This window comes from Bradyrhizobium sp. 137 (genome assembly GCF_023074095.1).
In the GTDB taxonomy this organism is placed as follows: Bacteria; Pseudomonadota; Alphaproteobacteria; order Rhizobiales; family Xanthobacteraceae; genus Bradyrhizobium.
Window position 1 is genome coordinate 54070 of sequence record NZ_JADPKU010000103.1, and the last position, 56450, is coordinate 110519.

At 63.1% G+C, this 56450-nt stretch carries 56 protein-coding genes and 1 pseudogene (1 of these 57 running past the window's edge); 25 read left to right on the plus strand and 32 right to left on the minus strand.

Going from position 1 to position 56450, the window contains the following annotated elements; all coding sequences use genetic code 11:
* Together IVA78_RS27980 and IVA78_RS27985 are read right to left on the minus strand one after the other, a co-directional pair.
* Positions 1–214, minus strand: the 5' end (the start) of a protein-coding gene (locus IVA78_RS27980) for a YVTN family beta-propeller repeat protein (protein WP_247451197.1). 746 nt of this gene lie to the left of the window's left edge; the window shows 214 of its 960 coding nt (coding positions 1–214); it begins with the start codon at positions 212–214; the stop codon falls past the left edge of the window.
* 232 nt (positions 215–446) lie between these two features.
* A complete protein-coding gene (locus IVA78_RS27985) occupies positions 447–1628 on the minus strand; it encodes an ABC transporter substrate-binding protein (protein ID WP_247468769.1) in 1182 nt (393 codons plus the stop codon).
* A 59-nt stretch (positions 1629–1687) separates the two neighbouring features.
* Here IVA78_RS27985 and IVA78_RS27990 point away from each other — a divergent pair, with 59 nt between their 5' ends.
* Complete coding sequence (locus IVA78_RS27990; RefSeq protein ID WP_247468770.1) at positions 1688–2260, plus strand: DUF3280 domain-containing protein; 573 nt, start codon at positions 1688–1690, stop codon at positions 2258–2260.
* A gap of 173 nt (positions 2261–2433) precedes the next feature.
* On the opposite strand, the gene fghA is transcribed toward IVA78_RS27990, so the two are convergent.
* Both fghA and IVA78_RS28000 read right to left on the minus strand, forming a co-directional pair.
* Entirely contained in the window at positions 2434–3279 is an 846-nt protein-coding gene (gene fghA / locus IVA78_RS27995) for an S-formylglutathione hydrolase (protein WP_247468771.1), read from the minus strand.
* A gap of 69 nt (positions 3280–3348) precedes the next feature.
* Entirely contained in the window at positions 3349–3969 is a 621-nt protein-coding gene (locus IVA78_RS28000) for a response regulator transcription factor (protein WP_247451188.1), read from the minus strand.
* 210 nt (positions 3970–4179) lie between these two features.
* Here IVA78_RS28000 and IVA78_RS28005 point away from each other — a divergent pair, with 210 nt between their 5' ends.
* The 3 genes from IVA78_RS28005 to IVA78_RS28015 all read left to right on the plus strand — a co-directional run bounded on the left by IVA78_RS28005 (position 4180) and on the right by IVA78_RS28015 (position 8587).
* Positions 4180–5538 carry a histidine kinase gene (locus IVA78_RS28005; RefSeq protein WP_247280510.1) on the plus strand — a complete coding sequence of 453 codons (1359 nt, stop codon included), beginning with the start codon at positions 4180–4182 and terminating at the stop codon, positions 5536–5538.
* Between the two features lie 163 nt (positions 5539–5701).
* Positions 5702–8170, plus strand: a complete 2469-nt coding sequence (locus IVA78_RS28010; protein WP_247468772.1) for a TonB-dependent receptor — start codon at positions 5702–5704, stop codon at positions 8168–8170.
* Positions 8171–8374: 204 nt separating this feature from the next.
* Complete coding sequence (locus IVA78_RS28015) at positions 8375–8587, plus strand: hypothetical protein (RefSeq protein WP_247302037.1); 213 nt, start codon at positions 8375–8377, stop codon at positions 8585–8587.
* 223 nt (positions 8588–8810) lie between these two features.
* On the opposite strand, the gene IVA78_RS28020 is transcribed toward IVA78_RS28015, so the two are convergent.
* Both IVA78_RS28020 and IVA78_RS28025 read right to left on the minus strand, forming a co-directional pair.
* A complete protein-coding gene (locus IVA78_RS28020) occupies positions 8811–9047 on the minus strand; it encodes a transcriptional regulator (protein ID WP_247302033.1) in 237 nt (78 codons plus the stop codon).
* Between the two features lie 97 nt (positions 9048–9144).
* Positions 9145–9354 carry a cold-shock protein gene (locus tag IVA78_RS28025; protein WP_247280515.1) on the minus strand — a complete coding sequence of 70 codons (210 nt, stop codon included), beginning with the start codon at positions 9352–9354 and terminating at the stop codon, positions 9145–9147.
* A gap of 440 nt (positions 9355–9794) precedes the next feature.
* Between IVA78_RS28025 and rpsU the strand changes: the two genes are divergently transcribed.
* On the plus strand, positions 9795–10070 hold the full coding sequence (gene rpsU, locus IVA78_RS28030) for a 30S ribosomal protein S21 (RefSeq protein WP_247280516.1): 276 nt from the start codon (positions 9795–9797) through the stop codon (positions 10068–10070).
* 110 nt (positions 10071–10180) lie between these two features.
* On the opposite strand, the gene IVA78_RS28035 is transcribed toward rpsU, so the two are convergent.
* From IVA78_RS28035 to IVA78_RS28045, 3 genes are read right to left on the minus strand one after another with little or no spacing between them, the layout of a single operon-like run.
* Positions 10181–10459: a DUF1488 domain-containing protein gene (locus tag IVA78_RS28035; RefSeq protein ID WP_247280517.1), complete on the minus strand. Its 279-nt coding sequence runs from the start codon at positions 10457–10459 to the stop codon at positions 10181–10183.
* 59 nt (positions 10460–10518) lie between these two features.
* Positions 10519–10815, minus strand: a complete 297-nt coding sequence (locus IVA78_RS28040; RefSeq protein ID WP_247451176.1) for a hypothetical protein — start codon at positions 10813–10815, stop codon at positions 10519–10521.
* Positions 10808–11074, minus strand: a complete 267-nt coding sequence (locus IVA78_RS28045; protein ID WP_247468774.1) for a hypothetical protein — start codon at positions 11072–11074, stop codon at positions 10808–10810. Before IVA78_RS28045 ends, IVA78_RS28040 begins: the two co-directional genes overlap by 8 nt.
* Positions 11075–11426: 352 nt before the next feature.
* On the opposite strand from IVA78_RS28045, the gene IVA78_RS28050 reads away from it, so the two are divergent.
* Both IVA78_RS28050 and IVA78_RS28055 read left to right on the plus strand, forming a co-directional pair.
* The gene (locus IVA78_RS28050; RefSeq protein ID WP_247451173.1) at positions 11427–11771 is read left to right on the plus strand and encodes a hypothetical protein; all 345 of its coding nucleotides are present in this window, start codon (positions 11427–11429) and stop codon (positions 11769–11771) included.
* Positions 11772–12323: 552 nt separating this feature from the next.
* Complete coding sequence (locus tag IVA78_RS28055; RefSeq protein ID WP_247280629.1) at positions 12324–12731, plus strand: hypothetical protein; 408 nt, start codon at positions 12324–12326, stop codon at positions 12729–12731.
* Between the two features lie 174 nt (positions 12732–12905).
* Here IVA78_RS28055 and IVA78_RS28060 read toward each other — a convergent pair whose 3' ends face one another.
* Positions 12906–13481, minus strand: coding sequence for a nuclear transport factor 2 family protein (locus IVA78_RS28060; RefSeq protein ID WP_247468776.1), 576 nt, complete (start codon positions 13479–13481; stop codon positions 12906–12908).
* Positions 13482–13564: 83 nt separating this feature from the next.
* Here IVA78_RS28060 and IVA78_RS28065 point away from each other — a divergent pair, with 83 nt between their 5' ends.
* The 4 genes from IVA78_RS28065 (at position 13565) to IVA78_RS28080 (ending at position 18164) form a co-directional block, all read left to right on the plus strand.
* Positions 13565–14518 (plus strand): LysR family transcriptional regulator, encoded by a 954-nt coding sequence (locus tag IVA78_RS28065; protein ID WP_247468778.1) that lies wholly within the window; start codon positions 13565–13567, stop codon positions 14516–14518.
* A 173-nt stretch (positions 14519–14691) separates the two neighbouring features.
* Positions 14692–16155, plus strand: a complete 1464-nt coding sequence (locus IVA78_RS28070; protein WP_247468780.1) for a GH1 family beta-glucosidase — start codon at positions 14692–14694, stop codon at positions 16153–16155.
* Between the two features lie 190 nt (positions 16156–16345).
* Positions 16346–17578, plus strand: a complete 1233-nt coding sequence (locus IVA78_RS28075) for an acetyl-CoA C-acetyltransferase (RefSeq protein WP_247468782.1) — start codon at positions 16346–16348, stop codon at positions 17576–17578.
* A 283-nt stretch (positions 17579–17861) separates the two neighbouring features.
* Complete coding sequence (locus IVA78_RS28080) at positions 17862–18164, plus strand: HU family DNA-binding protein (RefSeq protein ID WP_084805933.1); 303 nt, start codon at positions 17862–17864, stop codon at positions 18162–18164.
* Between the two features lie 71 nt (positions 18165–18235).
* Here the strand turns inward: IVA78_RS28080 and IVA78_RS28085 are convergent, their stop codons facing one another.
* The 7 genes from IVA78_RS28085 to IVA78_RS28115 all read right to left on the minus strand — a co-directional run bounded on the left by IVA78_RS28085 (position 18236) and on the right by IVA78_RS28115 (position 24308).
* Positions 18236–18391 (minus strand): hypothetical protein, encoded by a 156-nt coding sequence (locus tag IVA78_RS28085; RefSeq protein WP_247468784.1) that lies wholly within the window; start codon positions 18389–18391, stop codon positions 18236–18238.
* Positions 18392–18396: 5 nt separating this feature from the next.
* The gene (lon, locus tag IVA78_RS28090; protein ID WP_247468786.1) at positions 18397–20778 is read right to left on the minus strand and encodes an endopeptidase La; all 2382 of its coding nucleotides are present in this window, start codon (positions 20776–20778) and stop codon (positions 18397–18399) included.
* 8 nt (positions 20779–20786) lie between these two features.
* Positions 20787–21170, minus strand: coding sequence for an Hsp20/alpha crystallin family protein (locus IVA78_RS28095; protein ID WP_247468789.1), 384 nt, complete (start codon positions 21168–21170; stop codon positions 20787–20789).
* Positions 21171–21323: 153 nt separating this feature from the next.
* The gene (locus tag IVA78_RS28100) at positions 21324–21890 is read right to left on the minus strand and encodes a ferritin-like domain-containing protein (RefSeq protein WP_247354566.1); all 567 of its coding nucleotides are present in this window, start codon (positions 21888–21890) and stop codon (positions 21324–21326) included.
* A 114-nt stretch (positions 21891–22004) separates the two neighbouring features.
* Positions 22005–22211, minus strand: coding sequence for a hypothetical protein (locus tag IVA78_RS28105; RefSeq protein WP_247280529.1), 207 nt, complete (start codon positions 22209–22211; stop codon positions 22005–22007).
* Positions 22212–22298: 87 nt separating this feature from the next.
* Positions 22299–23486: a carboxylate-amine ligase gene (locus IVA78_RS28110; protein WP_247468790.1), complete on the minus strand. Its 1188-nt coding sequence runs from the start codon at positions 23484–23486 to the stop codon at positions 22299–22301.
* A gap of 3 nt (positions 23487–23489) precedes the next feature.
* Positions 23490–24308 (minus strand): gamma-glutamyl-gamma-aminobutyrate hydrolase family protein, encoded by an 819-nt coding sequence (locus IVA78_RS28115; protein WP_247468792.1) that lies wholly within the window; start codon positions 24306–24308, stop codon positions 23490–23492.
* A gap of 344 nt (positions 24309–24652) precedes the next feature.
* Between IVA78_RS28115 and IVA78_RS28120 the strand changes: the two genes are divergently transcribed.
* The 3 genes from IVA78_RS28120 to IVA78_RS28130 all read left to right on the plus strand — a co-directional run bounded on the left by IVA78_RS28120 (position 24653) and on the right by IVA78_RS28130 (position 27466).
* Positions 24653–24850, plus strand: a complete 198-nt coding sequence (locus IVA78_RS28120) for a hypothetical protein (protein ID WP_346015551.1) — start codon at positions 24653–24655, stop codon at positions 24848–24850.
* Between the two features lie 162 nt (positions 24851–25012).
* Entirely contained in the window at positions 25013–25666 is a 654-nt protein-coding gene (locus tag IVA78_RS28125) for an L-fuculose-phosphate aldolase (RefSeq protein WP_247280532.1), read from the plus strand.
* Between the two features lie 12 nt (positions 25667–25678).
* On the plus strand, positions 25679–27466 hold the full coding sequence (locus tag IVA78_RS28130) for a chloride channel protein (RefSeq protein ID WP_247337156.1): 1788 nt from the start codon (positions 25679–25681) through the stop codon (positions 27464–27466).
* A 1-nt stretch (position 27467) separates the two neighbouring features.
* Here IVA78_RS28130 and IVA78_RS28135 read toward each other — a convergent pair whose 3' ends face one another.
* A complete protein-coding gene (locus IVA78_RS28135; RefSeq protein WP_247280534.1) occupies positions 27468–27725 on the minus strand; it encodes a DUF2798 domain-containing protein in 258 nt (85 codons plus the stop codon).
* 289 nt (positions 27726–28014) lie between these two features.
* On the opposite strand from IVA78_RS28135, the gene IVA78_RS28140 reads away from it, so the two are divergent.
* Positions 28015–28410, plus strand: a complete 396-nt coding sequence (locus IVA78_RS28140) for a hypothetical protein (protein ID WP_247468793.1) — start codon at positions 28015–28017, stop codon at positions 28408–28410.
* 371 nt (positions 28411–28781) lie between these two features.
* Here IVA78_RS28140 and IVA78_RS28145 read toward each other — a convergent pair whose 3' ends face one another.
* Positions 28782–29039 carry a hypothetical protein gene (locus IVA78_RS28145; RefSeq protein WP_247460513.1) on the minus strand — a complete coding sequence of 86 codons (258 nt, stop codon included), beginning with the start codon at positions 29037–29039 and terminating at the stop codon, positions 28782–28784.
* 421 nt (positions 29040–29460) lie between these two features.
* Here IVA78_RS28145 and IVA78_RS28150 point away from each other — a divergent pair, with 421 nt between their 5' ends.
* Positions 29461–31098 carry a hypothetical protein gene (locus IVA78_RS28150; protein WP_247460515.1) on the plus strand — a complete coding sequence of 546 codons (1638 nt, stop codon included), beginning with the start codon at positions 29461–29463 and terminating at the stop codon, positions 31096–31098.
* 371 nt (positions 31099–31469) lie between these two features.
* On the opposite strand, the gene IVA78_RS28155 is transcribed toward IVA78_RS28150, so the two are convergent.
* The gene (locus IVA78_RS28155) at positions 31470–32591 is read right to left on the minus strand and encodes an EVE domain-containing protein (RefSeq protein ID WP_247460517.1); all 1122 of its coding nucleotides are present in this window, start codon (positions 32589–32591) and stop codon (positions 31470–31472) included.
* Positions 32592–33067: 476 nt separating this feature from the next.
* On the opposite strand from IVA78_RS28155, the gene IVA78_RS28160 reads away from it, so the two are divergent.
* From IVA78_RS28160 to uraD, 7 genes and pseudogenes are all read left to right on the plus strand, one after another.
* Positions 33068–33808: a hypothetical protein gene (locus tag IVA78_RS28160; RefSeq protein ID WP_247460519.1), complete on the plus strand. Its 741-nt coding sequence runs from the start codon at positions 33068–33070 to the stop codon at positions 33806–33808.
* 16 nt (positions 33809–33824) lie between these two features.
* The gene (locus IVA78_RS28165) at positions 33825–34568 is read left to right on the plus strand and encodes a thermonuclease family protein (RefSeq protein WP_247460521.1); all 744 of its coding nucleotides are present in this window, start codon (positions 33825–33827) and stop codon (positions 34566–34568) included.
* Between the two features lie 187 nt (positions 34569–34755).
* Positions 34756–35799, plus strand: a complete 1044-nt coding sequence (locus tag IVA78_RS28170; protein ID WP_247468795.1) for a hypothetical protein — start codon at positions 34756–34758, stop codon at positions 35797–35799.
* A 428-nt stretch (positions 35800–36227) separates the two neighbouring features.
* A pseudogene (locus tag IVA78_RS28175) lies at positions 36228–36494 on the plus strand (hypothetical protein); the annotation flags it as partial.
* Positions 36495–36585: 91 nt separating this feature from the next.
* The gene (locus IVA78_RS28180; protein WP_247301922.1) at positions 36586–36999 is read left to right on the plus strand and encodes a DUF3830 family protein; all 414 of its coding nucleotides are present in this window, start codon (positions 36586–36588) and stop codon (positions 36997–36999) included.
* Positions 37000–37935 (plus strand): allantoinase PuuE, encoded by a 936-nt coding sequence (gene puuE, locus IVA78_RS28185; RefSeq protein ID WP_247460525.1) that lies wholly within the window; start codon positions 37000–37002, stop codon positions 37933–37935.
* Positions 37936–37942: 7 nt separating this feature from the next.
* Positions 37943–38830, plus strand: coding sequence for a 2-oxo-4-hydroxy-4-carboxy-5-ureidoimidazoline decarboxylase (gene uraD / locus IVA78_RS28190; protein ID WP_247460680.1), 888 nt, complete (start codon positions 37943–37945; stop codon positions 38828–38830).
* Between the two features lie 180 nt (positions 38831–39010).
* Here the strand turns inward: uraD and IVA78_RS28195 are convergent, their stop codons facing one another.
* Positions 39011–41737, minus strand: coding sequence for a molybdopterin cofactor-binding domain-containing protein (locus IVA78_RS28195; protein ID WP_247460527.1), 2727 nt, complete (start codon positions 41735–41737; stop codon positions 39011–39013).
* Positions 41734–42561, minus strand: a complete 828-nt coding sequence (locus IVA78_RS28200) for an FAD binding domain-containing protein (RefSeq protein ID WP_247460529.1) — start codon at positions 42559–42561, stop codon at positions 41734–41736. Before IVA78_RS28200 ends, IVA78_RS28195 begins: the two co-directional genes overlap by 4 nt.
* A 153-nt stretch (positions 42562–42714) precedes the next feature.
* Here IVA78_RS28200 and IVA78_RS28205 point away from each other — a divergent pair, with 153 nt between their 5' ends.
* Positions 42715–44064: an 8-oxoguanine deaminase gene (locus tag IVA78_RS28205; protein WP_247460530.1), complete on the plus strand. Its 1350-nt coding sequence runs from the start codon at positions 42715–42717 to the stop codon at positions 44062–44064.
* A gap of 94 nt (positions 44065–44158) precedes the next feature.
* On the opposite strand, the gene IVA78_RS28210 is transcribed toward IVA78_RS28205, so the two are convergent.
* The 4 genes from IVA78_RS28210 to IVA78_RS28225 all read right to left on the minus strand — a co-directional run bounded on the left by IVA78_RS28210 (position 44159) and on the right by IVA78_RS28225 (position 48879).
* Positions 44159–45232 (minus strand): BMP family ABC transporter substrate-binding protein, encoded by a 1074-nt coding sequence (locus IVA78_RS28210; RefSeq protein ID WP_247460682.1) that lies wholly within the window; start codon positions 45230–45232, stop codon positions 44159–44161.
* Positions 45233–45310: 78 nt separating this feature from the next.
* Positions 45311–46228: an ABC transporter permease gene (locus IVA78_RS28215; RefSeq protein ID WP_247468796.1), complete on the minus strand. Its 918-nt coding sequence runs from the start codon at positions 46226–46228 to the stop codon at positions 45311–45313.
* Positions 46215–47306, minus strand: coding sequence for an ABC transporter permease (locus IVA78_RS28220; RefSeq protein ID WP_247468797.1), 1092 nt, complete (start codon positions 47304–47306; stop codon positions 46215–46217). The genes IVA78_RS28215 and IVA78_RS28220 overlap by 14 nt, the downstream gene beginning before the upstream one ends.
* The gene (locus IVA78_RS28225; RefSeq protein ID WP_247468798.1) at positions 47290–48879 is read right to left on the minus strand and encodes an ABC transporter ATP-binding protein; all 1590 of its coding nucleotides are present in this window, start codon (positions 48877–48879) and stop codon (positions 47290–47292) included. Before IVA78_RS28225 ends, IVA78_RS28220 begins: the two co-directional genes overlap by 17 nt.
* A gap of 512 nt (positions 48880–49391) precedes the next feature.
* Between IVA78_RS28225 and IVA78_RS28230 the strand changes: the two genes are divergently transcribed.
* The gene (locus IVA78_RS28230; RefSeq protein ID WP_247468799.1) at positions 49392–50495 is read left to right on the plus strand and encodes a hypothetical protein; all 1104 of its coding nucleotides are present in this window, start codon (positions 49392–49394) and stop codon (positions 50493–50495) included.
* Positions 50496–50569: 74 nt separating this feature from the next.
* Here IVA78_RS28230 and IVA78_RS28235 read toward each other — a convergent pair whose 3' ends face one another.
* The 6 genes from IVA78_RS28235 to IVA78_RS28260 are packed head-to-tail and all read right to left on the minus strand — an operon-like array spanning position 50570 to position 56442.
* Positions 50570–51055: a nucleoside deaminase gene (locus IVA78_RS28235; protein ID WP_247468800.1), complete on the minus strand. Its 486-nt coding sequence runs from the start codon at positions 51053–51055 to the stop codon at positions 50570–50572.
* A 13-nt stretch (positions 51056–51068) separates the two neighbouring features.
* On the minus strand, positions 51069–52601 hold the full coding sequence (locus IVA78_RS28240; protein WP_247468801.1) for an ABC transporter ATP-binding protein: 1533 nt from the start codon (positions 52599–52601) through the stop codon (positions 51069–51071).
* Positions 52598–53281, minus strand: coding sequence for an isochorismatase family cysteine hydrolase (locus IVA78_RS28245; protein ID WP_247460544.1), 684 nt, complete (start codon positions 53279–53281; stop codon positions 52598–52600). Before IVA78_RS28245 ends, IVA78_RS28240 begins: the two co-directional genes overlap by 4 nt.
* 11 nt (positions 53282–53292) lie before the next feature.
* Positions 53293–54219, minus strand: a complete 927-nt coding sequence (locus tag IVA78_RS28250; RefSeq protein ID WP_247280556.1) for an ABC transporter permease — start codon at positions 54217–54219, stop codon at positions 53293–53295.
* A gap of 1 nt (position 54220) precedes the next feature.
* Positions 54221–55333, minus strand: a complete 1113-nt coding sequence (locus IVA78_RS28255; protein WP_247468802.1) for an ABC transporter permease — start codon at positions 55331–55333, stop codon at positions 54221–54223.
* Positions 55330–56442 carry a BMP family ABC transporter substrate-binding protein gene (locus IVA78_RS28260; RefSeq protein WP_247468803.1) on the minus strand — a complete coding sequence of 371 codons (1113 nt, stop codon included), beginning with the start codon at positions 56440–56442 and terminating at the stop codon, positions 55330–55332. The genes IVA78_RS28255 and IVA78_RS28260 overlap by 4 nt, the downstream gene beginning before the upstream one ends.
* Between the last annotated feature and the right edge of the window lie 8 nt (positions 56443–56450).

Sequence of the window (56450 nt, forward strand, 5' to 3'; positions counted from 1 at the left end):
CGTCGTCGCCGACCGCGACCATCACGAACTTGCCGTCACGGGTGAAATCGATGCCGCGTGGACGCTGGCCGACCTTGATGGTCTTGGTCACGGTCCAGCTGTCGGTGTCGATCACAGACACCGTGTTGCTTTTCTCGTTCGAGACATAGGCGATGAACGCATGCGCGGGCGCGGTGGCAAGCGCTAGTCCGGCAAACAGCGAGAGGGGCAACATCAGCGTATGCAAGGGACGTTGCACTTCGATGCGCTGAGGTTGTGCGCGGGCTGCCTTCACCTCCCACGCTTGCGGGGGAGGTCGTATCGCATCGACAGATGCGATACGGGAGAGGGCTCGCTCCTCTTGGGGAGTCTTCCTTACTGAGACACCCTCTTCCCAACCCTCCCCCGCAAGCGGGGGAGGGGGCGCAGCGTCGTAGCGGTGGCGGCTCGAACTCATCTCAAATTGCTCACTTCAGCTTGCATTTGCTCTCCGGACGGTCGTAGCCGAGCGTGTCGAGTTCGGAGACCTGGTGCAGGAATCCCTCCTGCGGCGAGACCGACACCACCATGCGGCCGTCGACCAGCAGGATCGGCTGGCGAAGCTGGAGATTCCAGTCGCGCAGGGTGAGCCGCGTCCCCTTGAAGGCGGCGACCGAGAAATCCGGGCCCTTGATGAAATCGGCGACTTTCTTGACCTCGCCGGAATTGGTGCGCGAGGTGGCTTCGCCGATCATGCGCACCGCGGTCCAGGCCTGCATGTCGAGCGCGGTCATGCGCCGCGAGTTCAGCTTGACGAAGCGGTTCTGCATCTGGATCGCGCCCCATTGATCCTGCGCCGCGTCCCAGCTGCGCGGCACGAGACCGGCCGAGCCCGCGACGGGCCGCGGATCCCAGGTGCGATAGGGCAGGTACGCGCCGAACACCTCGCTCTCGTCGGCGACAACGAGCACGTCATAGACCGGCGCCTGTTGCGTGAACACCGGCATCTGGCGCTGGATCAGCGTCACGCCCGAGTCGGTGCGCCGCGCGCCGCCTTTGTCTTCAAACGTGCGCTCCTGCACGATCTTGGCGCCGAACCGCGTCGCGGTGCGCCTGAGCGCATCGGCGAACAGCTTGTCCTCCTCATGCGAGCCGACCACGAGCAGCCAGCGCTTCCACTGCTTCCACACCAGATATTGGCCGAGCGCATCCGCCAGCATCGCGCGCGTCGGTGCGGTGTGGATGACGTTGGCGCGGCAATCGGCCTCGCGCAGCCGCTCGTCGATTGCGCCTGCATTGAACAGCAGCGTGCCGCGATCGCGCAGGGCGTCCGAGACTTTCAGCAGCGCATCGGCCGGCAGGTCCGCGATGATGAAGCCGTTCTTCTCGGCGAGCGCGGTCGCAGCCTGCACCACGTCCTCGCCTTCCCCGATGCGGCGCTCCTCCAGCGTGAAACGCTGGTTGAGGAATTTCCCCGTGGTGTTGTTGTCCTCGATGGCGAGGCGGGCGCCGGCGATGCCGTCATTCTCCGCGGGCTGCTCGACCAGCGACAGCGTCGATCTGGTGCCGGCGACGCCGAGATAGCCGACGCCGATCATGACAGGGTCGGCCGCGAGCGCACTCGCCGCGGCAACACCCAAGCCGATCAGGCCGACCAACCATCGGATCATGTTTCCTCCAGGCGTTCCCCCCGGCTTGACCGCTGGTGGAGAATTGTCTCTGCTAAAGCATGACCAATTTGTCAGGGCATGCAACCCCGCATTTCGTCCTCGCAGGCGCGGGGACTGGAATCACGGTCCTGCGAGCGCTGCTATATCTCGCTACATTGTTGTTGACGGGATCGGCCGCGTTCGCCGATCCGCCGAAACTCGCGGTGTTCGATTTCGAGCTGATCGACACCAGCCTGCCCGGCGAGTTCTACGGCTCGAAGCTTGAAGAGGCGCGGCTGGAGCGCATCAGCGAGCAGCTGCGCAAGGAACTGGCTGACTCAGGCAAGTTCCAGGTGCTCGACATCGCGCCAATCAGGGATGCCGCCCGTCACGCCAACCTGCAGGCCTGCGGCGGCTGCGACCTTAAGCTCGCCGGGCAGCTCGGCGCCGACTTAGAAATCACCGGCATGGTGCAGAAGGTCTCGAACCTGATCATCAATCTGAACATCTATCTGCGCGACGTGAAGACCGGCAACGTGATCACGGTCGCCAGCGCCGACATGCGCGGCAACAGCGACGAAGCCTGGACGCGCACGATGAGCTATCTGATCCGCAACCGGTTGCTGGCACCGAATTACGGCAAGCCGGAGTAGGGGCTCTTACCCTCCCCTGGGAGGGGAGGGTCGATCGCGCGTAGCGCGAGCGGGGTGGGGTGACAGTCTCTCCCTTGAGGCGGTGCCCGAGTGGAGAGATCACCCCACCCCGCTTCACCTCTCGCTTCGCTCGACGCGAGGCGACCCTCCCCTCCAGGGGAGGGCAAGAAGGATCACGCCGTCAATCTTTCCGCGTGCCAGTGCAGATGATCGCTCATGAAGGTCGAGATGAAATAATAGCTGTGGTCATAGCCTGCCTGACGCCGCAGCGTCAGCGGGATACTCGCCTTGGTGCAGGCGGCTTCGAGCAGTTCCGGCTTGAGCTGCTCTTTCAGGAAATTGTCGGCCTCGCCGATATCGACCAGGAAGCCCGAAAACTTCGCGCCGTCCTCGATTAGCGCCACCGTGTCGTGGCTGCGCCAGGCGTCCTTGTTCGGCCCGAGATAGCCGGTCAGCGCCTTGATGCCCCAGGGCACGAGCGAGGGCGCCACGATCGGGGCGAAAGCGCTTGACGCGCGAAAACGGTGCGGATTGCGCAGAGCCACCGTCAGCGCACCGTGGCCGCCCATCGAATGGCCCATCACTGATTGCCGCTTGGCGTCGACCGGAAAATTCGCCGCCACCAGCTTCGGCAGCTCGTCGGTCACGTAGCTCCACATGCGATAGTTGCGGGAGAACGGCTCTTGCGTCGCGTCGACGTAGAAGCCGGCGCCCAGGCCGAAATCGTAGGCGTTGTTGGCATCACCCGGCACGTCGGTCCCGCGCGGACTGGTATCGGGCGCGACCAAGATCAGGCCGAGCTCGGCGCAGGCTTTGCGGAATTCGCCCTTTTCGGTGACGTTGGCATGCGTGCAGGTGAGCCCGGAGAGATACCAGACCACGGGCAGCTTGGCGCCGTCCGCGTGCGGTGGAATATAGACCGAGAACGTCATGTCCGTTCCGGTCGTCTGGCTCGCGTGGCGATAGACACCCTGGACGCCGCCATAGGATTTGTTCATCGAGACAGTCTGAATCGTCATGCCCAAAGCTCCGTGGCATCTCGCCACATCAAGATTGCAACGCTTGTGTGACCGAAATTTGTGGCGATGTCAGGCAACGCCGCTGTCGATCGCCAGCCGCACCAGCTCGACCGAGGTCTTCACGCCCAGCTTCTGGCGCATGATCGAGGACGTATTGGCCACCGTCTTGTAGGACGATTGCACCAGCCAGGCGATCTCGGACAGACTTTTTCCGGCGCTGAGCAGCCGCAGGATCTCCATCTCGCGTGCGTTCAGCTTCGACAGCGGGCTTTGCGCCAGCGCCGGTCCCGCAAAGGCAATGCTGCGCGCGATCGCGCTCGGGAGGTACGTGCCGCCGCTGCCGACCGCGCGGATCGCCTCGACGAGGTCGTCGGGGTCGCCGGTCTTGGAGACGTAGCCCTTGGCGCCGCATTCGATCGCGCGCGCGGCAAAGGCGGGATCGTCGTTCATGCTGAACATGATGATGCGGGCCTCAGGCGCGCGCTCGAGGATGCGGCGCGCGAGCTCGAAGCCGGAGACGGTCGGCAGGTTGATGTCGATGATGCAGAGGTCGGGGCGTTCGACGATGAAGACGCACTCGCCGTCTTCGGCGTCGGCAGCCTCCAAAATCTCGATCTCGCCCTCGTCGGCCAACACGGCACGGCAGCCGGAGGCGACGATGGGATGATCGTCGACGATCAGAATGCGCATAGGCGTTCCCCGCGACAGCGCGTTCTCCCTGATAGAAACTGCCTGTTCTGCGCCGCATGAGGCCGACCAGGCTAGACGCGCGCGTCTCATGTCGCCTCATGCAACCCGGCCGGGATTGCTGTACGCTTCCGATTAGATATCCGCCGCTTCGCCTCTGTCAACGTCATCGGAGAGGCGGGGCAGAACCTTCGCGGGGCACGAGCGATACCAATGTGGCAAAATCTTTCCTTGCGCGGGCGCATCAACCTGTTGCTGGCGCTGCTGCTGGCGCTGGGGCTGGCCGTCAATATCGGCCGCCAGGTCGCGGAGGCGGGGCCGCGCGTGCAGGCCGAGGACCAGAGCGTGATCCGGCTCGCACGCGAGTTCATCGAGATGATCGTGGCGGACCTGAACGAGGCACCCGATCCGGACGCCCGGCTGAACCAGATTGCGCGCGATCTCAGTCGCCTGCGCCATGTCAGCATCGCGCTCCATGACGCCGGCGGAAATCCGCTGACGCCGCCCCGGGCCGATGCCGACGCCGACACGCGCGGGCCGCCGGCTTGGTTCGTCAGCCTGGTTCATCCCGAGCAGACCGCCGTCAGCGTGCCCGTCTCGATCCATGGCAAGCCCGGCTCGCTCGTGATCACCTCGCATCCGAACGACGAAATTGCCGAGATCTGGGACAGCATCGTGACCCAGCTCGAGGTCGGCTCGGTCATCGCGGTGGTGGTGTTCCTGGTGATGATGAATGTGGTCGGCCGGGCTCTGGCGCCGCTCCAGTCGTTGGCCGAGACGATGTCCGAGATCGAGGGCGGGCATTATGACGCGCGGGTCACCCCAGGCGGTGCGCCCGAGCTCGGCGCCATCTGCGGCAAGCTCAATCATCTCGCAGCAGCGCTCGGCGAGGCGGTCGAGGACAAGCGGCGCCTTGCCGAGCGTGCGGTGTCGCTCCAGGACGTCGAGCGCAAGGAGATCGCGCGCGAGCTGCATGACGAGTTCGGACCGTATCTGTTCTCGCTCCGCGCTCATGCCAGCGCGCTGGCGAAGCTGGCGGACGGACGGGCGCCGAGTGCGGAGGCGGTGCGAAAGCACGGCAGCGCCTTGCTGGAGCAGATCAACGCGCTCCAGCAGTTCACCCGCCGCGTGCTGGAGCGCCTCCGGCCCGTCGGCCTCGCCGAGCTTGGCCTGCGCCAGGCGCTCGAATCGCTATCGCGGCTATGGCGGGAGTCGCATCCCGAGGTCACCATCGAGACCTCGATCTCGCCGGCGCTGGGCGCGACCGGCGAGACTGCCGACCTCACCATCTACCGCATCGTGCAAGAGGCGCTCACCAACGTGTTCCGCCATGCCGGCGCGACCGCGGTCAACGTTGTCATCGAGCCGGCCGGGCAGCACGGGCGCGACGGCCGCGTCTGCGCCCGGGTACGGGTCAGCGATAATGGCCGCGGCATGGAGCCGGGTCAGAAGCTCGGCTTCGGTCTCGTCGGCATGCGCGAGCGGATCCTGGCACTGGGCGGTACCCTCAATGTCGTCTCTGGCGAGAACGGTTTGACCGTGGAAGCGCTGGTTCCGACGGCGGCGGCCTGATCGTGCCCGAAACGATCGGGAAAAATTCCCGATTTTATCGGGAAAACGAGCGCGGATATCGCCCGATCTTTTGTGGCTGGCGCGCTCATTGCGGCCGAATACACTCATCTCGACCGAACGGCGGAAAATCACAACAGCCGGTCGTCACGGATGGGAAGGCGGGATGGGCAAGGGTCTCTGGTTCAAGCGTCGTTTATTGATGGCTTCGATCTCGACGGGGCTGGTGTCCGGGTTGTTCGCGCACCCTGCCGCGGCCGCGCAGGACGAGGAGACCAACGTTCAGAACCTGCCACCGGTCGAAGTGACCGCGCCACCGTCGGCGACGAGGCGCACGACGCCGTCGCGACCGGTCGCACGCATCGGAACGCCCGGGTCCGCCAGCCCCAGGACGCGCATTTACGTCTATCCGACCGCGCCGGGCACCGGCAGAGGTCTTGATGTTGACAAGGTCCCGTCGGCGATCAACGCCGTTGATGCCAGCCAGATCAAGCGCACCGGCTCCCTGAACGTCACCGATGCGCTGCGCGACAACATCGCCGGCGTCAACATCAGCGAAGTCACCGGCAATCCGTTTCAGCCCGACGTCGAATTCCGCGGCTTCGTCGCTTCGCCCGTGACCGGCACGCCGCAAGGCCTTGCGGTGTACCAGAACGGCGTCCGCATCAACGAAGCCTTCTCCGACGCCGTCAATTGGGACCTGATCCCCACCGCCGCGATCAGGTCGGTGACGCTGGTGACCAACAATCCCGCCTTCGGTCTCAATGCGCTGGGCGGTGCCATCAACCTGCAAATGAAGGACGGCTTCACCTATCAGGGTGCGGAGCTCGATGTTATGGGGGGCTCGTTCGGTCGCATCCAGGGCTCGGCGCAATGGGGCAAGCAGGTCGACAAGAATTACGCCGTCTACGGCGCGCTCGAAGGGCTGCACGACAACGGCTTTCGCAACTTCTCCCGATCGGACGTGCGGCGCTTCTACGGCGATGTCGGCTACAAGGCGGGCGACAGCGAATTCCACGCCAACATGGGAGTGGCCAAAAACGATTTCGGCGCCAGCGCCACCGTTCCCGCCGAGCTGCTCGAAAAATATTGGGGCGCGACCTACACCACACCGCAGATCACCTCGAACCGCGTTGGCTATCTCAACCTGACCGGAAAGGTCGATGCGACGCCGACCTGGACGCTCGAAGGCACCGCGCATGTGCGCCGCTACGAGCAGAAGATCGTCGACGGAAACCCGACCGATGCGCAGGAGTGCGGTGCAGATCCGACGCTGCTGTGCTTCGGCGATGACACCACGCCCGCAAACGGCGTGAACGGCGTGCAGCTTGCCAATCCGTTTGCGCCGGGAACGATCCTTGGCGAGATCGACCGGGGCACCATCCGTTCGACCAGCTTCGGCGTTTCGGGACAGGCCACCAACACCGATCAGCTGTTCGGGCACGACAATCGCTTCGTGATGGGTGCAACCTATGACGCCGGTGTCACGCGCTACAACGCCACCGCCGAGATCGGTTCGATTGCAGAAAATTACGTCGTCAGCGGCAGCGGTGTCTTCTTGGGGCCGACCGGCTTACCAGATCCCGTTGCCGGTCCTGTCTCGCTGCGGACCGTCAACCAATATAACGGCCTCTACGCGATGGACACGTTCAATGTCACGGATGCCTTCGCCATCACCGGCGGCGGTCGCTTCAACGTGGCGCGCATCACGCTGGAAGATCAGCTCGGCACTGCGCTCAACGGCGATCACACCTTCACCCGCTTCAACCCGGTGATCGGCGGCACCTACAAGATCACCCCCGGGCTGACCGCCTATGCCGGCTATTCCGAGGCCAACCGCGTGCCGACGCCGCTCGAGCTCGGCTGCTCCGATCCAGCCCGTCCCTGCCTGATCGCAGCGTTTCTCGTCTCCGATCCGCCGCTGAAGCAGGTTGTGTCGAAGACCGTGGAAGCGGGCCTGCGCGGCACCAGGGAGCTGAACATCGGCACGCTCGGATGGAAGATCGGCGGCTTCCGAGCCACCAATCATGACGACATCCTTGCGGTACCCGCCGTCGGGCGCACAGGCTTCGGTTATTTTTCCAATGTCGGCCGGACGCGGCGGCAGGGGCTCGAAGCCGAAGTCAACATCAAGTCTCCGACGCTCCAGTTCCAGGCGAGCTACGCCTTCGTCGACGCGCGCTTCCTTGACCCGCTCGAACTCGGCTCGGAAAGCCCGTTTGCCGATCCGGCCACCGAGACCATCCGGGTCTTGCCCGGCAACCAGATCCCCGCGGTCCCGCGCCATCGCGTCAAGGTCGGCGTCGATTACGCCGTGACCGACGTCTGGAAGGTCGGCGGCAACGCGCTGTTCGTCTCCAGCCAGTATCTGGTCGGCGATGAGTCCAACCAATACGCGAAGCTGCCGTCCTATACGGTCTTTAACCTCCACACCTCCTATCAGGTCGCAAAGAACGTCCAGCTCTACGGCCGCATCGACAACGTGTTCGACAAGCGTTACGCGACCTACGGACAGTTCTTCGACCGCGAGGCCGTGCCCAATTTCACCAATGGCGGCGCAGAATTCACCGACCCGCGCTCGCTCAGCCCGGCAAGGCCGCGGGCGTTCTATGCGGGCATGCGGGTGACGTTCTAGGCGTGCTCGATGCACTGCCTTCCGCTACGGCCTGAGGCGGACTCGCACCGGCACTGCGGCTCTCCGAGAATTGGCGGAGCAATACCGCGCTGTGCCGACAGCCAAGAGAAGAGAAGCCAAGCTCTGCAGCCCGAAACGGCGAGCGGACAAACTAAATCGACAAACTAAATCGGACGCCTTCCGAGATCGGTGCTAGACACGGGGATGATGAAATTCCTTATGATTGCGCTGGTCACCACAGTTCCGGTCCTCGCTCAAGTCAGTTCCACTCAAAACCCGCCCTTTACCGATCGCGAACAGGTTAAGCATGACCGCGCGAAAGCGGCCGAGGCCGAAAAGAGTGCACCCACAACGCGGCCCTGGGATCGTGACGCGGACGGCAAGCGCCCGTGGGATCAAAAGCCCTCGAAGCCCTGACAGAACGATGTCGCGCCCGGCGCCATGCGCTCGAACTCCGTTCGATGCTTCTGGAGATAGCTGAAGGCCTGCGTCCGCGTGTTGAATGTCGTCGCGAGCCGGCACATCTGCCGATTTGCGCCGGAAGCGAGAAGGAAAGTGATGATTCTGGCGTGATTCTAGGCACGACCTGCACTTCCGGCATGTGATCGTCTTTAAGTTTCGGCGATGGCGTTGAAGGCGACTATCGCGCCGGCTTCCTCGAACGCTTCTTAGGTGCCGGCAAAGCTATTCGAACAGCTTCATCGGCCGCTTCCTTGGCCTCGCGCACCTCGCGGAGCCGCGCCATGTTCTTGCGAATCTCGATAGCCTGTCTTTCGGCGTCCGCCAATGCGCGCGCTCCCTCTTCGGCGGCCAGCTGCTTACGATTTAGACGCGCGATGCCTTCGGGTGACAGGTCTGCCGATTTCTTGGCGCTCATTGCTCACCCGGCCTGGCAAACGACAAAACCCGCTCAATCCGAAGATCGAGCGGGCAGGGGGGCCGTTTCAGTACATCCGTGAAACGGCGCCACGATATCAAGCCAGCGAGAGGTTCTCAGCGCTGACTTTGCCTCGCATCTTGTCGGTCTTGACCTCGAAATTGACCTTTTGGCCTTCTCCGAGGCCCGCCAGACCGGCGCGCTCGACGGCGCTGATGTGGACGAACACATCGTTGCTACCATCGTTCGGCTGAATGAAACCGAAGCCCTTTTGGCCGTTGAACCACTTCACAGTACCTGTCGTCATTTTCTTCTCCAAAGCGCGCGAACGCGTTCCGCGCGACAATCACGCGGTTATCTTCAACTTCGTCGATGTCTTTGGAAAAGGAGCCCGCGGGGCGCATTCAACAAGGCACAGCGGCTAATCGAACAAGGTCAATATACATCACATTCGCGATTTCGCAAGGACGCAAGCCAATTTGTTTCTGCGAGGCTCCTCGGGTGTTCAGATCGCAGCACTTCGCGTGTGTCTGCCGGCCTGCAAGCAAGACGTTAGCGATTGACAGCACAGCACGACAGTGGTCACGTTGGTGTCACCAAGCTGCATCGCTGTGACAAGCAGATCGGCTCGTCCGAAGCCGCGACCAATGTCGCCGCCGCTATCCTCAAAATTCGCAATGAAGCGCCTGCGCAATTGGCTGCCATGCAGGACGTGTCGCATTCGCAGCCTCCACAGAGGATGATCAATTGCACGTACTTGTCAGAGACAACAACGTTGACCAGGCGCTCCGCGTTCTCAAGAAGAAGATGCAACGCGAGGGCGTCTTTCGGGAAATGAAACAGCGGCGTTCCTACGAAAAGCCGTCGGAGCGAAAGACCCGCGAGAAATCCGAGGCCATCCGCCGGGCCCGCAAGCTCGCTCGCAAGCAGGCGATCAGGGAGGGCTTGCTGCCCGCGCCGCCCAAGAAGAAGCCCTTCGAGCGCAAGGCGCCACTGCCGGAGATCAAGGCGCGCGCGGAGTAGAAAGAATCCTCGTTCCGGAGACTCCGCAGCAACGGCATGTCCGGTCTTATAACATGATGGTGGCGTCACCTGTGACGCCGCAAGAAGGCCGGTCGCGGTGCTGTCGTTGCTTATGACCTGAAATCGATGCCTCGCAGCACAATGCCTGGTGGCGTGCCCTCGAACTCCGTCGCACGATATTTGCTCGCCGCGCATGCTTCGATGCGATCCCGCAATCGGCTGAACTGGGCCTCCCGCTGCTCGGGTTTGACTTGCGGGCCGCGCTCGAGGTCGTCCATCGCGGAAGTCGAGATCGCGCAAGGAATCTCCCGGGCACCGTCATGCATCGAGAACCGGACGATCATTCGGTCGTATTCGTGGCCGATAAAGCGGCCGCTGGTCAATGTCATGGCTTGCTCCGTTAACCTGATTGCGGCATGTCGAGAATGCGGGGCGGCCGTCGTTCGCCTCAGACCTCGCCCGACAGCCGGGCGAAATCGTCGAACAGTGCTGCCACTAGCGCGCGATGGCGCGTATCCTCGGAAGGCAGACTCGCAGCATAGAGGTTGAGCAGATGGCGCGCCTTCACTGCCGCCTCCGGCCAGGACGCGGCTGGCACCGTCATCATGCGGTTTTCCAGATCGGCTTCACGCTCGCGCAGCTCGCGGAGATGCGCCTCCACGTCAGCCAACGCACGGCGCAGGTCGGTTGCCTTCTGCGCGGCCATGCCGCGATGCTTGTCGAGATCAACCGGCCGCTCAGTCATTGGTGATGCTCGCGTCCGCGGCTTGTGCGTTCGCAAGATCGATCGAGCCGATCGACAGCATCTCCGTAGCGCCGCAAGCGCCTTCGGCGGGCACCGTGATCATCGTGGCAATGCGGCGATAGGCCGAGAAGGTCAGGCCCTCGATCGTCTCCTCGTCTGTGACGACCTCATAGGTGCCGGCCGGCAAGGTGCGTTCGATGCCGCGTATGCGGAACGGATGCTTGAACTTGACGGTTTCTCGCCGCGAGCGGATGGTCATGCACGCCTGCCTTTCGCAAGTGAAGCCCCAACCGATGCCGGCTGTCGCGACCATGCGCCCTTCGCATGGCAATAGCCAGCACTATCGTGACCAGCCGGCAAATGAAGATGTCGCGGCGGAGCCGTCGCGCGCGCGGCATTTAACGCTCGCTATTGGCTCGACGCGGGCGTAGCCTCGCCACCATCACCGCACATCTCAACGGCTTCGACCGGTGACTGAGGGTCACGTGTGCTCCCGCCGAAGGCCTCGCAGGAGCATTCGATGTCGCGTGTTCGCATCTCGGAATGGATCGTGCCGCCGGTGATCGTTCCGTTGTTTTTACTGCTTCTCGTATGCGGAGCCGCCGTCCTCAATGGCTAGGACAACCCGCGTGCCATATCTGGTCAGCGGAACCAACGAATACGGCAGCTCCAATCTCGGCCGCGGCAGTGCAACGGTCGCGCTGCGGCTTGCGCGAAGGCTGCTGCGCGAAGGCTACATGGACGTCAGGGTCTGCACTCCGCGCGGACGGGTGCTGCAGTCGAACGAACTCGACGAACTCAAACCACTAAAGGAGAGCGACATGGCGAAAGGCCAGCAACGCGGCAATCGCGAAGCCAAGAAGCCGAAGAAGGAAAAGGCCAAGGTGATCGCTGCGGCGCCGAACCGCAAGGAAGCCGCTTGGCAGCCGGATTTCGGGACGGTGAAAAAGAAGTAGCGAGGAACGAGGCCGAAGGGACGGGCGAGCTCGAGGCGCCGCTCGAATTGACTCTCCTAATGAACTCGCAACTTCTGATGTCGCCTGTTCGTGCGTAGCGGGCGGCGCGTCGGGGTTCCCATGTCCGCTTTTCCCAAGCGACACGGCTTGATTGGAAATCGAGAGCGGCCGCCGGCTTTCGACCGGACGGCACAAGATCGGTACCCTGTATTCCTCGCCGCCGAATTGATCTTTAACCAAGCAGAAACCATCGCGAATGATCGGAAAATTTTAACGAAACTCTCCGGCCGGTTCTGCGTCGGTTCGTCGGAGGGCCCGGCTGATGACAGAGCACCAGTTGCGAGAGCAGGAATTCAAGATCGCACGCTATCGGCGCCTGGAGCGGGAAGTGACAGATCCGCTCGCCGCATGTCTGCTTCACAGCATCATCGAGGAGCTCGAGGCCGAGCTGCGGAGGGACCAACCGGATTGGCACGGGCCGCGCGATTAACGCTTTCTTAGCACTAATGCTGCGGACTATCCGCTCAGGAGTACCAGGCGGAGATGGCTCCCATGCTGAAGGACGGCACCTACGCGGCTTGGTACAAGACGCCGCTCGACCAGGGCACCGGGATCGTCCATGTCGCAGACGGACAAATCTGGGGCCGCGACAGCCTGATGACGTATCATGGCTCCTGTCACGTCGATGGCGATCGCTTCACCGCCACGGTATCGACCAAGCGCCATACCGACGGCCGCGCAACGGTGTTCGGCAACGACGATGAGCTCACGCTGCACATCGAAGGAAGCTGCCCCGGCAAGATCGCGAGTTACACGGCGACAGCGATACAAGTCCCGGGAATGATCCTCCAAGGCACGCTCATCCTGACCGAACAGCAGCCACCGGCACCTGAACGAGCCGGGCAGATGCCGGAGTTCAATCCCGACAAGCTGCCGAAGTTGCCGAAGCGCTCGCGCTGAGCGCGTGCGCCATCGCGACGAAACCGCTCGTCGAAGCCTTGCCACCTAACGCCCTGCAAACTTCAGGAATGGCGACGCAGAATCCCCCCGCGCGCGCCAACCAGCAGGGGGACGTTTCACGCGGAATACGGCGACGTTCTGAGTCAGTTGGCTGCTCCAGCGAGGCGAGGGAGATCATTTTTCCTCCCTCCAACCCCGGGCGAGTATCGCCGCTTGTTGCAAGGTGATGCTTCGGACCAGCGGATCCGCATGACGGTGCACGAGTTGCCAATCCGTGCCATCCTTGCGGTAGACTTCAGTAACGCGCAGCGACCAGTCTTGAGCCGCCAACCCGCCCACCTCGGCCCGCTGGTGTTCGACCATAACGAGAACGACGAGCTCGCTCGATGCATAGGTTTGCAAAACCTCGAGTTCGGTTTCGCCTTCCCTGAAATATCGCGATAGGTCAGCCAAGCGCTTGGGGCTGGCGTCGAATCCGCGACTTGCAGGACCGCCGAAGGGCTGCATCAGCGTGAAATCCGGCGCAATGCGGACAAGCTGGAACCAGCGATCCATGTCGCCACGCATGAAGGCGGCATTCTTCTCGCGGGCGCGTTCGATGAGGCTGGCTATCACGTCGTTCCCGGCGGCCGCATCGGCCGAAAGCTGAGCGGACAGAGGAAGCGCAGCCGTAGCGGCCATCATCGAGCGCCGCGACATCGCCTCCGGCGAGCCTGGCGACTTGTTCAGTCCGGGCGGTCTCTTGGTCATTTCAGGACTCCTGATCGAACGACGAGCGAGCCCAATCCATGCGGCCTTGATCTTGATGAATCCAGCGATATGATTTCAGCAATATGCTGAAAAAAATTGATCTATCCAGGATTGATCTGAATCTGCTCGTGCTCTTCCGCGTCGTTCTGGAAGAACGTCATGTCGCGCGCGCAGCCGCTCGGCTGAGCCTGACGCCGTCGGCTGTCAGCCATGCGCTTGGCCGGCTCCGTCTTCTGCTGAACGATCCGCTGTTCCTGCGGACACCGAAGGGCGTCGTTCCAACGGCGCGGGCGTTGGAGCTTGGCGAGCCGGTGGCCGAGATCATCGCGCGTGTCGAACACCTGATCGGGTCGGCTGGGCCGTTCGACCCTGTGAAAAGCAGCCGTCGGTTCACGATTGGCGCCCCCGACGCCGTCCTGGTCTCCACAACCGTTCCGCTCTTGCGTTCGATCGCGACTGCGGCACCTCACATTGACATCGGGCTGATCCATCTGATGCCTGCGCCGCGCGGCGGCGCGATCGGAGAGCCCTGGCACCAAAGTCTCGACATGCTCGAAACACGCGAGCTCGATATCGCAATGCTGCCGCTGCCGGCGGTATCATCGCGTTTCGAGGCACGCAGGCTCTATGAGGAGGAGTTCGTGCTGGCCATGCGCAGGGGACATCCCTTGGCAACAGCGCCACCCCGTGCTGCATTCTCGCAATCACAGCACCTGCTGGTGTCTCTCAGCGGTGAACCGCGTGGTTTCGTCGACGAGATGTTGGCAAAGCGTGGCCTCGAACGCCGCATCGCCCTAACGGTCCCGAATTTCATGATGGCGCTTGTCCAGCTTTCTGGGTCTGATCTGATCGCAGCGTTGCCGCGCCGACTGGTGGAGCACTATGCCGGCCGCTTCGGCTTGGTGTTTGTCGAGCTGCCTTTCGCCCGCAAACCGGATACGATCCGGGCCATCGCAACCAAGGCAGCGATGAGAGACGCCGGCATCGCCTGGCTGATGCAGGTTGTGGTCGGTTCAGTCGGAACAACCCGGCCCTAAGATCGCCGGCCCTGAAAACACGAGAGGTGTTCAGCCGACGCAGGAAAATGGACGACATCGTGCCTGCTGCGTCACCAACGCTTGCCGGATCTGGGTCCTCCTGCATGCGCTTCTCAAACGGCCCGGAACTGTTCATTGTGCCGGGCCCAAATGAAGAAAGCGGAGCAGCATCAATGTCGGACCCCGTCTCGCGTCGCCAGTTTGCCAAGCTGGCGGGATTGTCCGCAGCCGGAGTTGCGAGTCCACTTGAAGCCCTCGAGGTCAAGCCGGTATCGCCGCCGCGCAGCGGAAACGGCTTCCCCGCAGGCTTCCTCTGGGGCACGGCGACCTCGTCCTATCAGGTCGAGGGTGCGGTCAACGAGGATGGGCGAGGGGCCTCGATCTGGGACAAGTTTGTCCGCATCCCCGGCAAGATTGAGGACGGCACCAATGGCGACCGCGCCAACGAGCATTATCAACGCTACAAGGAGGATGTCGCGCTCATCAAGGAGCTCGGCTGCAAGGCCTATCGCTTCTCAGTGGCCTGGCCGCGGGTGTTTCCGGACGGCGACGGCAAGCCCAATCTGAAGGGGCTCGACTTCTACAACCGCCTGATCGACGAGCTCCTCAAGAACGGCATCGAGCCGTGGCTGACACTGTATCATTGGGACCTGCCGCAATCGCTCCAGGACCGTTTTGGCGGCTGGCGCTCGACCGAGACTTGCAAGATCTTCGGCGACTATGCGGCCTATGTCGCCAAGCATCTGACCGACCGGGTCAAGAACGTGTTCACGCTGAACGAGAGCGGCCGCTTCGTCTATTTTGGCTATGGCATCGGCATCGACGCGCCGGGCTTGACGCTGCCGCAGGCCGAGGTCAACCAGATCAGGCACAACAGTGCGCTCGCGCACGGGCTCGCCGTGCAGGCGGTGCGCGCCCATGGCCGCCGCGGCACCCGCGTAGGGCCGGCCGAGAACATCGACGCCTGTGCGCCCGCGATCGACACGCCGGAGAACGTCCGCGCCGCGGGAATCGCGCTGCGCGAGATGAATGCCGGCTATCTCAACGTCATCATGACGGGCAAGTATACCGACGCCTTCCTGAAATTCGCCGGGCCCAACGCGCCGAAATATACCGATGCGGAGCTGAAGATCATCTCCTCGCCGGTCGATTTCCTCGGCCTCAACATCTACGCGCCGCAGCACTATGTGGTGGCTTCCGACCAGGGTGCCGGCTTCATGCCGCTGCCGATCCCGAAATCGTTCCCGCACATGAACTCGGACTGGTTGCGCGTCGGTCCCGAGACGATCTACTGGGTCCCGAAGCTGGCTGCGAAGATCTGGAAGACCGACGCGATCTATATCAGCGAGAACGGCACCTCCAGCGATGACGTCATCACGGCCGACGGCAAGATCTACGACACCGATCGCATCATGTATCTGCGCAACTATCTCGCCCAGCTCCAGCGCGCCACCACTGAGGGTGTGCCGGTGCGCGGCTACTTCCTCTGGAGCCTGATGGATAATTTCGAATGGGTGTACGGGCTGAACAAGCGCTTCGGCCTCTACCACGTCAATTTCGACACCCAGGTCCGCACCCCAAAGCTCAGCGCCAGCTTCTACCGCAACGTGATCGCGAACAACGCGGCGGGTGTGTGAGCGCCTTCTTCCCGTGTAGATCCATGACGTCGCTGAGGCTTTCGCGCCCGATCGCTCAGATCGCATGCCCCTAGCCCGATTTTACGCGTAGCGGAAAATCCGGGTGAGGGGTGCACACGCCACGCATTGACTCACCTGTCGCCCTAATTCACAACGCCTCTCAACACCCATAAACAAGAGGACAACGCCAATGGTTGACGCGCTCATCATCGATGCCTGCCGCACCCCGCGGGGCGTCGGCAAGGCCGGCAAGGGAGCACTCTCGGGCATTCATCCGCAGCAACTGGGTGCAACCGTGCTGCGCGCGCTTGCCGACCGCACCGGCATCGATACCGCCGATGTCGACGACATCGTCTGGGGCTGCAGCGCGCAGGTCGCGACGCAAGGCGGCGATCTCGGGCGGATGTCGGCGCTGGATGCCGGCTATGACGTGCGCGCGAGCGCGGTGACGCTCGACCGCTTCTGCGGCTCCGGCATCACCAGCGTCAACATGGCCGCCAGTTCGATCATGGCGGGCGCCGAAGACCTCGTCATCGCCGGCGGCTGCGAGATGATGTCGATGGAGGGGCGGCGCGGCTCTGGTCCGATGATGATGGACAGCGGCAATCTTCGCCTGCGCGCGCGGCACCCGCAGTCGCACCAGGGCGTCTGCGCCGATGCCATCGCGACGCTGGAGGGTATCACGCGGCAGGACGTCGACGCGCTCGGGCTGGAGAGCCAGAAACGGGCAGCGCATGCGATCGCGAACGGCCACTTCAAGAAGAGCCTCGTGCCCGTCCACCGCGAGGACGGCAGCCTTGCGCTCGACCATGAAGAATATCCGCGCCCGCAGACCACGATGGAGGGGCTGAGCAGCCTGAAGCCCGCGTTCTCCGCCGTCGCCGACTATGCGCTCGACGATAAGGGCACGACCTATCGCGGCTTGATCCTGCAAAAGTATCCCGACCTCGAGATCGACTTCGTGCACCACGCCGGCAACTCGTCTGGCGTCGTCGACGGCGCCGCCGCAATCCTGCTGGCCTCGCCGGCCTACGCCAAGGCACATGGCCTCAAACCGCGCGCCCGCGTCGTGGCGATGGCCAACATGGGGGACTCGCCGACCCTGATGCTGAACGCGCCGGTCCCGGCGACGCGCAAGGTGCTGGCGAAGGCGGGGCTGACCGTTGATGACATTGACCTGTTCGAGATCAACGAGGCCTTTGCGGTGGTTGCGGAAAAATACATCCGCGATCTCAGGCTCGATTGCGCCAAGGTCAACGTCAATGGCGGCTCGATCGCGCTCGGCCATCCCATCGGCGCGACGGGCTCGATCCTGATCGGCACCGTACTCGACGAGCTCGAACGGCGCGACCTGAAGCGCGGTCTCGTCACCATGTGCGCCGCCGGCGGCATGGCGCCCGCCGTCATCATCGAGCGCGTCTAGCCCTTATATTTCAGGGTGAATCGCGACCGGCCTCCGGCAAAGAGGCCGGTCGTCGCTTGTCGAAAGCATCGAATCAGCTTTAGCAAGGTGGCTTGCGGGCCTTTGAAACAAGGCAAAAAGCGCTGCCTGAGGCTCCTTTCGCTCCGGAAGCAGCTAAAATGCAGGGTTTTTTGTCACAGAGGGCCAAAAAAGCCCGTAAAAACCGCGACAAAACTGTGCAGAAGGCTATAGGCCTTCGCCGGTTGGTCTAATATGCAACCGGCAACGAATCAGAGGAGACACGATGCCAACCCAAATGTCGAAATCGCAGCTGATCGAAAAGATTGCGACCGCCACCGAGCTTTCCAAGCGTGACGTCAAGAGCGTCATGGAGACGCTGACCGACGTCGGTCACAAGGAGCTCAAGAAGAACGGCCTGTTCCTGGTGCCGGGCTTCGCCAAGTTCGTGGTCATCAAGAAGCCCGCGACCAAGGCGCGCAAGGGTACCAACCCGTTCACGGGTGAAGAGATGATGTTCAAGGCCAAGCCGGCCCGGAAGATCGTCCGCGCCCGCCCGGTCAAGGCTGCCAAGGACGCCGTGGCCTGACAACGCAAAGGCCCCCTCGATCGGAGGGGGCCTTTTATTTGGGGCTGCCGCGAGGGCTTGAGACGGAGGGCTCAACCCTTGCGGTGCTTCACCCGTACCGGGACTGGCTCAAGCCGCGGTCCTGGCGCCACCAGCGCATCGCGCACCCGGTCGATGGCGCGATCGAGCAGCTGGCGCAGCCGCTGCGTTTTCCGCGATCGCTTCGCTCTTTCCAGCAATCCGCTCATCACCGTTACTCCGCAGCTTCGACCTTGGCGTCAGCCGGCTCGAGCGCCGCGGCGATGGCTTCGTCCACGCGCTCCAGCCAGATGAATTCGAGGTTGTCCCGCGCGCTCTTTGGGATCTCGTCGTAGTCCCGTTTGTTGCGCGCCGGTAGCATCACCCGCTTCAATCCGGCAGCGGCGGCGGCCACCACCTTCTCCTTGATGCCGCCGACAGGCAGCACCAGGCCGCGCAGCGAGATCTCGCCGGTCATCGCGGTGTCGCTGCGCACCGTGCGATTGGTGAGCAGGGACGTTAGCGCCGTGAACATCGCAACGCCCGCGCTCGGTCCGTCCTTCGGGGTCGCGCCCGCGGGAACGTGAACATGGATGTCGCTCTTCTCGAACAGCTGCGGATCGATGCCGAGCTGGGTGGCTTTGCTCTTCACCAGCGTCAGCGCAGCCTGCACGCTCTCGCGCATGACGTCGCCGAGCTGACCGGTCAGGATCAGGCCGCCCTTGCCGGGCACGCGCGTCGCCTCGATGAACAGGATGTCGCCGCCGACCGGCGTCCACGCAAGGCCGGTGGCGACGCCCGGAACGCTGGTGCGCAGCGCGATCTCGCCTTCGAAGCGCGGCTGGCCGAGTACGATGGCGATGTCCTTCGGGCCCACCACGACCTTTGCGGCCGTGCCCTCGGCGACCTGCACCGCGGCATGCCGGAACACCTTGCCGATCTCGCGCTCGAGGTTACGCACGCCGGCCTCGCGGGTGTAGCCCTTGACGATCAGCTTCAGCGCCTCCGGCTCGATCTCGGCCTGTTCGGCCGAGAGGCCGTTGGCCTCCAGCTGTCGCCGCACCAGGTAGCGCCGCGCGATCTCCAGCTTCTCGTCCTCGGTGTAGCCGGCGAGGCTGATCAACTCCATGCGGTCCAGGAGCGGACCCGGGATCTGATCCAGCATGTTGGCGGTCGCGATGAACACCACGCGCGACAGGTCGAAGGGCACGCCCAGGTAATTGTCCCGGAACGTCCCGTTCTGCTCGGGGTCGAGCACCTCCAGCATGGCGGCGGAAGGATCGCCCTGCACACCGCGGCCCATCTTGTCGATCTCGTCGAGCATCATCACGCAGTTGCGGGCGCCCGCCTTCTTGATGCCCTGGATGATGTTGCCGGGCAGCGCGCCGATATAGGTGCGCCGGTGGCCGCGGATCTCCGCCTCGTCATGCACGCCGCCTAAGCTGACGCGCACGAAGGGGCGATCCATCGCGCGTGCGATGGATTGGCCGAGCGAGGTCTTGCCGACGCCGGGCGGGCCGACGAAGCACAGGATCGGGGCCTTGCCCTGCGGGGCGAGCTTGCGCACCGCCAGATATTCGATGATCCGGCTCTTGATCTTCTCCAGGCCGAAATGATCGGCATCGAGGATGCGGCGCGCCTCCTTGATGTCGATCGGCTTCTCCGCGGGCAGGGCCCAGGGCAGCTCGATCAGCCAGTCGAGATAGGTGCGGACCATGCCGGCTTCGCCGGCGGCCTCCGGCATGCGCTCGTAGCGGCGCAGCTCCTTCTTGGCGTGCGCGTCCGCCTCGGGCGGCATGTTAGCCTTGGCGATGGCAGCCGTCAGCTCGGCGACCTCAGCCTGCTTGCCGTCGCCTTCGCCGAGCTGGCGCTGGATGGTCGCCATCTGCTCGCGCAGGATCGCCTCGCGCTGCCGCTCGTCGAAGCTGGCCCGGGTCTTCTGGCCGATCTCGTTGCTGATGCGCAGCACCTCCAGCCGCTCGGCGAGGTGCTTCGACACCTTCTCGACCCGCAAGGCGAGGTCAATGGTCTCCAGCACCTCCTGCTTGTCCTGCGGCTTGATGTCCATGAACGAGGTCGCGAGGTCCGCCAGCGCGCCGGGCGCGCTGGTGCCCTGGAACATCGCGGCCAGCTCGGGCGGGGCCTGCGGCAGCAGCTCGATCGCCTCGATGGCCTGGCGCTGCAGGTTGAGCGCGCGCGCCTCGATCTCAGGCGAGGTCGTGGTCGGCTCGGGGATCTGCTGGATGCGCGCAGCCAGGAAAGGTGTGCCCGGCAGGAAGTCGAGGATGCGGGCGCGCTGCACGCCCTGGCAGACGATGTGGTGGCTGCCGTCGGGCGCGGTGATGTAGCGCACGATATTGGCGATGGTCGCGACCCGGTAGAGGTCGTCCGGGCCGGGCTCGTCGATCTCGGGGCTGCGTTGCAGGACGATGCCGACCGGCCGCTGCTCGCGCAGCGCCTGCTGCGCGGCGGCGATGGACTTTGCGCGGCCGATCGAAATCGGCGCGATGGCACCGGGAAACAGCACCATCTCGCGCACGGGGATGATGATCAATGCGTCCTCGGGAATCTTCACGTCGGAACCGTTTTGCTGGGTATTCATCTGTTCGGGAGCCATGATCAATCTCAGGATTTGGCGAGGCGCAGCGCGACGCAGCCGTCCATCACGAAGCGGCTGATGGCATAGCGGCCAAGCGGAAGCGCGATGCGCCGCTCGAAGCGGCCCTGCGGCAGCTCGAGCCGGTGGATGCGGGCGTTGCGAAGCTCCGGGGGAAGGGTGCGCTGGCCGGAGATCACGAGCACGCCGTCATGGATCGCCGTCTCGACATTGCTCGGATTGACGCCGGGAAGCGCGATCAGGATCAGGAGCTCTTGCTCGGTTTCGAGCACGTCGATCGGTGGCTCCCAGCAAACTTCCTGGCGGCCGAACTGCTGGCGCAGCCGTTCGGCGCGGGTCAGCGAGTCCAGGGCTTCGGACAGCATCCAGTCGAGGGGATTTTTGGGTTGCATGATGCGGACTCGGCGATGGGAAAGGCTGCATATGGGACTGGTTCCCCAGAATTCCAGCCCGCCGGCGCGGACGTGCCATGCGGATCCTGCGATCCAGAAAAGGAAAACGCCGCGGCTCGCACCGCGGCGTTCCGTTATCGGCCACGCACGGCGTCAGGCCGCTGCGCGGTACTCCTCTTCCGCTTCGAGGTTGATCACGGAGGTGGCGAGCTCGGTCAGCGCGTGGTCGGTCGCCTCTTCCTCGTCCAAGGTCTCCTGAAGCAGCCTTGCCGCATCCTGCATGCCGAGCTCCTCGGCCCAGGTCCGCAGCGTGCCGTAGCGGGAGATTTCGTAATGTTCGACCGCCTGTGCCGAGGCGAGCAGGCCCGCATCGAGGGCGGGGGCGTTCTTGAACTCTTTCATGATTTCGGCGCCCTCGTCCGCGATGCCGTTGATGGCCTCGCAGGGCTTGCCGCGCGCCGGCTTGCCCAGCATTTTGAAGACTTGGTCGAGACGTTTGACCTGGCCCTGGGTCTCGCGCAGATGCTTGTTGAACGCCGCCGCAAGCTCCTTCGAGTTTGCGGCCTTTGCCATTTTGGGCAGCGTCTTGATGATCTTGTTCTCGGCGAAATAGATGTCCTTCAGCGTCTCCAGGAACAGGTCGCTGAGCATCTTCGGCGCCTGACGCGGTCGCCGCGCCGCGGTCTTCTTGGTTGTGCGTTTCTTCGCTCGTTTAGCCATACGTCCTCCTCTTGAGGTGACACGGGAAGGCGTCGCCTTCCTCAATCCTCAGGCGATCAAAACCCTTTCGAGAACGAAAGTTCCAAACTGGCAACCGGGGTTCGTGGCGATCGCTCAGGTCGGGCGCTTATAGGGGTCTTCCTGGCGCTGTCGCTCTTCGGTCGCGCGATCGAGCCGCGCACGCTCGCTGCGGCGCAGGCGGCCGGCCTTCATCACTCCGTAGACGAGGACGCCGCCGAGCACGAACGCGCCGATGAACCAGAGCCAAAGCATCTGGGCCGAGGCGTGACCCAGCAGCATGCTAACTCCGCTGTCGCTCATAGTTGGTCTCCACCGATGTCCATTACGGGCATGCTGAGCTAAGTCGGCTGCCGAAACGTCGTTCCATGCGGCCGCGCTCGGGGGGTGTCAGACGAGATGCGCCAGAGGCTGCCGCACCGGCGTGCCCTTCGGCTCACTGCCGCGCGCCGTGAAGTCGCCGGCCTCGGTCGAAGTCCGCAGCCATTTTGTCACGTCGGCAATGGCCTCCCGCGGCGAGCGACCGAATTTCCGCAAACTACGGAAATATTCGAGCTGAAGATGCGCCGAAGTGCCGCGCTTCGGGATCATCTTCAAATGCTGGATATCGCCTTCGATGCCGAGATGCGCGATGTCGGGCGCCAGCATGGCAATCACCGCGTCGAGCCAGCTCCTGAACGAGATCGGCTCAAAGGACGCCAGATCGATATACGTGCCGTCGGTTCCATAGCGCTGGGCTCGCCAGCGGTTTTCCTCGATCAGCGCGCGGTGCACGGGCGAATAGGTGGCATTGAGATCGGGATGGTGCACGACATGCCGGACCAGCGCGCGAAACAGGGCTGCGATTGCTACCGAATCTGCAATTGCCGTGCAACAGTCGGTGATGCGCAGCTCCAGGGTTGGATGCTGAAGCGACGGCCGTAGCGCCCACCAGACATAGGTGGCATTGGGGACGATGCCGGCGTCGACCAATGTCTTCACATAGGTCTCGTATTCGGCGAGGTTGCGAAACATCTCGGGGAAACCGGTCCGGGGCAGGGCGTCGTTTGCGGCATTGCGGTAGCCGAGCAGTCCCGTTGGATAGCCGCACCAGAACGGCGACGAGGTCGAGAGCGCCAGCAGCAGCGGCAGGAACGGCACCAGGCGGTGCATGATCTCGACGCGTTGGTCCGGCTCAGGCACCTCGACGTGAACGTGCAGCCCGCTGATAGGATTGCCGAGGCCGACCATCCCGAGATCGTTGATGACCTTGCTGTAGCGGCGCTTGCGCGTCATGCGCTGCTGCTGCGGTTGAGCCAGTGGATGCGTTCCCGCGGCAATGATGCCGACCCCGTGGTCCTTGCCAACCTCGGCGAGAACCGAGCGGTAGCGCGTGAGCTCGGCGATCGCATCGGCCGAAGACGCCAGCGGCGGCGTCGCCACCTCGATCTGCGATTGCAGGATTTCGGTGGTCAGCCGTTCGCCGAGGCGCTTCTGGGCCGCCGCCAGATAGGGCTTGGGCAGCTCGGATCTAGGCGCCGCCGATTGCCGATTGACCAGAAAATACTCTTCCTCGATGCCGAAGCGGTAACGGTGCATGGCCTACGCTGCCCCTTGCGGCTTGGCATGCTTGCGAACCGCGTCTCCAAACGCCGAGAGGATGCGGGCCGAGGCATGATCCGTGCTGGCCCAATAGTCCGGATGAAAGAGGGTGCCGAGCGCAAACGCGCTCGCGCCCTTGACGCTGATGGCCTCGATCGAGCCGTCCTCGGCCACCGCTTCCGCGACGAGGCCCGGGGCCAGATCGGCGATCAAGAAACTATGCAGCGAATTTACCGTAATGGCCTCTGCGCTACAGATCTGCTGCAGGACGCCACCCTTGCGCAGCGTCACCTTCTGCCGCAACCGATAGCGCGCATCCTCATTGTCCGCCTCGGGCGTGCCATGACGCTGGTCCTCGGGCATATCGTCCGGCTCCTTCGCCAGCGTGCCGCCGAGAGCAACGTTCAGCTCCTGCATTCCGCGGCAGATGAAAAGAGCGGGGATGCCCCGCGCCAATGCACGCGGGATCAGGCGAAGCGCAATCTCGTCGCGGAATTCATCGAACGGACCGTCGCGCGCCTCGTCGGCCATTTGCCCATACCGGGAGGGATGGACGTTGGTTTGTCCGCCGCCGATGAAAATGCCGTCGAGGCCGTCGAGGTAAGCATCGATGTCTGCTTCGGGCGCTGCCGGAAGGATCCGTGGCACCGCGCCCGCGACGAGCCCGACGGCGTTGACGCAGATCAAGGCGACCGAGGCGAGTTGTTCGCCGCGTGCGACCATGGAATCGGAGAGAATACCGACCTGCGGCGCGCCGCTGCGGGCCTGCCACTGGCCACGCGATGCGCTGTGCCTCCATTGCTGAAGACCATAGGCCACTGCATCCGCAGCGCTACCGAATTGATGAATGGCAGCCTTGAGCTCTCTGACGTTTGTCCCTAATCGAAGCGCCCAGTGACTGCAGGCAACGGGATCGTGCGGGTCAATTGTGGAACGGTGCTCGTGCAATTGTCGCGGCTGCTTCTATTCGTGTGTCGATGCTGAGTGAAACGGCAATCGTGCAGAATGGTTGCTGTCCGATCGAGCTGCCCGATCGTTTTATAAAGCACGCGGGTTAACTTTTGTTATGGCGCTGCACTTGAAGAAGCCAGGCCGGAAGAGACGGCAGCGATTGACATCTCCCTGTCCGCCTTCGTGATGCTGCGAAGCTCGCGATCATCATCGTGGTCGTGCTCTCGGGCCTCCTTCTGCTGCTGTGCTTCGCCTCCGCTCATCTGATACCCAGCATCCTCGAGCGCACCGGAGATGCCGTGCGCTCGCGCATGCTCGGCATGCTGCTCGCAGGCCGCTCGGCTCCATTCGCGACAACGGGATTGCGGCAGCCCAGCCGGGCGTTCGGCGAGGCTGCGACAATCTGGTAATTCTTTGATTTTGCGATGTATTTCCAGACGTTGCGGCCGTGCCGGCAAGACATGGGCCGGTCCGGGTCGCTTTCTCTTGCGCTGCCTTATTGCTTTGACGTACTTCCGGTCTAGCAAACGCCCAGCGCCGACAAACCGCCAAGAAGCCGAGAAGAAATCGAGATGTCGATGACAGCGGACGAGCTCGCCAAGAGACAGGCCATCATCGACGCCTGCCGCCGCATGAATGCGCTCGGTATCAACCAGGGCACCTCGGGTAATATCAGCATCCGGCATGTGGATGGGCTTCTGGTCACCCCGACCAGCGTGCCCTATGACGCTATGACGCCGGACCAGATTGTGTTCATGGCGATGGACGGCTCGCATGCCCCCGGTCAAAAGCCGTCCAGCGAGTGGCGCTTCCATCGCGACATCCTGAAGTCCCGGCCCGACGTCAACGCCGTCGTGCACGCCCATCCGACCTATTGCACCATCCTGGCGATCATGGGCATGGAGATCCCGCCGGTGCACTACATGATCGCGGCCGCCGGTGGCGACAGCATCCGCTGCGCGCCCTATGCCACTTTCGGCACCGTGGAGCTGTCCGAACATGCGGTGCGGGCGCTGGAGGGCCGGCTTGCCTGCCTGCTCGACCATCACGGAATGATCGCGATCGGCAAGACGCTGGACAAGGCGATGTGGCTCGCCGTCGAGGTCGAGACACTGGCGCGGCAATATCACGGCTGTCTCCAGATCGGACAACCGCCGCTGCTGCCGAGCGCCGAGATCGAACGGGTCCGCCAGCGCATGGCAGGCTACGGCCTGTCGGAAGGGTAGGGCGGGCAGAAAGTGTTCGTGCGGATCAGACATCTCGTCGATCGCAAGGGGACGAACCGTACCATGGTTCGGCTGCGTGCCCTGCTGCGCAGCAACGAGTTCTACCTGATCCCGCTCGCGCTGGTGATCGGCACGCTCGCGGGCGCGATCGTGACGCTGATGGCCGAGATCGCCCAGATCGCGCACGTCGTGATCTACGGCATCCCTGTCGATGTCCGCCTCTCGTCCAATGCGAGCGTCAGTCCCTGGGCGGCGCTGATCGCGCCTGCACTCGGCGGGCTCGCGCTCGGCATCATGGAATGGTCGCGGCGGCGCATGAAGATCTCGAATGCGGTCGACCCGATCGAGGCAAACGCACTGCGCGGCGGTAATCTGTCGATGCGGGACAGCTTGGTGGTGTCGAGCCAGACCCTGATCTCCAACGGCTGCGGCGCCTCGGTCGGCCTCGAAGCCGGCTATACCCAGATCGGCTCCGGCATCGCCTCGCTGCTCGGCAAGTTCTTCAATCTCCGCCGCAACGATCTGCGCCTGATGGTCGGTTGCGGCGCTGCCGCTGCAATCGCGGCGGCGTTCGGCGCGCCGATCACCGGCGCCTTCTACGCCTGCGAGCTCATCGTCGGCGTCTATTCGGTCGGTAGCGCTGCTCCGATCCTGGCGGCCTCGCTCGCCGGCGCCCTGACCGCGCAATGGCTCGGCGGCGCGCCGTACTCGCTGGAAATACCGAAGGTCAGCGCCGTCGGCGTCGAGCAGTACCTCGCCCTGATCGGACTTGCGCTCGTCACCAGCGGCGTCGGCATCGCCGTGATGCGCTCCTCGCCGACGTTCGAGCGCCTGTTCGCCTGGATGCCGGTCTGGCTGCGTCCGGTGATCGGCGGCCTCATCGTCGGCGGCTTCGCGATTGTCACGCCGCAGGTGCTCGCAGCCGGCCACGGCGCCATGGTGCTCGATCTCTTTCATGACATGACGATCGGCCTGATCGCACTGATCATCGCCCTGAAGGTGACAGCCTGCCTGATCTCGCTCGCCTCGGGCTTCCGGGGCGGCCTGTTCTTCGCCTCGCTGTTCGTCGGCAGCCTGATCGGCAAGTTCTTTGCCGCGGTGCTCCTCTTGATCAGCCCGAACTTCGTGATCGATCCGCTGGTCGCGATGCTGACCGGCATGGCGACGCTCGGCGTCGCCATCGTCGGCGGTCCCTTGACGATGTCGTTCCTGGTGCTGGAGATGACCCGCAATGTCGACGTCACCGCCGTGGTGCTGGCCGGCTGCATCGTCACCTCAATCTGCGTCCGCTTCATGTTCGGCCATTCCTTCTCGACCTGGCGCCTGCATCTGCGTGGCGAGACCATCCGCAGCGCCAACGACGTCGGCTGGCTGCGCAACCTCACCGTCGAGCGCTTGATGCGTTCAGACGTCGGCAAGGTTCCGTCGACCACGACGATCGCGGCCGTGCGCCGCGAATTCGCGCTGGGGTCACGGCCCGGAATCGTCGTCGTCAACAATGCCGACGAATATGTCGGCCTCGTCATGCTGCCCGACCTGTTCTCCAACGACCTCGACACCATCGCCGACGACATCCAGGTGGTCGAGCTGGCGCGCCTGACTGATATCGTGCTGATCCCGGAAATGAACGTGAAGTCGGCGATGGCGGTGTTCGACGAGGCGGAAGCCGAGATGCTGGCGGTGGTTGATTCCACCGACAGCCGCAAGGTGGTCGGCTTCCTCACCGAGACCTTTGCCCGCCGCCGCTATGTCGAGGAAATCGACAAGGCGACGCGCGGGGTTTTGGGGGCGCTGTCGTAGTCTATTGGCCTTGTCGAGGTGGCGAGGCGACGAGGCAGGCTACGATCCGGCGGACCAGTGGCAGCACCACGAGCAGCGTCGGAAACGCGACGAGCCATGACAGCGCCCAGGCGCCGGGCCAGGTTGCCAGGAACGCCGGCGTTGCGCCGAGGCTCCGCAGCGTCGAAATGACCGACACCACCGCGGTCATGAGGACGGACAGCACAAAGGGCATTACGATCGGCGCATAGCGCGCCGGCAGTTTGCGAACCGCAATCATCTGATTTCTTTCGAGGAAAAGGACGCGTCGATCACGTTGAACCCTTAAATGGCATCGATTCCGACGGCGTCGGTTGATGCGTTGGTTCACGTCAAACGCTTACGGCGACCGAAAAACGGCGCGGCTGTTCATTATCCGCTCAGGTTTGATGGTTCAAGCTGGACGTAGTCGTTCGGTTTACAATCGTTCAAAGCGTGGCAGATCGCCGCGATCAGGAAACCATCTCAGTGGTTTGCGCGTTACGTGTCGTTGCTTATGGCTCTTTGGGCGAGAACAGAGGAAGGTCAAAATGAGCATTGGACCCATGATTCCCGCAGCCGGCCGCAGTACGCTCGTCGCCGCGTTCGCAAGTCTCGCCCTGATCGCAGTCTCCGCCTCGCCATCCGTGGCCGCTTCGGCCGGGGCACCGCCCGCCAGGGCAGACGTCGCTGGCCAGGCCGTATCGGGCGCCACCGATTTCAGCGCCGCTCGCCGTCATCGCTATTACCGGCGCGGCCCGAACGCAGCGGGCCTCGCCTTCATGGGCGCGGCGGCAGGCCTGATCGGAGGAGCAATCGCCGAGAGCCAGCGCCGCGAATACTATGAGAACCGCTATTATTATGGCCCGGGTCCTTACTACGGCGGCCCGGGCTATTACGGCGGCGGTCCTTATTACGGTCCGCGCTACTATTCCCAGCCATATTAAGCGATCGTTTTCGCCATAGGCCGCGGGTGCGATCGGCACGTCATCGGTCAAATCTGCGGCAAGCTTCTGGAACGCGCGAAGAAGGGGCGGTGCTTTGCACCGCCCCTTTGTTGTTTCCAGTTTCGGCTCTCCCGGCCGTCTCATGTGTCGCCTGCCTGTCAATCCCCTCGCGCGAAAATATTCCGCTTTACCGAAATTCGGAAATGACGTATGTATCGGCCATCCCGGCTCATCCGAGAGGGGCGATCATGTGTCGTGATGATCGCGGAGCCGGGCTTGCGGTGGACGCGGCAGCGTCGGGCGCGAGAGGCCAAGGGCAGGGCGGATTGCTCTCCGTGAGCCCTTAAGCTTCGCGCAGACGGACGGCGCTGTCAGGTTCGTCGCGCCAGCATGTCGATGGCAAAGTGCACAACGCCGTCGAACCCTGCGGCGCAGGCGAGCCGCGCGTACGGCAAAACCGTGTGGTCCTGGCCGTCGTTGCTACGGTCAAGCTCTTGCGGATGCGGCATTGGCGTCAACCGGCGCGGTGTCCCTGACTTCCACGAGGGCGAGGGAGGCCAGAAGGAATTCGGCTCCCAGGAGAGCGCGGCATAAGCCGTCAAACCACTGCGCAGGGAGATGACGGTCACAAAAAATCATATAAATCAATGAGGTCTAGCCGTCGTGTCCTCATTTGTGTCCCAATCCGTTTGGGCCCCGTCGCCTGATAAATTTTTCGGTCCTCACACATTTGCGCCTGGACGACCAACGTTGCGTTGGCTCGGTCAGCGCCCGCGTAATCCCGATGTGCGCGAACATGGATGAGAATTCGAGCAGGCGACGTTCCGTGGACGCGGCTGAGGGCGAGACCGGACTAAACCGGATGGCAGCCCTTCGACCGTTAGATTAACGAAGCTCTCTCGTCTCGGCCCGTCGTTTTCCGAGAGATTAGCCTTTCATCTTAGGAAGACAAATCAGCGGGATTTTGACAATCCAGTGGCTTGGCTCCTATCGTAATCTTGGGTTGAACATGAATTTGCACCCGTAGAAATACGGTGCGGGGGCTGTCAAGTGAAAGCAATCGAAAAAGCGCGCGGTGTCGTCACGCAAACGCTGGGGCGGCTCAATATAGCGGCACAAATCGCCGTCATTGCGCTCGTCTGTATTCTCGTCGGCGGTCTGGTTTTTTGGGTCTGCAATGAGCTGGTCTACTACCTCGTCGCGCGCAGCTATGCCGAGGAACTTGCCGATGCGTATGATTTAAACGCCGGAACGACTCGGGCAATTCTCTGGGCTAGCTTTGCGGCTATCGTGGTCCTTGCGGGCTACAGCTTCTCGCTCTCTAAGAAAAAGCGGAGGGTGGGGTACACGGGTTTCCTCGTGCTTGTGATCGGACACTCGCTGCTGCTTGGACGTATCGATGCGAACTTTCGGAAGAACGGGGTAGCCGAGAAATGCTACGTGATGACTCGCACCAGCATCAAAACACTGAACCGCGTTGGGATCGATCCAGAGACCGGGCGCGAATGTCGCCCTCTCACACCGCAGATTGCCGAAAAGATCACGGAATACAGAAACGGCCATCGGCCAAAGCAGATCACATCGAACGATCCAACGTTCTTTGATCCAACTACTGGTGAGCCGGTCGTTTGGTACTCGAAGACCGGCAGCGACCAGATCGAATTGTTCGATCTGATGGGCTTTCATCCTAAAACCGGAGAAGAACTGAGCCCGATCACACGTCAGGTCGTTGAAGCATGGAAGACTCAGTCCGCAAAAGTCGTTCGGCGCGTCCCTGTGCGCGTCAATGATCCTGAGAAATTCGGCTTCTTCGATCCGACGACAGGAGCAGCAAAGGTTTGGTACTGGCGCGGGGAGAATGGAGACTACGAGTTTTATGATGGTCCGGGCTTTCACCCCCGATCCGGTGATGAGTTCAAGGTCATTACGCGGGACATCATCTCCGAATGGCGTCAACAGCAGGAAGCCATTGCGACGCGGAAAAAGCTGGAGCAGGAACAGCGAGAAAAAGAGGCGCGCGAGCGCGCGGAACGCGAGGCTCAACAGGCGCGAGAAGCCGCTGAACGTGAGCGCCAAGCGCGCGAGGCTGCGGCCGAAGCCGTGCGAGAACAGCAGCAGAGCGGAAATGAATGCGACCGGCTTGCAGCAAACCCAACCGACCGCAGAAGGACGGCAGAAGGTGTTTCGTTCGATCTCTTGAAGCACCAAGCCGATCAGGCTTACGGCGCTTGCGCGCGGGCGGTTGCGACGTTCCCTTCGGAGCTTCGCTATCAATACCAGCTCGGTCGCGCCGCTCAGTTTAAAGACAAGAGGCAAGCCTTCGAGATATTCTCCCGGTTAGTTCAAGCAAGTTACCCGGCGGCCTTCGACAATCTTGGTGGGATGTACCTGTGGGAGCGCAAGGATGCCGCAACGGCTATCTCCTTGTTCAAACGAGGCAGCGCACTGGACGATGCCGACTCAATGGTGAGCCTTGTCGATTTGATCGATAAAGGAATGCTCCCAACACCCGATCCGGCGCAGACAAAATTGGCGTTGCTACATCGCGCCGGTGAACTCGGGCATGCGGGAGCGCAACGAGGGTACGAGACCGAACTACAGAAAGCCAATCAGGACCGCATCAATCAGGTGAACCAGCAACAAATGATGCAATTGTTTGGAGCATTCGTTCGCGGAGTGGCAAGATAGGTGCGAGCGATGGCATCAACTTTGACGACGGAAGCGAAGACTCAGGATGAAACTTTCGGATGAGAAAATCGCAATTGCCGGTCTAGTGGGGCTGGCGCTGTGGATTTTCGTGGCGCTGCCTATAATATATTCGCAATCGCCATCCGGCAGTCAGCTTACCTTTTGGGGATTGGACGGTACGGCGTGGACGGCAATAGGTGCGATGGCAAACGTCGTTTATTGTGGCCTTACGGCTGGTCTCCTCGGTTTTGCCGTCTACCAAGTCCTTTCCGCCAAGGAAGACGCCAAGATCAATAGGACGCTAGCGGCGTGCGACAAGTACGACACGGATCCGGTGTTGGATAGAGTAACTCGCCGCTTGCCTCGTAGCTTCAGCGATGGTTCGTTACAGCCACGTTGTCGATAGTGTCTGGGCCACCATCCGCCAATGGAACGACGTGGTGAACCTCGGTGTAATTTACTCGCTCAGCTGTCTCGAAAGTCGGATGCGAGCAATTCGCGATCTCGCAACGGTGAGACGCACGCAATCTGGCGATGGCAATAACGAGTGGATTGCGTTCATACGTGCGGGAGCTGAGAACGCGAGTGGCGGGCCGTCGCGGTTCAACCAAGTTCTGGGCTTCATACTTCGCGAGAAGCTGATCAAGCGTCAGCTCCTCAAGTCTGTCCGCCTCGTCCGCAGTGATGCTCGCCCTCGCACTTGCGTCTGCCGGCCGGTGCCCCTCGTTTTGAATAGTGCCCCATACCCGGACGAATTCGCTCTCCAACTCGGCCGTTCGGATTGACTTCGTGGCGGCATCATAGAACTCGTCCCATACCGTCCTGTCGGCTTCGCCGGCACCGGACATTCCTTCGCCCGCTCCACGGGGATCAAGCGACCGAAAGTTCATCACCTTCGCATAAACACCGCTGACTGCCCGACCGATTGTCAAGGCGACCGTAGCCACTGGGGAGCCCGCAAGGCGCGATACGGGCTGACTAAATGTTCGCGCATATGCCCAGAGGCCAGCAAGCGACTCATTACGAGTCCAATCGCGCCCGGTTCTGGTCCACAATGCGTCTAATCGAGCAGCCTGCTCCGGTGTAATACGATAATTCGTACCGGCCTGCATCTTCAGGTTCGGAAGGTCTCGAAGCACAGGATCTTCCAGGCACCAATCGCGCCTTAAGACTTCCCTCTTAGTGGCAACTTTCACCAGCCGCATGGCTGCGCGCACCTGAGGGGCGTTTGCGCGGGGACCTTGTTCTCGCCAGAACTGCACGCCTTCAGGGTCTTCCTCTCGCAGTTCTAGAGAGGATGTGACAATCGCCTCAGCGATAATGCCCGGTATGGCATTCTGCGAACCTTGGTTGCGCCATAAGAAGACGCGGTCCCCAACAGCAATCTCGGCTGCGTAGCGGGTGACCAGCCAAATGACTTGCGCAGGTCGTGATGCTAGATAGGCTTCAATATCGTACTCGTCTGGATTGTCTTGAAAGATCCAAGTCTGCATGAACAAGTCTCCGACTAACGACACGCGCGGGTCGCCCCGCGCTTGTTCCGTCTTTCTTTGAGCACCAATGTGTTCTTACTGGTGCGTGCCGTAGCGGTTGCCAGTGTTCACGTTACGATAGCTGCCGCCTCTATGAGACGACCCGAGACCCCCTGAATAGTGTCCCCCATGGCTCGATGTATGATAGCCACCACCATAGGAGACGCGCCCGCCGCCTCCGTGTCCACCTCGGGCATGAGCAATGGAAATTGAGCAAAGGAGAACAAACGAAAGCAGCGCAACATTTTTCAACATAGTCTTCCCCTGAAGTTGACATCCGATCTCTTCCTGAGTTGCATCGATATGGCAATGCGACTTTGGCAAACCCCGGGATTGCCCGAATGCAGCTTGCGACTGAGCGTCTTAATAGCACCTTCGAACTATTGATTTCGCGCAGTGGTTGATGTTTGTATCGCGCTCGGGTCTGGGGGCAAGTCATGCGTAAATCGGGCATTGTGGCGCTGTGCGCTGTACTAGGTGGCTGCGTCACCAACGCCGAGACGGTTCAGTTTCGGCCATCAAATCCACAGCAACAGGCGCTCGTGCGGGATGGGAAGGCGGCCCTTGTGTCGCGCCAGAAGAGTTCTCTCGTCCTAGTCGGTCCGGCCTCGCGACAGGTGCACGCAAATGGTCGGCCGGTCTTCGTTGTTGCAATAAACAACTTGGGCAAGGGCCCCGTAGATTTCCGGGTATCCCAAGTGGAAGCCACTCAGCATGCGGGCGGGTCCGACTACGGAATGCAGGTCGTAACCTACGAGATGCTGCTCCAAGAGGAAAAGAACCGACAGGTCGCAGCGGCAATCTTCACAGGGTTAGCCGCCGCTGGGAACGCCTACAGCGCTTCGCAGGCCGGATACGGCCACTACACGACCCCCAGCGGCAGGACAGGTACTTTCTACAGCCCGACCGCAGCGGCAATCGCGCAGGGCAATGCGAGCGCGCAGAATGAGGCGATGATCGCTTCCACAGTCGAAGCCGGGCAACGCAATATGGCCGTCCTTGAGCAGTCGGTCATCAAGGACAACACGCTCATGCCCGGTGAGTGGTACGGCGGGCAATTGCATCTCGCGCCCCCAGTTGCCACTGAGGGCGGAGGACCGAAGACTTACACCATCGTCATTACTGTTGGCACTGATCGGCACGTGATCGATATCGCGCAAGGACCGGCTGGAGCCTGAAGGCGTACGGTTGCCTATGCACAAGATGCACGCATTCCTGCTTGGATTAGGACTCGCAACGACGATCCTGTCCTGCCCAGAGGCGCTCGCCACGAAAACTCTCTCAGGTGCGCCATTGATTGTCGATGGCGATACCGTTCAGATTGAGCAGAGCAAAATGCGGTTGCAAGGCATTGACGCGCCCGAGACAGATCAATTGTGTCTCGACGCACATGGTAAGACGTGGGCCTGTGGAATTGTGGCTCGTGATCTACTCGTTGCTTACTCAGCAGGACGAGAATGGGACTGCGATCTGAACGGCCAAGACCGCTACGGCCGCTCTCTTGCAACGTGCTTCATTGAAGGCGAGGACGTTGCTGGCTGGATGGTGCGCCAAGGCTGGGCTCTCTCATTTACGAAGTACTCACATTCCTATGACTCCAATGAGATGACGGCTCGCGAGGCGCGCTTAGGCTTATGGCAAGGAGCGTTCATCGCGCCTTGGGACTGGCGGCATCGAAACAAAAAAACCGAGGTCTTAGGCGCCGCATCGGTCCCGGTGAATGCTCAATCAATATTGCTGGGCGCAGTTTCGGCTGCTGCCGCTCCCGATCCAAATTGCGTCATTAAGGGAAACGTAAACCGTAAGGGAGAACACATCTTTCACTCGCCCGGTCAGTTGAACTACTCAAAGATCGCCATGGACAAGGGCCTCGGTGAACGCTGGTTCTGCACTGAAGCGGAGGCCGAAACAGCGGGTTGGCGCAAAGCTGCTCGCTAAAAAAGAAAAAGGAACTCGACTTTGAAACTAACTTCAATGGTGCTCGCGCTTTTGATCGCGCTTTCAACCCCTGCCATTTCAGTGATTTCCGCTTCGGATGCCGCTGCGTGGGGGCGACGGAGCTATCATAAACATTCATACAAACATCGCGGCGAACCTTGTTGGCGGACCAATCGGCTAGTTCAGAATGCGCAGTAACCTGACGTCGCTGGACTGGGTTGAGCTTGGAAGGTCAATTGCCAAGCTCGCAGGCGCTCGTCTTATTTCGACGGCTGTCGCGATTGTGGTTGGAAGTTGGCTTCCGTGCCATGCCGCCGAACTAGCCATCCACCCGCTAGGCGAATTCACCTTCATAGACGTGTCAGGAGACTTCGAGAAGGGTGATGCTAGTCTGTTCGCGGAAAGGACGGCGAATGTACCAAAAGCCATTGTAGCGCTACGAAGCGATGGTGGAAGCCTTTTAGCCGGGATCAGTATCGGTGAAACAATCCGCTTGCGCGATCCGCTCGGCTATTATCGCAACAACTTCATGACCGCGCGCGGGCCACGAGCTTTGAGAACACCGGCGTTTCGAGGATGCCGAGCCGGATATAAAGGCCGACGCCGACCGGGAAATGCCATCTTGGGAGCTTACGTCAACAAACTTGGCCTGTCGTACTCCGCAGTAATATACATAACGCAAGCATCGCCTGCATCGATGACTTGGTTGAGCGCAGAAGATGCCAAGAAGAACGATATTGAGGTGAAACTCCTTGAACCATCCAAAACGAGTTCAGCCCTAGCCCCCTCGCAGGCAGACCCGTCACATTCACCTTCCTCGCTCCGCGCGAAGGTCAGTGAATTCGTAAGGCTCTTGTTTACTGTATGGTCCGGCCCTAACGATAAAGTCGCGGCAGTTCTTCCGCGTCTGTACGGCGCACATGTCCTCTTTTACGGTCGCGATCTCTCGGATAACGAGGTCGTCGCGGATAAGATGAAATCGATAAATCGGTGGCCTCAGCGCCTGTACAAGATGCGTGAAGGTTCACTTACTGTAGAATGCAACGAGGCGGTCGGCTCGTGTAAAGCAAGTGGCATAGTGGATTGGATGGTTCGTAGTCCTGCACGGAATGCGCAAGGCAGCGGCTCAAGCAGCTTTGAATACACTTTTGAAATGCGCGATGGACCGTTGCGGATTACGGCGGAAGGCGGAAGCGTAATCAGCAGACTGCCCACCACCGCAATCCGCTAAGTCATAAGTCCTGTTTCATTCCATCCCGACGAAGTCGTTTGGCTCGGCCGCGCACCAGTAACTGCCAGCGTTTCAACTAGTATGCCCAGCTTGTCATCGAGGGCATATGCGGCCGCGACGAATTCCCGGACTTCCTGATCAGAGAGGATGACGTTGCGGGGCTTCTTGCGCACCTGTATGCCGCTGTGCAGTTTTCTGCGTGTGCCTTTCGCACAGCGGACCGTGGGTGCTAGGTCAGCACCCGGCCTTCCGCCCTCCCGGCTTTAAGGGTGGAGCGACGAAGCAAAGCTCGGGCGAAATCCGCCGCGAGGATGCGAAGGCGTGTCTGCGCATTCGGCTAAATATTCCGCAATCGCACCCGCGGCGCCGGTGGACTTGCCCGCCGCAATCCGGTTCAATGGTCGCGTTGAGTTTTCAGAGCGACAACGATGTCCAGATATCTGCTGGTTCTGCTGCTGATCGCCTCGCCGGCGGCTGCGCAAGTCAAGATGAAGCCGCAGACCACGGCGGCGCATCCGGACCCCTGTGCCCCGATCGGGCGTACGGCGGATGGCAAGTTGGTCTACTCCATGACATGCGAGACCCTGCCGGCGCCGCCCCCGTCGCCGCACACGGAACTGAAGGAGGCGCCGCTGCCTGCCGCGGAGCCGGAGGTCCGGCGGAGCGGCATTTTCGGCTGGTCCTACGACCGCCGGGGATGCGGCTACGCCCCTTGCGCGAAGCCCGACGGAATGCTCTTTGCCGAGGAGTCCACGGTGGGCTACGCCCCCGACCCAGAGAGATGAGATGAGCAAACTCGTTATCCGCGCCGGCGATTTCACCTTCGATGCCCGCTTCGAGGAGCAGCTGGCACCCAAGACTGTCGCCGCCTTCCGCAAGGCGCTGCCGTTCGAAAGTCACATCATCCATGTGCGCTGGAGTGGCGAAGGGGTGTGGATGCCGCTCGGCGATTTCGATTTCGGCGTCGGCTACGAGAACCACACGAGCTATCCCGCGCCCGGCCAGATCATCCTCTATCCCGGCGGCATCAGCGAGACCGAGATCCTGCTCGCCTATGGTGGCGTGCATTTCGCGAGCAAGATGGGCCAGCTCGCCGGCAACCATTTCATCACGATGACTTCGGGCCTGGAGAATCTGGCGACGCTCGGCAAGAGCGTGCTGTGGAAGGGCGCTCTACCGATCCGCTTCGAGGAAGTCTGAGTGACCGACGCAAGCTACCCGCGCGATCTTCGCGGTTACGGCCGCAATCCGCCGCATCCCGAGTGGCCCGGCAACGCGCGGATTGCGGTGCAGTTCGTCGTCAATTTCGAGGAAGGCGGCGAGAACAATATTCTGCACGGCGACCGCGCCTCGGAAGCCTTTCTGTCCGACGTGCTCGGGGCGCAGCCCTGGCCGGGCCAGCGCCACGCCAACATCGAATCGATGTTCGAATATGGCTCGCGCGCAGGCTTCTGGCGGCTGTGGCGGATGTTCGGCGAACGCAACTGGCCGGCCACCGTGTTCGGAGTCGCGACCGCGCTGAAACGCAATCCGGAAATCGTAGCTGCCATGAAGGAGGCGGGCTGGGACATCGCCAGCCACAGCCTGAAGTGGATCGAGCACAAGGACATGACCGAGGCGCAGGAGCGCGCCGAGATCGCCGAAGCCATCCGCCTCCACATCGAGGCGACCGGATCGCGGCCGCTCGGCTGGTACACCGGGCGCTCCTCCATCAATACCAACCGTCTCCTGATGGAGGAGGGCGGCTTCCTCTATCTCTGCGACTCCTATGCCGACGATCTGCCGTATTGGGTCAGGGGCGCAGGCGGCAAGCAACTCATCATTCCCTACACGTTAGATGCCAACGACATGCGCTTCATCAACCCGCAAGGGTTTGCCGACGGCGAGCAGTTCTTCACCTATCTGAAGGATGCCTTCGACGTGCTCTATGCGGAAGGGCTGACCGCGCCGAAGATGATGTCGGTCGGCCTGCACTGCCGCCTTGCCGGCCGGCCTGGCCGCGCTGCGGGGCTGATGCGCTTCCTGGATTATATCGGCAGGCACGAGCGCGTCTGGGTGCCGACGCGATTGCAGATCGCGCAGCACTGGCACGACAAGCACGCGCACCTTGCGGCCGACGCATTCGAGATCGAGTGAGAGGATGATGTCGCAGATCTCGCTGGCCGACCTCAACGCCGCAAGCAAAGCCGATTTCGTCGCGGCACTCGCCAACGTCGTCGAATATTCGCCATGGATCGCCGAGCAGCTCGCCGGCAAGCGGCCGTTCGCGGGCATCAACCAGTTGCACGCCGCGCTGATGGCGGCGATCCAGAGCGCTGAACCGGACGTGCAATTGGCATTGATCCGTGCGCATCCCGATCTTGCCAACAAGACGCAGCGCGCCGCCGGTCTCACGGCGGAATCGACGGACGAGCAAAACAGCGCCGGCCTCGACCGGCTGTCGGACGCCGAATTCGCGGCGTTCGAGCGCGTCAACAATGCCTATCGGGACAAGTTCGGCTTCCCCTATATCGTCTGCGTCCGCCGTCACACCAGGGATTCCATCCTGCGTGACTTCGAGACGAGGCTGCTCAACATCGTCAAGACCGAGACAAGGCGTGCGATCGAGGAGATCGGCCGCATCTCCGCGCTGCGGCTGGATCAGCTCATCGTCGCCGGCGACAAGCTGAAGGTGCACGGCCGGATGTCGACGCATGTGCTCGACAATCACACGGGCAAGCCCGCGCCCGGCATCCCGGTCGAGCTGGTCGAGCTTGCGAATCTCGGCGAGAACCGTGTCATTGCGCGCACAGTGACCAACTCGGACGGCCGCACGGATCAGCCGCTGATCGGCGGTCGCCCCATGCCGATCGGCCGCTACGAGCTCAGGTTCAGCGTTGCCAGATATTACGCCGAGCGTAACGTGCCGTTGTCCGACCCGCCGTTCCTCGACGAGATTCCGCTGCGCTTTGCGGTCAGCGAGCCGGAGGGGCACTATCACGTGCCGCTCCTGGTCACGCCGTGGAGCTATTCGACCTATCGCGGCAGCTAAAGCATGTAAGTTCGATGGGCTGTCGTTGGTTCACCTCTCCCCGACGGGGAGAGGTCGGATTGCGCAGCAATCCGGGTGAGGGGCGGTGGGACTCAGTGAGACCCAAACCCCTCACCCGGATCGCATCTTCGATGCGTTCCGACCTCTCCCTACGGGAGAGGTGAAGCGAACCATCCCGCTCTAGCCGCCAAACTTCTCGAGCAGCGCCGGAAACAGCCGGTCCGGCTTGAAGGGCGGCGCGGTGAAGCGGATGCCGGTGGCATCGGCAATCGCGTTGCCGAGCGCGGCCGCGACCGGATTGTACGGACTCTCGCTCATCGATTTCGCGCCCAGCGGTCCGATCGTGTCGGACGTCTCGGCGAAGAACACCTCGGTTCGGGGCACGTCGGCGAAGGAGGGCAGGTGGTAGTCGCGGAACTTCGGGTTGGTGACCCGGCCGTCTGCGTCGATCACCATCTCCTCGTAGAGCGCGGCGCCGAGCGCCTGCGCGACACCGCCTTCGAGCTGCCCGCGGCATTGCATGGGATTGGCGACGACGCCTGCGTCGGCCGCGTGCACGCTCCTGAGAATCTTGAGCTCGCCGGTGCCCTTGTTCACGGCAACGCGAAAGCCCTGCACGTTGAAGCCGACTGAGCGGGGCGTGCCGTCCGAATTGCCGATGCCTGCCAATGGCTGTCCCCGTTCGCGCGCGAGCTTCGCCAGCTCCGTAAAAGGCATGCGCCGGACGCCGCTAACGACGGCGTCAGCTTCAAGCGCGCAGCTCCCGGCATCGCACAGCCAGGCGTCTGCGGCCGCCGCCTTCAGCTCGGTCGCAAGCTGTATGGCCGCCGCATGCGTCGCCTTACCGGCAACGAACATGCCCGCGCTGCCATAGGCGCCGGTGTCGTGCCCGCCATGGGCGGTGTCGGATTGGCGCAGGCGGATCCTGTCGACGGTGGTCGCAAGCGTCGTTGCAGCGATCTGCCGGTGCACGGTGCTGGTGCCGTTGCCGAACTCAGCAGTGCCGACGGTCAGGTCGAAAGCGCCGTCGTCGTTGAGCGCGATCATGGCGTCGGCGATATGGCCTGCCGGCGGCACCGTGTCGATCATGGTCAGCGCGATGCCGTCGCCGATCAGCCATTCCGGCAACAGGTCCGGTTGCGGGCCATCGGCCTGCATCGCGCGCTCGACGAGGTCGAGGCACTGGTCGAGCCCGTAGGAGCCATAGACGACGTCGTGATATTCGGACGGCGGCGGCGACAGCATGGGGTCGCCGGGCCTGACGATGTTGCGCCGGCGCATTTCGTAGGGACTGATGCCGAGCTGCTTCGCCAGCTCGTCGATCGCGGCCTCCACCGCGATCAATGCCTGCGGCAGGCCGTAGCCACGAAACGCACCCGCCGGCACCGTGTTGGTGTAGACGGCGGCGCCGTCGACGCGCTTGTTCGGACAATTATAGACGCTGATGGATTCCGCCAGCGCGTGGAACATCACGGGGCCGGCGTGATTGCCATAGGCGCCCGTGTTGGAGAGCACGTCGAGCTGGAGCGCGGTGAGCTTGCCTGCGGCATCGGCGCCGGCCTTGATGTGGACCCGCATCGGGTGGCGCGTCGAGGTCGCGATGAACTGCTCCTCGCGGGTCAGCTCGAGTTTCACCGGCCGCCCGGTCTTGAGCGTAGCGAGCGCCAGGACGTCCTCGACGAACATCTCCTGCTTGCCGCCAAAGCCGCCGCCGACGCGCTCGCAAAACACGCGGACGTTGTCCATGGGAAGCTTGAAGATATCGGACAACGCGCGCCGGGTCAGGAACGGGACCTGCGTCGAGGTGCGGACGTTGAGCACGCCCGCGTCGTCGAGCCAGGCCAGGCCGCCATGGGTCTCCAATGCGGCGTGCTGCACACGATGACTGTGAAAGGTGCCCTCGAAGGTGACGGCGGAGGTCGCGAGCGCAGCGGCGACGTCGCCGAATTCGCCATGCGTCTCCGCGACGAGATTGCGCTGGGCGTCAGCGACGCGGTTCGCGATGGTGCGGGCAGGATGAACGACGGGCGCGCCCGGCGCCATCGCCTGCTCCGGATCAATCAGCGCGGGCAGGATCTCGTAATCGACCTTCAGCCGACGGCACGCCTCCTCGGCGGCCGCTTCGCTCTCGGCAACGACGGCGGCAACCTTCTGACCGACGAAGCGGACGACGTCGTCGAGGATGCGGGTGTCCTCGGGATCCATCCACTCCTTCTCATGCCGCGCGGTCGAAATCAGGACAGGCGGCGCATCCTCATGCGTTAGCACGGCGTGGACCCCGGGGACGCCAAGGGCGCCCGACTTGTCGATCGCAACGATCCTGGCGTGGGCATGAGGCGAACGCAGCAGCTTGATGTGCAGCAGTCCGTCGATGGCGGTGTCGAAGGTGTAGCGCGCCTTGCCGCGCACGATGTCGGGACCTGCAGGGGCCGGCAGGCTGCGGCCGAATGCGGCGCCGGCCTCGACGCTCGCCTCGACATTGGTCTTGCCGAGGATCGCATCCTCGATCGAACGATAACCGGTGCAGCGGCAGATATTGCCCTTCAACGCTATGCCGAGATCGGTGCGCTGCGCCTGGTTCAGCGAGGCGCAGGTCAGGATCATGCCGGCGGTGCAGAAGCCGCATTGAAAGCCTTGCGCATCGAGGAACGCCTGCTGCATCGGATGGACGCCGTGGTCCCCGCCAAGACCTTCGATCGTGGTGACGGTGCGCCCCTGGACGCGGAACGCCGGGATCAAGCAGCTATGTACCGGCTCGCCATCCAGCAGCACCGTGCAGGCCCCGCAATCACCGGCATCGCAGCCCTTTTTCACGCCGAAATGGCCGAGCTCGCGCAGGAACGTGCGCAGGCACTGGCCGGCGCGCGGCTCCTGCGCAAACGCCTTGCCGTTGACTTCGAAGCTCATGATGGCGATCCCCCCAGGAGCTCGCCGCGGATCTCCTCTGCGAGCCGCAGCGTCATGTGCTTGCGCCAGAGCGGCTTGCCATGGATGTCGGTATGGTACATGTCGTCCGTGATCTGCTGCGCGATCACATCGCGAAGCGCACTCGGGTCCGGGCTCTTGCGAAAGGTGAGCTGGATCGGCCGCACCGTCGATGCGGTAACCGTCAAAGTCAGTGTGCCATCCGGATCGAGGCTACCGATCAGAAGCGCCGCCGAGCGGCCGACAGGCGCCAGCGAGATCTGGCGAAAGGCGGTACGGCGCCTGAACGCGGCAATCGGGATATCGATCTGCCGGACCAGGTCGCCTGACGTCAGGCGGTTGCGCTGGTTGCCGGTGACGAAGTCGGCGACGGAGATCCTCTGTTCACCGCCGTCGGCCTTCCAGATGGTGCAGACGCCCTCGAGCGCTGATGTGAGCGAGATCATCGGTCCCGCAGGCAGCGACATGCAGAGATTGCCGCCGACCGTTGCCGTCTTCCAGATCTTGAACGAAGCAAGAAAGGCCCGACAGCACTGGCCGATCAGCGGCGCCGCGAGCCAGTCGGACGGGCAGGCGAGACCATCGAGCTCTGCGATGGTGCAGGTGGCGGCGATGCTGAGATGGCTCTCGGTGATCGTCAGCGCCGGCCATTTCAGGTCGGTGAGATCGATCAGCCGCGTCAGGTGGACCTGCGGCTCCGAGAACAGCCAGGTGCCGCCTGCGAGCCACGCGTCGCCCGCCGTCCAAACGGGCAGCTGCGCCCGCGTTTGCGGATGGACGACGGCTGTGATGGTATTCAAATCCATGGTTGCGCCAACGCTTCCGCCGGGTGAATCGGACAAGAGAAAGTCTTGCAAGACCGGAGCCAAGTCGCAACAACAAGTCGCAGCCGGAACGCAATCGGGCTGGCCTCTGCCTTGCAGGCCTGCCATCAGCGGATGTGAGGAGAAGCGGCAATCATGACCGACGCAAGTGCGATCTGGATCAGGGACCCCCTGGCCGTCTTCGCCGACGGGGCGGAGCGCGGGATCGTCGTGAAGGATGGCCGGATTGTCGAACTGGTGCCGGCTGGCGGGACGCCTGCGACCGCGGATGTCGCGGTGTTCGATGCCGGTGAACACGTCGTGCTGCCCGGTCTCATCAACACCCATCACCATTTCTACCAGACGCTGACGCGGGCGCTGCCGGCGGCGATGGATCGCGAGCTGTTTCCCTGGCTCCAGGCGCTCTATCCCGTGTGGGCGAAGCTGACGCCGGAGGCGCTGGAGCTCGGCGTCACCGTCGCGATGTCGGAACTGCTGTTGTCGGGCTGCACGACGACGACCGATCACCATTACGTATTCCCGGCAGGACTCGAAGACGCTGTCGATATCGAGGTGGCGGTGGCGAAGCGGCTCGGTGTGCGCGTCTCGCTCACGCGCGGCTCGATGAACCTGTCGCAACGCGACGGCGGCCTGCCGCCCGACAGCGTCGTGCAGGACGAGGACACCATCCTCGCCGACAGCGCGCGCGTGGTCGCCAAGCATCACCAGCGCGGCGCGGATGCGATGGTGCAGATCGCGCTCGCGCCGTGCTCGCCATTCTCCGTGACGACATCCTTGATGCGTGCCACTGCCGAGCTTGCCGACAAGCTCGATGTGCGCCTGCACACCCATCTCGCCGAGACCGAGGACGAGAACAAGTTCTGCGAGCAGATGTATGGCTGCCGCCCGCTTGACTATCTAGAACAATGCGGCTGGCTGCAGGCGCGGACCTGGCTCGCTCACGGAATCTTCTTCAACGCCGACGAGATCAAGCGGCTCGGTAAGGCCAGGACGACCATTAGCCACTGCGCGTGCAGCAACCAACTGCTGGCGTCCGGCTGCTGTCCCGTCTGCGAGATGGAGGAGGCCGGCGTCGGCATCGGCATCGGCGTCGACGGCTCAGCCTCCAACGACGGGTCGAACCTGATGCAGGAAGTGCGCGCCGCATTCCTGCTGCAACGGGCCCGCTACGGCGTGACAAAGGTCAGCCACAAGGACGCGCTGCGCTGGGCCACCAGGGGCTCGGCGGCTTGCGTGGGCCGTCCGGAACTCGGCGAGATCGCGGTCGGCAAGGCCGCCGATCTAGCGCTGTTCAAGCTCGACGAGCTGCGATTCTCCGGCCATGGCGATCCGCTGGCGGCATTGGTGCTGTGCGGGGCGTACCGGGCCGATCGGGTGATGGTCGCGGGACAATGGGCCGTGGTCGATGGCGCCATCCCGGGCTTCGATGTGGCGGACCTCATCCGCCGCCACAGTTCGGCGGCGCGGAGCATGCGGGTGGGATAAAAGAGGGGGCGACCACAAGTGCCGGGTGCTTCTGGCCACCCCCTCCGAACCTCCTCCGGGAGGAGCAGGTGATCTGGTCAAAGCAAGAAGCGTGCTACTTGCCCGGAAGCTTGTCGTCGATGCCCTTCACGTAGAAATTCATGCCGAGAATCTGGCCGTCATCGAGGTGATCGCCGCCCTTGCACTCGACCGGCTTGCCGTCCTGCCCCACGATCGGGCATTTGAACGGGTGCAGCTTGCCGGCTGTGATCGCGGCCTGGGCATCCTCGGCCATTTTCTTCACGTCATCAGGCATGTTGGTATAGGGCGCCATCGCGAACATGTGGCTGTCGAGGCCGCCCCAGGTGTCCTCGGATTTCCAGGTGCCGGCGAGCTCGGCCTTGACACGCTCGATGTAGTAGGGGCCCCAGGTGTCGAGGATTGAGGTCAGCTGAGTCTTGGGTCCGAACTTGATCATCTCGGAATCCTGGCCGAAGGCGAGCTTGCCGCGCTCGCTCGCGATCTGCATCGCGGCCGGGGAATCCGTGTGCTGCATGATGACGTCGGCGCCCTGATCGATCAACGCCTTGGCGGCGTCGGCCTCCTTGCCCGGATCGAACCAGGTGTTGGCCCAGATGATCTTGACCTTGATGTTCGGGTTGATGGTCTGCGCCGCCAGCATCGTCGCGTTGATGCCGGAGACGACCTCCGGAATCGGGAACGAGCCGATATAGCCCAGCACGCCGGACTTCGACATCTTGGCCGCGATTAGGCCTTGAATGTAGCGGCCCTGATACCATTTGGCCGAATAGGTCGACATGTTCGGGTTGCGCTTGTAGCCGGTGGCGTGCTCGAAATGCACATTCGGGTATTTCTTGGCGACCTTCAGCGTCGGGTCCATGTAGCCGAACGACGTCGTGAAGATCAGCTTGTTGCCGGCGCGGACGAGCTGCTCGATGGAGCGCTCGGCGTCCGGGCCTTCGGGCACGTTCTCGAGATAGGTGGTCTCGATCTTGTCGCCCAATTCCTTCACCAGCGCCTGGCGGGCGAGATCATGCTGATAGGTCCAGCCGAGGTCTCCGATCGGACCGAGATAAATGAAGCCTACCTTCAGCTTGTCGGCAGAGGCTGCACCGACGCTCCCGGCAACCAAGAGCCCGGCAGCCAGCGCAAGAAGTGATTTCCTCATCATCAGTCTCCAAACATCAGGGGAAAGCCACGATCCGAAACGCGCGCGCCCCATCGCGCACGCTGCGGAAATGAAAACTCAGCGGTCAGGCACGAACACGGTGCCGAGCGCGGCCGGCGCGGTCGAGCCGCCGGTGCGCGCGCGGGAGAGCAGGACGAGGACGATAACGGTTGCGAGGTAGGGCAGCGCGGACATGAACTGCGAGGGAATGCCGACGCCCCAGCCTTGGGCGTGCAATTGCAGGATCGTCACGGCGCCGAAGAGATAAGCACCAACGACGAGCCGGCCCGGCCGCCAGGACGAGAATACGACCAGCGCCAGTGCGATCCAGCCGCGGCCTGCTGTCATGCCGGGAATGAAGAACGGAGTATAGGCCAGCGGCAGATAAGCGCCCGCAAGCCCTGCGCAGGCGCCACCGAACATGACAGCAAAGGTGCGGATGCGCAGCACGCGATAGCCGAGCGCATGCGCGGAGAAATGATTGTCGCCACAGGCGCGCAGGACCAATCCCGCACGCGTGCGGTGCAGGAACCACCAGACGCCGACGATCAGTGCGACCGAGAAGTAGACAAAACCGTCCTCGCCGAACAGCACGCGCCCGACCAGCGGGATCTCGGTGACGCCGGGAATGGCGAGGTGCACTGCCGGCGTGATGCGCTCTCCGACGAAGCCGGCGCCGATCAGGCCGGAGAGCCCGATGCCGAGGATAGTCAGCGCGAGACCCGTTGCAACTTGGTTGACGGCGAGCCCGAGCGTCATCAGCGCGAAGATCAGTGACATCAACGTGCCCGCGACGATGCCGAACAGCGCACCAATGAAGGTGGACCCGGTGAGCCACGCGCCGGCAAAGCCGCAGGCCGCACCGACGATCATCATGCCCTCAACACCGAGATTGAGCACGCCGGAGCGCTCGGTCACGAGCTCACCGGTCGCAGCAATCAGCAGCGGCGTCGACGCCGCGAGCACCGCGAGGATGATGGCCTCAACCAGCTCCACGGGCCACCTGTCGGTTTGGGAAGACCAGCTTGAAACGGTAGAGAATGAGGGAATCGCAGGCGAGCACGTAGAACAGCAGAATGCCCTGGAAAACCTTGGTGACATCCAACGGAATCTTCATCGCGATCTGCGCCTGCTCGCCACCGATAAAGGTCAATGCGAGGAACAGGCCTGCAATTAATATTCCAAGCGGGTTCAGTCGGCCGAGGAAAGCCACGATGATCGCAGTAAAGCCGTAACCAGGCGAAATGCCGGGCTGAAGATGCCCGACGGGGCCCGCGACCTCGATGATGCCGGCGAGGCCCGCGAGCGCACCGGAGATGGCAAAGGTGAGGATGACGAGCTGGTCGGCATTGAAGCCGCCGAACCGCGCGGCACGCGGCGCTGCGCCAACCACGCGGATCTCAAAGCCCTTGATGGTGCGCCCGAGCAGGATCGCAACGGCTGCGACGACGAGTAGGGCGATCATGGCGCCGAGATGCAGCCTGCCGCCTTCGATCAGCAGCGGCACCGTCGCTACCGGATCGAACTCGGCCGTGGTCGGGAAGTTGAAGCCGTGCGGATCGCGCCAGGGCCCGCGCACGAGATAGTCGAGGAAGAGGTCGGCGACATAGACCAGCATCAGGCTGGTCAGGATTTCGCTGGCGCCGAACTTCACCTTGCAGATCGCCGGAATCAGCGCATAGAGCGCGCCCGCGGCGGCGGCGAGCACGAGCATGGCCGGCAAAACCCAAGGGCCGACGTCAGTACCTTGCGTCTTCACCGCGATCCAGCTTCCGGCGACGGCGCCGATCAGGAATTGTCCCTCGGCGCCGATATTCCAGGCATTGGCGAGATAGCAGAGCGAGAGCCCGATCGCGATCATCACCAACGGTGTCGCCTTCACGGCGATCTCCTGGAGCGAATAGCCGTCGGTCAGGGGCGCGATAAAATAGGCATGCAAAGCGAGCAGCGGATTCTTGCCGAGGATCGCGAGCAGGATGACCATCGTCACGATCGTCAGGCCGATCGCGATCAGCGGCGAGATCAGCGCGATCGTGTTGGAGCGCTCGGCGCGCTTCTCAAGCACCAACTGCATGCGTGGCTTCCTTCGGCTCCAGGCTGCTGCCGCCCATCAAAAGGCCGAGCTTTTCGCGGCTCGCCTCGCTGGCGGCGAGTGGAGCCGTCAGCCGGCCGTGAAACATCACGGCGATGCGGTCGGCGATCTCCGCGAGCTCGTCGAGGTCCTGGCTGGTTACGAGCACCGCGGCGCCTGCGGTTGCGAGATCAAGCAGCGCCTGCCGGATGATCGCGGCGGCGCCGGCGTCGACGCCCCAGGTCGGCTGGCTCACCACCAGCACCGCGGGGTTGCGCAGGATCTCGCGTCCGACGATGAATTTCTGCAGATTGCCGCCGGAAAGCGATGCTGCTTCCGGATCGCGCTTGGCCTTGCGCACGTCAAACGTTTCGGTCGCGCGGTCGACGGTCTTGAGGGTGGCGGCGGTATCGATGAAGCCGTGACGAACCATGCCGCTGGCGGCATGTCCGGTGAGCAGCGCATTCTCGGACAGCTTCATGCGCGGTGCAGTGCCGTGACCGAGCCGCTCCTCGGGAACGAAAGCGGCGCCAAGCTTGCGCCGCTGCGTGATCGAGAGGTGGCCGGCGGCGATACCCTCGATCACGACGGTGCCGGAGTGCTTCGACAGGCGCTCGCCGGAGAGTGCGGCGAACAGCTCATCCTGGCCGTTGCCGGCGACGCCGGCGATGCCCAGGATCTCGCCGCCCTTCAACTCGAAGGAAATATGCTCGAGCCGTACGCCATGCGCCTCGGCAGGGGCCAGCGAGAGGTCGTTGACCACGAGCCGCGGCACAGTGGTTTTGCGACCGGATGCGGCCCTCACTTGCTTGATCTCGCCGCCGACCATCATGCGCGCGAGCGAGGCGGCGGTCTCGCGCTGGGGATTGCAGGTCTCGACCTTCCTGCCGCCGCGCAGGATCGTCGCGGTGTCGCACAGCCGCTTCACTTCGTCTAACTTGTGGCTGATGTAGAGGATGGCGCGGCCTTCGGCCTTGAGCCGCTCCAGCACGATGAAGAGTTGGTCGCCCTCCTGCGGCGTCAGCACCGCGGTGGGCTCGTCCAGGATCAGGAATTTCGGATCCTGCATCAGCGCGCGGACGATCTCGATACGTTGGCGCTCGCCGACCGACAATTGCCAGACCTCGCGCCGGGGATCGAGCGGCAGTCCGTAGGTCTTCGACACCTGCTCCAGCCGCGCCGACATGTCCTTGAAGGGTTCCTTGCCATCGAGGCCGAGCGCGACGTTCTCGGCGACGGTGAGATTGTCGAACAGCGAGAAATGCTGGAACACCATGCCGATGCCGCGGCTGCGCGCGTCGGAGGGACCGGACAGCACGATTGGTTCGCCGTGCCAGCGGATCTCGCCCCCGCTGGGCTGGATCAATCCGTAGATTGCCTTGACCAGCGTCGACTTGCCGGCGCCGTTCTCGCCGAGCAGCGCGTGGATTTCCCTCGGCCGGATCTCGATATCGATGGAATCGTTGGCGATGAAGTCCCCATAGCGTTTGGTGAGCCCCACCGTTTGAAGCAGCGGGGGCTCGCTGGAGTGCAGGCCTTGAGGCGTCGGATCGAACATTCGCTGATGCATCGGCATGGATGAAGTGCCTCAATACTGAGCTAGTTTGAGCCGCCGCGTAAGATGCGAAAAAGCGTCATGCCTTGCTCAACGCCGCGGCAGGGGTGGCAGTGCCGGTGTGCCGATCCATGGTTTCGAGTGACGATCGCTGCGGTGCCTGTTGCAAATTTGTGACGGTTCAAGCCAAATCGGAACGCTGTGGGCAGGCTTGACGCCATGTTGAGCAATCGCAGGGCCGTCCATCCATCGCTCAGAGCGCAGCGGTCGCGACGGCTGCTTCAACTCGGCTTCGCATCGGGGCGCGATCAGAAAACGGAATAAGAACAATCGGGAATGTTCGGCAATAGCGATCCCCGCCGCTCGTGCTCACCGCGTCCGGGCACTCTGCAATCTCCTCCTTGATTCGTCGCGTGCTGCCGCAACAAGCGGCACGTCATGTGAAAAGTTGAGGCTTCGCACTCCGGGAGATCGGCGCAAGTGTCGCACCCAGGGACGTTCATTTTTAAACGTCCAAACTTGGGGTATTCAGGATGTCGTTTCGTTACACGGCAATGGCAGCAGCGGCGCTGTCACTTGCTACGCTGGCCACCGGTGGCCTAGCTCAGGCGGCGGATCTGCCAGTGAAGGCGGCCAAGAAGGCGCCGGACCTTCCATTCTTCCTGATCATCGATAACCGCGTCACCTTCTCGTACATCTTCAACGCTTCGCAGCCGGGCGCGTGGTCGTTCCGGCCGGATGGGTCGATCAACAGCAAAACCACAAAGCAGGTCTACTCGTTCACCCATTTCGACGCCTGGGCGTACGGCACGAACTTCTTCACCATCTCGATGTACAAGTCGGATCACAATGACCCGGCGGGGCCCTGCACCAATGCCGGCACGATCTTCGGCACGCCGGCATCCTGCGCCGGGGCGACCGAAATCTATGGCCTGTTCCGTTCGACCTTCGGCTGGAACGAGCTCTTCGACACCAAGGCTTTCAGCGCGGGGCCGCTGCACAACATTTCGTTCGAAGTCGGCATGGACGCCAATACGGAGAACAGGTATTTCGGCGCCGCCAAGCGCGACGTCGTCGGCGGTCTGCAGTTCGCGTTCGACCTGCCCTACAAGGGCTACATCAACGTCGCGCCGCTGGTCTATTGGGAGTTCGCCAACCACAATTCCTTCAGCCAGTGTGGCCTGTTCGGCCCGGGCGTTCCCGGAATCACGTGTCTGGCGGACGGCAACACGTCGTTCAAGCCAACCTGGGCTGTCGAAGTCAATTACTATATGGACCTCGGCTTCCTGCCGCCGAACATGCAGTACTTCTCGATCAGCGGCCGTGCCGGCTGGTACGGCAAGAAGGGCACCGACACCGAGCCGCTGCCCTACAGCCCGGCGAATGGCGTCTACAACACCGCGGTTGAGCTAAACTCCGAGCCCATCCGTCTGACCTTCGATGCCTCGAAGGCAGCCTGGGGTGACAAGTACTCCCACTTCGTGGATGTCTGGGTGGCCTACCGCTATTGGCAGAACAAGTTCGGCCTCGATCACAATCTTGCCGTCGGCTGTACCACGGCCGTCGGTGGCCGGACGGTGAGCACCGGCTCCTGCACCGAGTCCTCGCTCTACTCCGGTATCACCGTAAAGTTCTAGTCATCTACGCTCTCCAGGTGAAACGATGGCGCCGCGTCAAACCTCCGCGGCGTCATCCCCTTTTGGATGTGCTGCTACTTCGTCCACACGCCCTCGTGCAGCGCCTCGGCCTCGTCCTCCAGCAAAGGCCCGACCACCTCGGTCGGGCGCTGTCCGCTGGCAAAGACCTCGCGGCAGGGCAGGTCGAGCGTCGGATTCTCCGGATGGTTGCCGGTAAGGCCGCGCAGGCGGTGCTCGCTGAGACCGTAGACCACGCGGCCGATGCCGGCCCAGTAGATCGCGCCTGAACACATCGCGCAGGGTTCTGCGGAGGAATAGAGCGTCGCCATCGCCAACACCTCGCGACTGAGCGTGCGGCAGGCCTGCGTCGCCGCCAGGCGCTCGGCATGCGCGGTGCCGTCATGATCCGGCAGATAGCCGTTCTCGGTCTCGATCAGCACGTTGCCGTCGGCATCGACGACGATGCAGCCGAAGGGATGATTGCCATGGGTGAGGGAACGGCGGGCGACCGCGAAGGCTAGACGCAGAAAGTGCTCGTCCCGCTCGGATGCGCCGCTCATCGCTACTCCGTGGTCAGTGTCCCGCCATGTGCCGGCCGATCTCGGTGAGATCGGCCTCGCTGTTCGGTGCTTCATACACGAATTCGCCGTGGAACATCACCACCAGCCGGTCGGACAGTTCGAGCAGCTCATCAAGGTCCTCGCTGACGAGCAGCACGGCGGCGCCGCGGTTGCGCGCGGCCATGATCTCGGCGTGGATCTGCGCCACCGCGGCGAAGTCGAGGCCGAAACAGGGATTGGCCGCGATCAGAACCTCGACATCGCCGCCTAGCTCGCGGGCGAGCACGGCGCGTTGCACGTTGCCGCCCGACAGGGCCGAGATCGGCGTGTCCGGCGTGCGGGTCTTGATCTTGTACTGCGCGATCTTCGTCCTTGCCCCCTCGCGAAAGGCGCCGCGATTGAGCCACCAGCCGCCACGGGCGAAGGGCGCACGGTCGAATTCGCGGAAGGCGATGTTGTCGGCGACGCTCATGCCGCCGACGCAGGCGTTCTTCAGCGGCTCCTCGGGCAGAAGCGACATCTTGTGCCGCCGCATCTCCTCACGGCTGGCGCGGTAGGGATCGCCGGCAACACGGATCTCGCCGCTTTCGGCCTCGCGCTGGCCCGCCAGCACCTCGACCAGCTGGCGTTGGCCGTTGCCGGAAACACCTGCAATGCCGACGATCTCGCCGGCGCGGACGGTGAGCGAGACGTCATGCACGGCGACTGCGCCGGCATCGTCGAGTGCGCGAAGCTTTTGCAGCTCGAGCCTGGCTTGGCCAGCCGCGCCGGTGCGCGGTGGCTGCACCGTCAATTGCTCGGCGCCGATCATGGTGCGTGCCATCGCGTCCGGCGTGAGCTCGGCGACCTTGCCGGCTCCGGCGAGCTTTCCGCGGCGCAGGATCGTGACGTCATCGGCGAAGGCCAGGACCTCGCGGAACTTGTGCGTGATCATCAGGATGGTCAGCTCGCCCCTGACGACCATGTCGCGGAGCATGCCGAGCACCTCGTCGGCTTCTGCCGGCGTCAGCACCGAGGTCGGCTCGTCCAGGATCAGGAAGCGACGCTTCAGGTAGAGCTGCTTGAGGATCTCGCACTTCTGCCGTTCGCCGGCAGAGATGTCCGCGACTTTCGCGCCGAGCGGCACCTTGAAGGGCATGCGGCTCAAGAACGCTTCGAGCTCCTTCATCTCCTTCGGCCAGTTCACCACGGCCGGCACGTCGTCGCGGGCCAGCACGAGGTTTTCCGCGACCGTCATCGCGGGCACCAGTGTAAAATGCTGATAGACCATGCCGAGCCCGAGCGCGTGGGCGTCCTTCGGATTGCCGATCGCCTGCTCGCGCCCGCCGACGAGGATGTCGCCTTCGGTCGCGTGGTAATAGCCCATGATGCATTTGACCAGGGTCGACTTGCCAGCGCCGTTCTCGCCGAGCAGCGCGTGGAAGGAGCCCGGCCGCACTTTCAGCTCGACATTGTCCAGCGCCAGGAAATCGCCGAAGCGCATCGTCATGGCGACGGCGTCGACGCCGAAGGCGCCTGACGGCGGTGGCGTTTCGCCGATGATCACGAAATCGCTCCGATGACGGCGTCGGAGGTTGAGACCGCGCCGAACACGCCGCCCTGCATCTTGATCATCTTCAGCGCGTGGTCATGGTTGCTCTTGTCGGTCGCGCCGCAACAATCGTGCAGCAGCACGCATTCGAAGCCGCGATCGTTGGCCTCGCGCATCGTAGTGTGAACGCAGACGTCAGTCGTGATCCCGGTCAGCACGATATTATCGATGCCGCGCACGCGCAGGATCAGCTCCAAGTCGGTGGCGCAGAACGAGCCCTTGCCCGGCTTGTCGATGATCGGCTCGCCCGGCAGCGGTGCCAACTCCGGGATAATGTCCCAGCCGGGCTCGCCACGCACCAGGATGCGGCCGCAGGGGCCGGGATCGCCGATGCCGGCGCCGATCTGGCGCGAGCGCCAGCGCTTGTTAGCGGGAAGATCGGAGAGATCGGGGCGGTGGCCTTCACGGGTGTGGATGATATGGAAGCCTTGGCTGCGCATCACTGCGAGCAGCTTCCTGATCGGCTCGATCGGTGCCCGCGTCAGCGAGAGGTCGTAGCCCATCTTGTCGACATAGCCGCCGACGCCGCAGAAATCGGTCTGCATGTCGATGATGATGAGCGCCGTGTTCTCGGGACGAAGATCGCCGTTGTAGGGCCAGGCATAGGGTTCGGATTTGATGTGGCGATCGGGCATGATCTTGCTCTCTAGCGGGTGATCGACAATTCGGCCGGGGCGCCGGTCAGTGTGCGTTTGGGCGAGCAGGTGACGATCATGATCGCCAGTGTCAGGATGTAGGGCGCGGCATTGAAGAGGTGATAGCCGGAGGTGACGCCGACAGATTGCAGCGCCGGTCCCAGCGCCGCGGCGCCGCCGAAGGCGAGCGAGGCCCATAGGCACAGCAGGGGATCCCAGCGTGCGAAGATCACGAGCGCGACCGCTGTGATGCCCTGGCCCGAGGAGAGACCCTCGTTCCAGCTGCCGGGATAGAACAGCGAGAGGAACGAGCCGCCGATGCCGGCGAGGAAGCCGCCGACCATGGTGGCGCGCAGGCGGATCAGCTGCACGGAGTGGCCCATCGCGCGGGCGGCGTCCGAACTCTCGCCGGCGGTGCGGATGAGCAAGCCCCAGCGCGTGGTGCGGAAGGCCCAGTACAGGATCGGCGCAAGCGCGAGGCCGATCAGGAAAAGGACGTTGACCCGCAGCGCAGCGCGGACCTGCGGGACGTCGCTCCACCAGCCGAAATCGATCGCGGGCAGCCGCGGCGCGGTGGGCTCGATGAGCGGCTTTCCAAGGTAGAAGGCAAGCCCGGTGCCGAACAGCATCAGCGCAATGCCCACCGCAACGTCGTTGACGCGCGGCAGCGAGCAGATGCCGGCGTGCAGCGCGCCCAAAAGCGCGCCGGTGATGCCGGCGGCAAGCACGCCAAGCCACGGTGAGCCCGTGACATAGGAGATGCCATAGGCGCTCATCGCGCCCATCACCAGCGTGCCTTCGAGGCCGAGATTGATGCGGCCGGAGCGCTCGGTGATGCATTCCCCTAAGCTCACGAACAGGAACGGCGTGGAGACGCGAATGGCGCCGCCGAGCACGGCGAGCGGGACGGTCCAGAGTCCGATCGATCCGTCTGCCATCTCAGGATTTTCCCTTCAGGAACCCGATGCGGCCGTAGAGCGCATCGCTGGCCAGCACGAAGACGAAGATGATGCCCTGGAGCACCAGCACGGACGCATCCGGCAGTCCCAGGCGCCGTTGCAGCAGGCCGCCGCTGGCGCTGATGCCGCCGAGCAGGATGGCCACGGGGATGATGGCGAGCGGATTTTGCCGCGCTAGGAAGGCGACGAGAATGCCGGTGAAGCCGTAGCCGGCCGCGAGGTTGGCATTGGTGCGTCCCTGCACGGCGGCCACCTCGACCATGCCGGCAAGGCCAGCGGCGCCGCCGGCAAGGAAGCAAACGGTCAGTATCAGCTTGTCGACGCCGAGGCCGACGATCTTCGCGGCGCGGATGTTGCCGCCGGCAATCCGCGCGGCGAAGCCGAACACCGTGTGATAGACCAGGATGTAGGCGGCGATCGCGGCGATGAGGCCGAACACCAGGCCCCAATGCACATCCGTGCCGGGAATGGTGCCGATCATGGTGGCGGCGCCGATCTCGCGCGTCGAGGGCTTGTTGAGGCTTGCGGGATCGCGCATCGCGCCTTCGACGAGATGGTTGAGGATTGCGAGCGCGATGTAGACGAGCAAGAGGCTCGATATGGTCTCGTTGACGCCGCGATACTGTCGCAAGCCGCCCGACAACATGATCCACGAGCCTCCGCCGATCACGCCGGCGATGACCATGGCGATCTGGATGACAAGCGGCGGTAGGCCCTGGAGCGCCAATGCGGCGCTGGTTGCCGACAATGCGCCGATCAGGAGCGCGCCTTCGCCGCCGATGATGACCATGCCGAGCTGCGCGGGCAGCGCCGTGCAGAGTGCTGTTAGGATCAAGGGAGCAGCGCGCGTGAGCGTGTTCTGCCAGGAAAACCAGGTGCCGAACGCGCCGTAGTACATGTAGAAATAGAGGTCGAGCGGATTCTTGCCGAACATCGCGACGAAGATGCCGAAGACCGCGAGCGCGCCGACGAGCGCCGCGCCCGGGATGAGGATGTATTCAATTGTTGCGCCGTGGCGCTGGAGAAAGCCGGGATCGGCGGCCGGGGCAATCGTCCCGGCCGCGTCAAGGGGATCCGCAGCTTCCGTTGTCACGAAGTTGCTCCGATCACACCTTCGACGAGATAGTCCATCTTCTCGAGCTCGGGATCCTTTTGACCGCGATCGGTGCCGGCCGCGATCATGGTCCTGCCCCTGTTGTCGACCAGCCCTCCCTTGAAGATGGCGTAGCCTTCAGGCGACAGGAATTTGGCTTTTACGTCGTCGGCGTGTTTGCGGGCCTCTGCGGAAACCGCTTCGCCATAGGGCGATGTCTTGACGATCTCTTCCTTCAGGCCGCCGCGGTAGAAGTTTGGGATGCTCTCGCCGGCGGCAATCATCTTCACGAACTTCGGATAGAGCGCTTCCCAATTCCACTCCGCGCCGGTGAGATACGCCTTCGGCGCGAGCGGCGACTGGTTGGTGTGATAGCCGCAGACGAAGGCGCCGCGTCGTGCCGCGTTCTCGACCATGGTCTTGGGACCGTCGACATGGCAGGTGAGCACGTCAACGCCCTGGTCGATCAAGCTGTTGGTGGCTTCGGCTTCCTTGACCGGCATCGACCAGTCACCGGTGAAGATGACCTGCGTGGTCGCCTTCGGATTGGCGAGCCTGGCCCCGAGCGTGAAAGCGTTGATATTGCGCAGCACTTGCGGGATGGGCTTGGCCGCAACGAAGCCGAGCTTTCCGCTCTTCGAGGTGTAGCCGGCGACGATCCCGCAGATGTATTGAGCTTCGTCGATATAGCCGAAATAGCTGCCGGCGTTCTTCGGATCCTTGTCGCTCCACAGGCCGCCGCAATGCTCGAAGCGGAGCTTCGGGTACTTGTTGGCCATCTTGATCATGTGCGGATTGTAGTAGCCGAATGAGGTCGGGAAGAGCAGGCTGGCGCCGTCGAGATTGATCATGGACTCGATCGTCTTCTCGACCGCGTCGGTCTCCGGCACCTTCTCTTCCTCGACGACCTTGAGGCCGGGAATCTTCTTCAGCGCCGCTGCCCCCTGCGCGTGCGCCTGGTTGTAGCCGTAGTCGTCACGCGAGCCGACATAGATGAAGCCGATGGTCGTCTCGGCTGCGAAGGCCGGGCGAAGGCCGGCCGCGGCGCCGAGGGTCAGGGCCGTACCGCCTTGCAACAAATGCCGTCGTGAAATCCTGCCAAAATCCATTGCCTGCT

Bases quoted from the DNA above. Each gene is read 5' to 3' on its own strand.
- IVA78_RS28070 (WP_247468780.1), top strand. From the start codon at position 14,692: ATGTCGGACCCCGTCTCGCGTCGCCAGTTTGCCAAGCTGGCGGGATTG.
- IVA78_RS28220 (WP_247468797.1), bottom strand. From the start codon at position 47,306: ATGCAGTTGGTGCTTGAGAAGCGCGCCGAGCGCTCCAACACGATCGCG.
- IVA78_RS28040 (WP_247451176.1), bottom strand. From the start codon at position 10,815: ATGACTGAGCGGCCGGTTGATCTCGACAAGCATCGCGGCATGGCCGCG.
- IVA78_RS28250 (WP_247280556.1), bottom strand. From the start codon at position 54,219: ATGGCAGACGGATCGATCGGACTCTGGACCGTCCCGCTCGCCGTGCTC.
- IVA78_RS28095 (WP_247468789.1), bottom strand. From the start codon at position 21,170: ATGCAACCCAAAAATCCCCTCGACTGGATGCTGTCCGAAGCCCTGGAC.
- IVA78_RS28110 (WP_247468790.1), bottom strand. From the start codon at position 23,486: ATGCACCGTTACCGCTTCGGCATCGAGGAAGAGTATTTTCTGGTCAAT.
- IVA78_RS28170 (WP_247468795.1), top strand. From the start codon at position 34,756: ATGCGCAGTAACCTGACGTCGCTGGACTGGGTTGAGCTTGGAAGGTCA.
- IVA78_RS28105 (WP_247280529.1), bottom strand. From the start codon at position 22,211: ATGAGCGACAGCGGAGTTAGCATGCTGCTGGGTCACGCCTCGGCCCAG.
- IVA78_RS28205 (WP_247460530.1), top strand. From the start codon at position 42,715: ATGACCGACGCAAGTGCGATCTGGATCAGGGACCCCCTGGCCGTCTTC.
- IVA78_RS28200 (WP_247460529.1), bottom strand. From the start codon at position 42,561: ATGGATTTGAATACCATCACAGCCGTCGTCCATCCGCAAACGCGGGCG.
- IVA78_RS28100 (WP_247354566.1), bottom strand. From the start codon at position 21,890: ATGGCTAAACGAGCGAAGAAACGCACAACCAAGAAGACCGCGGCGCGG.
- IVA78_RS28060 (WP_247468776.1), bottom strand. From the start codon at position 13,481: ATGACCAAGAGACCGCCCGGACTGAACAAGTCGCCAGGCTCGCCGGAG.
- IVA78_RS28225 (WP_247468798.1), bottom strand. From the start codon at position 48,879: ATGCCGATGCATCAGCGAATGTTCGATCCGACGCCTCAAGGCCTGCAC.
- IVA78_RS28135 (WP_247280534.1), bottom strand. From the start codon at position 27,725: ATGATTGCGGTTCGCAAACTGCCGGCGCGCTATGCGCCGATCGTAATG.
- IVA78_RS27990 (WP_247468770.1), top strand. From the start codon at position 1,688: ATGACCAATTTGTCAGGGCATGCAACCCCGCATTTCGTCCTCGCAGGC.
- IVA78_RS28085 (WP_247468784.1), bottom strand. From the start codon at position 18,391: ATGAGCGGATTGCTGGAAAGAGCGAAGCGATCGCGGAAAACGCAGCGG.
- IVA78_RS28055 (WP_247280629.1), top strand. From the start codon at position 12,324: ATGCTGAAGGACGGCACCTACGCGGCTTGGTACAAGACGCCGCTCGAC.
- IVA78_RS28050 (WP_247451173.1), top strand. From the start codon at position 11,427: ATGGCTAGGACAACCCGCGTGCCATATCTGGTCAGCGGAACCAACGAA.
- IVA78_RS28020 (WP_247302033.1), bottom strand. From the start codon at position 9,047: ATGAGCGCCAAGAAATCGGCAGACCTGTCACCCGAAGGCATCGCGCGT.
- IVA78_RS28155 (WP_247460517.1), bottom strand. From the start codon at position 32,591: ATGCAGACTTGGATCTTTCAAGACAATCCAGACGAGTACGATATTGAA.
- IVA78_RS28035 (WP_247280517.1), bottom strand. From the start codon at position 10,459: ATGACATTGACCAGCGGCCGCTTTATCGGCCACGAATACGACCGAATG.
- IVA78_RS28000 (WP_247451188.1), bottom strand. From the start codon at position 3,969: ATGCGCATTCTGATCGTCGACGATCATCCCATCGTCGCCTCCGGCTGC.
- IVA78_RS28140 (WP_247468793.1), top strand. From the start codon at position 28,015: ATGAGCATTGGACCCATGATTCCCGCAGCCGGCCGCAGTACGCTCGTC.
- IVA78_RS28010 (WP_247468772.1), top strand. From the start codon at position 5,702: ATGGGCAAGGGTCTCTGGTTCAAGCGTCGTTTATTGATGGCTTCGATC.
- IVA78_RS28210 (WP_247460682.1), bottom strand. From the start codon at position 45,232: ATGAGGAAATCACTTCTTGCGCTGGCTGCCGGGCTCTTGGTTGCCGGG.
- fghA (WP_247468771.1), bottom strand. From the start codon at position 3,279: ATGACGATTCAGACTGTCTCGATGAACAAATCCTATGGCGGCGTCCAG.
- IVA78_RS28005 (WP_247280510.1), top strand. From the start codon at position 4,180: ATGTGGCAAAATCTTTCCTTGCGCGGGCGCATCAACCTGTTGCTGGCG.
- IVA78_RS28125 (WP_247280532.1), top strand. From the start codon at position 25,013: ATGTCGATGACAGCGGACGAGCTCGCCAAGAGACAGGCCATCATCGAC.
- IVA78_RS28235 (WP_247468800.1), bottom strand. From the start codon at position 51,055: ATGAGCGGCGCATCCGAGCGGGACGAGCACTTTCTGCGTCTAGCCTTC.
- IVA78_RS28260 (WP_247468803.1), bottom strand. From the start codon at position 56,442: ATGGATTTTGGCAGGATTTCACGACGGCATTTGTTGCAAGGCGGTACG.
- IVA78_RS28075 (WP_247468782.1), top strand. From the start codon at position 16,346: ATGGTTGACGCGCTCATCATCGATGCCTGCCGCACCCCGCGGGGCGTC.
- IVA78_RS27985 (WP_247468769.1), bottom strand. From the start codon at position 1,628: ATGATCCGATGGTTGGTCGGCCTGATCGGCTTGGGTGTTGCCGCGGCG.
- IVA78_RS28165 (WP_247460521.1), top strand. From the start codon at position 33,825: ATGCACAAGATGCACGCATTCCTGCTTGGATTAGGACTCGCAACGACG.
- IVA78_RS28015 (WP_247302037.1), top strand. From the start codon at position 8,375: ATGATGAAATTCCTTATGATTGCGCTGGTCACCACAGTTCCGGTCCTC.
- IVA78_RS28180 (WP_247301922.1), top strand. From the start codon at position 36,586: ATGAGCAAACTCGTTATCCGCGCCGGCGATTTCACCTTCGATGCCCGC.
- IVA78_RS28245 (WP_247460544.1), bottom strand. From the start codon at position 53,281: ATGCCCGATCGCCACATCAAATCCGAACCCTATGCCTGGCCCTACAAC.
- IVA78_RS28160 (WP_247460519.1), top strand. From the start codon at position 33,068: ATGCGTAAATCGGGCATTGTGGCGCTGTGCGCTGTACTAGGTGGCTGC.
- IVA78_RS28045 (WP_247468774.1), bottom strand. From the start codon at position 11,074: ATGACCATCCGCTCGCGGCGAGAAACCGTCAAGTTCAAGCATCCGTTC.
- IVA78_RS28230 (WP_247468799.1), top strand. From the start codon at position 49,392: ATGTCGTTTCGTTACACGGCAATGGCAGCAGCGGCGCTGTCACTTGCT.
- IVA78_RS28025 (WP_247280515.1), bottom strand. From the start codon at position 9,354: ATGACGACAGGTACTGTGAAGTGGTTCAACGGCCAAAAGGGCTTCGGT.
- IVA78_RS28195 (WP_247460527.1), bottom strand. From the start codon at position 41,737: ATGAGCTTCGAAGTCAACGGCAAGGCGTTTGCGCAGGAGCCGCGCGCC.
- IVA78_RS28065 (WP_247468778.1), top strand. From the start codon at position 13,565: ATGCTGAAAAAAATTGATCTATCCAGGATTGATCTGAATCTGCTCGTG.
- lon (WP_247468786.1), bottom strand. From the start codon at position 20,778: ATGGCTCCCGAACAGATGAATACCCAGCAAAACGGTTCCGACGTGAAG.
- uraD (WP_247460680.1), top strand. From the start codon at position 37,943: ATGTCGCAGATCTCGCTGGCCGACCTCAACGCCGCAAGCAAAGCCGAT.
- IVA78_RS28080 (WP_084805933.1), top strand. From the start codon at position 17,862: ATGCCAACCCAAATGTCGAAATCGCAGCTGATCGAAAAGATTGCGACC.